At 59.3% G+C, this 57,671-nt stretch carries 48 protein-coding genes and 2 pseudogenes (2 of these 50 running past the window's edge); 25 read left to right on the plus strand and 25 right to left on the minus strand.

Annotated elements, in window-relative coordinates:
• Positions 1 to 298, minus strand: the 5' end (the start) of a protein-coding gene (gene proV, locus QZH45_RS12665) for a glycine betaine/L-proline ABC transporter ATP-binding protein ProV (protein WP_024778796.1). It extends 863 nt beyond the left edge of the window; the window shows 298 of its 1,161 coding nt (coding positions 1-298); its start codon is at positions 296 to 298; its stop codon lies off the left edge, out of view.
• Between the two features lie 331 nt (positions 299 to 629).
• Here proV and QZH45_RS12670 point away from each other — a divergent pair, with 331 nt between their 5' ends.
• The 6 genes and pseudogenes from QZH45_RS12670 (at position 630) to QZH45_RS12695 (ending at position 6,796) form a co-directional block, all read left to right on the plus strand.
• Positions 630 to 1,598, plus strand: coding sequence for a LysR family transcriptional regulator (locus QZH45_RS12670; RefSeq protein WP_024778795.1), 969 nt, complete (start codon positions 630 to 632; stop codon positions 1,596 to 1,598).
• Between the two features lie 257 nt (positions 1,599 to 1,855).
• Positions 1,856 to 3,091, plus strand: coding sequence for an aromatic ring-hydroxylating oxygenase subunit alpha (locus tag QZH45_RS12675; protein ID WP_024778794.1), 1,236 nt, complete (start codon positions 1,856 to 1,858; stop codon positions 3,089 to 3,091).
• 384 nt (positions 3,092 to 3,475) lie between these two features.
• On the plus strand, positions 3,476 to 3,931 hold the full coding sequence (locus QZH45_RS12680; protein ID WP_024778793.1) for a hypothetical protein: 456 nt from the start codon (positions 3,476 to 3,478) through the stop codon (positions 3,929 to 3,931).
• Positions 3,932 to 4,388: 457 nt separating this feature from the next.
• A pseudogene (locus QZH45_RS12685) lies at positions 4,389 to 4,716 on the plus strand (hypothetical protein); the annotation flags it as partial.
• An 11-nt stretch (positions 4,717 to 4,727) separates the two neighbouring features.
• Positions 4,728 to 5,390, plus strand: coding sequence for a response regulator (locus QZH45_RS12690; protein WP_024778791.1), 663 nt, complete (start codon positions 4,728 to 4,730; stop codon positions 5,388 to 5,390).
• Entirely contained in the window at positions 5,387 to 6,796 is a 1,410-nt protein-coding gene (locus QZH45_RS12695; protein ID WP_024778790.1) for an ATP-binding protein, read from the plus strand. Before QZH45_RS12690 ends, QZH45_RS12695 begins: the two co-directional genes overlap by 4 nt.
• A 111-nt stretch (positions 6,797 to 6,907) precedes the next feature.
• Here QZH45_RS12695 and QZH45_RS12700 read toward each other — a convergent pair whose 3' ends face one another.
• Both QZH45_RS12700 and QZH45_RS12705 read right to left on the minus strand, forming a co-directional pair.
• Positions 6,908 to 7,831, minus strand: coding sequence for a universal stress protein (locus tag QZH45_RS12700; RefSeq protein WP_432783769.1), 924 nt, complete (start codon positions 7,829 to 7,831; stop codon positions 6,908 to 6,910).
• 181 nt (positions 7,832 to 8,012) lie between these two features.
• On the minus strand, positions 8,013 to 8,270 hold the full coding sequence (locus tag QZH45_RS12705) for a hypothetical protein (protein ID WP_155254747.1): 258 nt from the start codon (positions 8,268 to 8,270) through the stop codon (positions 8,013 to 8,015).
• A 48-nt stretch (positions 8,271 to 8,318) separates the two neighbouring features.
• On the opposite strand from QZH45_RS12705, the gene QZH45_RS12710 reads away from it, so the two are divergent.
• Both QZH45_RS12710 and QZH45_RS12715 read left to right on the plus strand, forming a co-directional pair.
• Positions 8,319 to 9,563, plus strand: a complete 1,245-nt coding sequence (locus QZH45_RS12710) for an MgtC/SapB family protein (protein ID WP_024778787.1) — start codon at positions 8,319 to 8,321, stop codon at positions 9,561 to 9,563.
• Between the two features lie 105 nt (positions 9,564 to 9,668).
• Complete coding sequence (locus QZH45_RS12715) at positions 9,669 to 10,580, plus strand: universal stress protein (protein ID WP_024778786.1); 912 nt, start codon at positions 9,669 to 9,671, stop codon at positions 10,578 to 10,580.
• 60 nt (positions 10,581 to 10,640) lie between these two features.
• Here the strand turns inward: QZH45_RS12715 and QZH45_RS12720 are convergent, their stop codons facing one another.
• Entirely contained in the window at positions 10,641 to 11,204 is a 564-nt protein-coding gene (locus QZH45_RS12720) for a GNAT family N-acetyltransferase (protein WP_024778785.1), read from the minus strand.
• A gap of 243 nt (positions 11,205 to 11,447) precedes the next feature.
• On the opposite strand from QZH45_RS12720, the gene QZH45_RS12725 reads away from it, so the two are divergent.
• Entirely contained in the window at positions 11,448 to 12,341 is an 894-nt protein-coding gene (locus tag QZH45_RS12725) for a universal stress protein (protein ID WP_053193790.1), read from the plus strand.
• On the opposite strand, the gene QZH45_RS12730 is transcribed toward QZH45_RS12725, so the two are convergent.
• Positions 12,331 to 13,314 carry a zinc-dependent alcohol dehydrogenase family protein gene (locus tag QZH45_RS12730; RefSeq protein WP_053193787.1) on the minus strand — a complete coding sequence of 328 codons (984 nt, stop codon included), beginning with the start codon at positions 13,312 to 13,314 and terminating at the stop codon, positions 12,331 to 12,333. The genes QZH45_RS12725 and QZH45_RS12730 overlap by 11 nt on opposite strands.
• A gap of 194 nt (positions 13,315 to 13,508) precedes the next feature.
• On the opposite strand from QZH45_RS12730, the gene QZH45_RS12735 reads away from it, so the two are divergent.
• From QZH45_RS12735 to QZH45_RS12745, 3 genes are all read left to right on the plus strand, one after another.
• On the plus strand, positions 13,509 to 15,881 hold the full coding sequence (locus QZH45_RS12735) for a phosphoketolase family protein (protein ID WP_055135257.1): 2,373 nt from the start codon (positions 13,509 to 13,511) through the stop codon (positions 15,879 to 15,881).
• A gap of 67 nt (positions 15,882 to 15,948) precedes the next feature.
• The gene (locus QZH45_RS12740; protein WP_024778781.1) at positions 15,949 to 16,839 is read left to right on the plus strand and encodes a universal stress protein; all 891 of its coding nucleotides are present in this window, start codon (positions 15,949 to 15,951) and stop codon (positions 16,837 to 16,839) included.
• Between the two features lie 102 nt (positions 16,840 to 16,941).
• Complete coding sequence (locus QZH45_RS12745) at positions 16,942 to 18,297, plus strand: MBL fold metallo-hydrolase RNA specificity domain-containing protein (RefSeq protein WP_024778780.1); 1,356 nt, start codon at positions 16,942 to 16,944, stop codon at positions 18,295 to 18,297.
• Positions 18,298 to 18,403: 106 nt separating this feature from the next.
• Here the strand turns inward: QZH45_RS12745 and QZH45_RS12750 are convergent, their stop codons facing one another.
• From QZH45_RS12750 to QZH45_RS12795, 10 genes are all read right to left on the minus strand, one after another.
• A complete protein-coding gene (locus tag QZH45_RS12750) occupies positions 18,404 to 18,940 on the minus strand; it encodes an Hsp20/alpha crystallin family protein (RefSeq protein WP_024778779.1) in 537 nt (178 codons plus the stop codon).
• 87 nt (positions 18,941 to 19,027) lie between these two features.
• On the minus strand, positions 19,028 to 20,521 hold the full coding sequence (gene arcD, locus QZH45_RS12755) for an arginine-ornithine antiporter (protein ID WP_024778778.1): 1,494 nt from the start codon (positions 20,519 to 20,521) through the stop codon (positions 19,028 to 19,030).
• A gap of 130 nt (positions 20,522 to 20,651) precedes the next feature.
• On the minus strand, positions 20,652 to 21,404 hold the full coding sequence (gene fnr, locus QZH45_RS12760) for a fumarate/nitrate reduction transcriptional regulator Fnr (RefSeq protein ID WP_024778777.1): 753 nt from the start codon (positions 21,402 to 21,404) through the stop codon (positions 20,652 to 20,654).
• A gap of 177 nt (positions 21,405 to 21,581) precedes the next feature.
• Entirely contained in the window at positions 21,582 to 22,229 is a 648-nt protein-coding gene (locus tag QZH45_RS12765) for a BON domain-containing protein (protein ID WP_024778776.1), read from the minus strand.
• Between the two features lie 226 nt (positions 22,230 to 22,455).
• Positions 22,456 to 23,580, minus strand: a complete 1,125-nt coding sequence (locus tag QZH45_RS12770; RefSeq protein ID WP_055135256.1) for an ABC transporter permease — start codon at positions 23,578 to 23,580, stop codon at positions 22,456 to 22,458.
• Positions 23,581 to 23,582: 2 nt separating this feature from the next.
• Positions 23,583 to 26,327 carry a ribosome-associated ATPase/putative transporter RbbA gene (gene rbbA / locus QZH45_RS12775; RefSeq protein WP_055135255.1) on the minus strand — a complete coding sequence of 915 codons (2,745 nt, stop codon included), beginning with the start codon at positions 26,325 to 26,327 and terminating at the stop codon, positions 23,583 to 23,585.
• The gene (locus QZH45_RS12780) at positions 26,324 to 27,397 is read right to left on the minus strand and encodes an HlyD family secretion protein (RefSeq protein WP_024778773.1); all 1,074 of its coding nucleotides are present in this window, start codon (positions 27,395 to 27,397) and stop codon (positions 26,324 to 26,326) included. Before QZH45_RS12780 ends, rbbA begins: the two co-directional genes overlap by 4 nt.
• Before the next feature lie 309 nt (positions 27,398 to 27,706).
• A complete protein-coding gene (gene gudD, locus QZH45_RS12785; RefSeq protein ID WP_053193776.1) occupies positions 27,707 to 29,062 on the minus strand; it encodes a glucarate dehydratase in 1,356 nt (451 codons plus the stop codon).
• Positions 29,063 to 29,066: 4 nt separating this feature from the next.
• The gene (locus tag QZH45_RS12790; protein WP_053193773.1) at positions 29,067 to 30,455 is read right to left on the minus strand and encodes an MFS transporter; all 1,389 of its coding nucleotides are present in this window, start codon (positions 30,453 to 30,455) and stop codon (positions 29,067 to 29,069) included.
• Positions 30,456 to 30,609: 154 nt separating this feature from the next.
• Positions 30,610 to 31,650 carry a LacI family DNA-binding transcriptional regulator gene (locus tag QZH45_RS12795; protein WP_024778770.1) on the minus strand — a complete coding sequence of 347 codons (1,041 nt, stop codon included), beginning with the start codon at positions 31,648 to 31,650 and terminating at the stop codon, positions 30,610 to 30,612.
• 691 nt (positions 31,651 to 32,341) lie between these two features.
• On the opposite strand from QZH45_RS12795, the gene QZH45_RS12800 reads away from it, so the two are divergent.
• Both QZH45_RS12800 and QZH45_RS12805 read left to right on the plus strand, forming a co-directional pair.
• Complete coding sequence (locus tag QZH45_RS12800; RefSeq protein ID WP_024778769.1) at positions 32,342 to 32,962, plus strand: TetR/AcrR family transcriptional regulator; 621 nt, start codon at positions 32,342 to 32,344, stop codon at positions 32,960 to 32,962.
• 193 nt (positions 32,963 to 33,155) lie between these two features.
• Positions 33,156 to 33,962, plus strand: coding sequence for an oxidoreductase (locus QZH45_RS12805; RefSeq protein WP_024778768.1), 807 nt, complete (start codon positions 33,156 to 33,158; stop codon positions 33,960 to 33,962).
• 115 nt (positions 33,963 to 34,077) lie between these two features.
• On the opposite strand, the gene QZH45_RS12810 is transcribed toward QZH45_RS12805, so the two are convergent.
• The gene (locus QZH45_RS12810; protein WP_053193770.1) at positions 34,078 to 35,538 is read right to left on the minus strand and encodes an efflux transporter outer membrane subunit; all 1,461 of its coding nucleotides are present in this window, start codon (positions 35,536 to 35,538) and stop codon (positions 34,078 to 34,080) included.
• A 92-nt stretch (positions 35,539 to 35,630) separates the two neighbouring features.
• On the opposite strand from QZH45_RS12810, the gene QZH45_RS12815 reads away from it, so the two are divergent.
• From QZH45_RS12815 to QZH45_RS12845, 7 genes are all read left to right on the plus strand, one after another.
• Positions 35,631 to 36,254 (plus strand): TetR/AcrR family transcriptional regulator, encoded by a 624-nt coding sequence (locus tag QZH45_RS12815; protein ID WP_055135429.1) that lies wholly within the window; start codon positions 35,631 to 35,633, stop codon positions 36,252 to 36,254.
• A gap of 74 nt (positions 36,255 to 36,328) precedes the next feature.
• Positions 36,329 to 37,432, plus strand: a complete 1,104-nt coding sequence (locus QZH45_RS12820; protein WP_055135428.1) for an efflux RND transporter periplasmic adaptor subunit — start codon at positions 36,329 to 36,331, stop codon at positions 37,430 to 37,432.
• The gene (locus QZH45_RS12825; RefSeq protein ID WP_053193762.1) at positions 37,429 to 40,512 is read left to right on the plus strand and encodes an efflux RND transporter permease subunit; all 3,084 of its coding nucleotides are present in this window, start codon (positions 37,429 to 37,431) and stop codon (positions 40,510 to 40,512) included. Before QZH45_RS12820 ends, QZH45_RS12825 begins: the two co-directional genes overlap by 4 nt.
• Positions 40,513 to 40,539: 27 nt before the next feature.
• Positions 40,540 to 41,832 carry a beta-ketoacyl-ACP synthase II gene (gene fabF, locus QZH45_RS12830; protein ID WP_199275592.1) on the plus strand — a complete coding sequence of 431 codons (1,293 nt, stop codon included), beginning with the start codon at positions 40,540 to 40,542 and terminating at the stop codon, positions 41,830 to 41,832.
• A gap of 79 nt (positions 41,833 to 41,911) precedes the next feature.
• Positions 41,912 to 42,691 carry a thioesterase family protein gene (locus tag QZH45_RS12835; RefSeq protein ID WP_055135427.1) on the plus strand — a complete coding sequence of 260 codons (780 nt, stop codon included), beginning with the start codon at positions 41,912 to 41,914 and terminating at the stop codon, positions 42,689 to 42,691.
• A gap of 67 nt (positions 42,692 to 42,758) precedes the next feature.
• Positions 42,759 to 44,033, plus strand: a complete 1,275-nt coding sequence (locus QZH45_RS12840; RefSeq protein ID WP_055135426.1) for an OmpP1/FadL family transporter — start codon at positions 42,759 to 42,761, stop codon at positions 44,031 to 44,033.
• Positions 44,034 to 44,913: 880 nt separating this feature from the next.
• Positions 44,914 to 45,078 carry a DUF3077 domain-containing protein gene (locus QZH45_RS12845; RefSeq protein ID WP_313934373.1) on the plus strand — a complete coding sequence of 55 codons (165 nt, stop codon included), beginning with the start codon at positions 44,914 to 44,916 and terminating at the stop codon, positions 45,076 to 45,078.
• 268 nt (positions 45,079 to 45,346) lie between these two features.
• Here the strand turns inward: QZH45_RS12845 and QZH45_RS12850 are convergent, their stop codons facing one another.
• Genes QZH45_RS12850 through glcD form a run of 4 tightly spaced genes read right to left on the minus strand, consistent with a single transcriptional unit; the run spans position 45,347 to position 49,543 of the window.
• On the minus strand, positions 45,347 to 45,748 hold the full coding sequence (locus QZH45_RS12850; RefSeq protein ID WP_024776341.1) for a heme-binding protein: 402 nt from the start codon (positions 45,746 to 45,748) through the stop codon (positions 45,347 to 45,349).
• Positions 45,749 to 45,761: 13 nt separating this feature from the next.
• A complete protein-coding gene (gene glcF / locus QZH45_RS12855; protein WP_055135425.1) occupies positions 45,762 to 46,979 on the minus strand; it encodes a glycolate oxidase subunit GlcF in 1,218 nt (405 codons plus the stop codon).
• 3 nt (positions 46,980 to 46,982) lie between these two features.
• On the minus strand, positions 46,983 to 48,044 hold the full coding sequence (gene glcE, locus QZH45_RS12860) for a glycolate oxidase subunit GlcE (RefSeq protein WP_055135424.1): 1,062 nt from the start codon (positions 48,042 to 48,044) through the stop codon (positions 46,983 to 46,985).
• A complete protein-coding gene (gene glcD / locus QZH45_RS12865; protein ID WP_055135423.1) occupies positions 48,044 to 49,543 on the minus strand; it encodes a glycolate oxidase subunit GlcD in 1,500 nt (499 codons plus the stop codon). The genes glcE and glcD overlap by 1 nt, the downstream gene beginning before the upstream one ends.
• Before the next feature lie 234 nt (positions 49,544 to 49,777).
• Between glcD and glcC the strand changes: the two genes are divergently transcribed.
• The 3 genes and pseudogenes from glcC (at position 49,778) to QZH45_RS12880 (ending at position 51,623) form a co-directional block, all read left to right on the plus strand.
• Positions 49,778 to 50,545, plus strand: coding sequence for a transcriptional regulator GlcC (glcC, locus tag QZH45_RS12870; protein ID WP_024776329.1), 768 nt, complete (start codon positions 49,778 to 49,780; stop codon positions 50,543 to 50,545).
• Positions 50,542 to 50,749: pseudogene (locus tag QZH45_RS12875) on the plus strand (helix-turn-helix domain-containing protein); the annotation flags it as partial. The gene glcC and the pseudogene QZH45_RS12875, both read left to right, overlap by 4 nt.
• A 217-nt stretch (positions 50,750 to 50,966) precedes the next feature.
• Positions 50,967 to 51,623 (plus strand): O-methyltransferase, encoded by a 657-nt coding sequence (locus QZH45_RS12880; RefSeq protein WP_024776327.1) that lies wholly within the window; start codon positions 50,967 to 50,969, stop codon positions 51,621 to 51,623.
• Between the two features lie 127 nt (positions 51,624 to 51,750).
• Here the strand turns inward: QZH45_RS12880 and QZH45_RS12885 are convergent, their stop codons facing one another.
• Together QZH45_RS12885 and QZH45_RS12890 are read right to left on the minus strand one after the other, a co-directional pair.
• Positions 51,751 to 53,073, minus strand: coding sequence for a chloride channel protein (locus QZH45_RS12885; protein WP_024776326.1), 1,323 nt, complete (start codon positions 53,071 to 53,073; stop codon positions 51,751 to 51,753).
• A 154-nt stretch (positions 53,074 to 53,227) separates the two neighbouring features.
• Positions 53,228 to 54,187: a LysR family transcriptional regulator gene (locus QZH45_RS12890; protein ID WP_024776325.1), complete on the minus strand. Its 960-nt coding sequence runs from the start codon at positions 54,185 to 54,187 to the stop codon at positions 53,228 to 53,230.
• A 99-nt stretch (positions 54,188 to 54,286) separates the two neighbouring features.
• On the opposite strand from QZH45_RS12890, the gene QZH45_RS12895 reads away from it, so the two are divergent.
• Positions 54,287 to 55,027 carry an SDR family oxidoreductase gene (locus tag QZH45_RS12895; protein ID WP_024776324.1) on the plus strand — a complete coding sequence of 247 codons (741 nt, stop codon included), beginning with the start codon at positions 54,287 to 54,289 and terminating at the stop codon, positions 55,025 to 55,027.
• Here QZH45_RS12895 and QZH45_RS12900 read toward each other — a convergent pair.
• The 3 genes from QZH45_RS12900 to QZH45_RS12910 form a co-directional block, all read right to left on the minus strand.
• Positions 54,996 to 56,264: an MFS transporter gene (locus QZH45_RS12900; protein WP_055135422.1), complete on the minus strand. Its 1,269-nt coding sequence runs from the start codon at positions 56,262 to 56,264 to the stop codon at positions 54,996 to 54,998. The genes QZH45_RS12895 and QZH45_RS12900 overlap by 32 nt on opposite strands.
• A gap of 191 nt (positions 56,265 to 56,455) precedes the next feature.
• Positions 56,456 to 57,382 (minus strand): sugar ABC transporter substrate-binding protein, encoded by a 927-nt coding sequence (locus QZH45_RS12905; RefSeq protein WP_055135421.1) that lies wholly within the window; start codon positions 57,380 to 57,382, stop codon positions 56,456 to 56,458.
• Between the two features lie 84 nt (positions 57,383 to 57,466).
• Positions 57,467 to 57,671, minus strand: the 3' portion of a protein-coding gene (locus tag QZH45_RS12910) for a TIM barrel protein (RefSeq protein ID WP_055135420.1). It continues 587 nt past the right edge of the window; the window shows 205 of its 792 coding nt (coding positions 588-792); its start codon lies off the right edge, out of view — the gene reads right to left on this strand; it ends in the stop codon at positions 57,467 to 57,469.

The following is a 57,671-nucleotide window of genomic DNA, read 5'->3' on the forward strand; positions in this document are numbered from 1 at the left end:
CATCCAGGCCTGTAATTTCTCGACCGTTCAGATAAATACTGCCGGACGTCGGCTCGATAAGGCGGTTGAACAATCGCACCATCGTGGACTTCCCAGAGCCTGAAAGTCCCATGATCACAAAGATTTCACCGCGCTTGACGGCAAAGCTGGCGTCGAAAACACCAATTACTTGGCCCGTTTTCTCAAAGACATCCTTTTTGCTTGCTCCGGCGCTAAGCATTTTCATCGCCGCATCAGGTTGTGCGCCAAATATTTTAAAAACATTTTTAACGGAAATTATTTCGTCTGGATTAGTCATTGCGTCCCTCCTTTGCGTGTAACGCTACAGCGCACGAAACCAAATTGAGCTCGAGCGTTGGTAATTTAGGCGGGCAGTAATAAAGGATGAATATGCGCATGACCTGTACCTGGTTTTTATTGTTTGCCCTTGTGGTCGGGCTTTTTTTAAATCTATGGGGATCCGGGTCTTAAATCCAACAACATTTACAGGGCTTTTTGGATAACCTAACGTTATCGTTGCTGGCTGAAGCGACTGCCTTGGCGCAATCACGACGCTTCTTATGGCCTGGGCTAGGCTATTGAGTTACGCTCCGCCGCTTTCGCGGATGATAGGAGGATGAGGGCTTACCATGCTCAGCAGACACGTTGACCCCGATACATTACTGCTTAGGATGCCTTCCCTTCGGGCTGTCAGAGCGTTTGTCGCCGCCGCTAAATATGAAAGCTTTACTCGGGCAGCAGAGGCCTTGTGCGTATCACAAGCCGCAATCAGCCGGCAGATTCGAGAGCTTGAGGACTCCTTGGGCGCTCAACTGTTCATGCGTTCCGGACGCACAGTAGAACTAACCGCCGAGGGAAAGATTTTTTTTGAGGCGGCGCAACTGTCGTTCGTTAATATCGCGCAGGCAGCTGAAAGAATTAGAACCGCTCCGACGCAGAAGCATATTCTGACCGTTTGTTGCTCGCCTGCTTTTTCTGCGTTATGGCTAACCGAGCATTTTCCGGAGTTTCGTGCGACCAACCCGGATATTGAGTTCAATCTGATCACCACTCAGAATTTCGTGAATATGGAACCTGGCGTAGAGCCGGACATCATCATTTCAAAAATTCGCAAGGTGGGGGACGGGTATAAAAGCTACCAGCTGTGCCACGATATTATTTATCCTGTTTGCTCTCCAGCATTTTTGGAAGCGCATCCCGAACTGACCTCACTTGAAGGGGTACGCGATTCTTCGCTGCTTAATCTGAGTCCATATGGACGCTCGGGCGTGGCTGAGCATGTGGACTGGGGGGTGTGGCTGGCCTTTCTGAACGTTGATATCGATGAGCGTCCTGCCGATTGTCCACCTATTTTTCATGCCAACGACTACAACCTGATCATGAATATGGTCCTGACCCACCAAGGTGTCGCATTGGGCTGGAATCAGCTTGTCGGGGCAATGGTCGAAAGGGGCCAGCTCGTTCGTCCCGTCGAGCACCAAGTGACGCTTCGAAACAGTCTTCATTACGTGGCTTGCAATGAAAGGTCTGAATATGAGGATGCCTGTCGGCGAGTACGGGACTGGATCCTTTCGAAGTTTTCAAGATGGAGCGTGTAGGTTTTCCCTCTGATTACAGAGCAGCTGTAAGCATGGAATTGTCCGGATTTGATGGCTCATAACGGCAAGTTATCAGTTGAGCGACGAAAATGTAGTTTTGCCGACTGAGTGAGCCGTCGTACCCTCTTGTTAAACATGGCTGGGACATGCGTATCGGCGTCTAAGTTGACGATTCTGCGCGCAGGCTTCGTTGTTCATGACGCCGTTTTCTGGACGTACTTGCCGTTAACCGTCAGGTTGATGTGTAGAGGATAATAATGAATAAGCCAACATCCGTGATTGACCTGATTCAAAAGCGCAAAGCACGTCACGCGCTACCTCGTGAACTGTATATCGAACCTGAGGTGTTTCGTCAGGATCTTGAGCAGATCTGGCACAAAGACTGGATTTTTGCCGGTCATACCTTTGAAATTGAAAAACCCGGACAGTACTTGACGTTGCAGATCGGCGACTATCCGATCTTGATCATCAGGGATAAGAGCGGCCAGGTCCGTGCTTTTCACAACGCCTGTCGTCATCGTGGTTCTAAAGTTTGCGAGCACGCCCAAGGCAAAGTCGCGAAGCTGGTGTGTCCTTATCACAAGTGGACTTTCGAGCTGGATGGCAGTCTTTTATTTGCCGGTAACATGGGGGCCGATTTCGACAGGACTCAATATGATCTGAAGCCGGTACATTGTGAAATTGTCCACACTTACATTTATGTATGCGTCGCTGATAAGGCGCCGGAGTTCGATAGTTTCAGGAACTCTGTAAGTCCTTTCATTGCCCCCCATTTCCTGGATAACTGCAAAGTTGCTTTCGAGTCCAATCTCGTGGAAAAGGGTAACTGGAAACTCGTCTTTGAAAACAATCGCGAGTGCTTCCATTGTGACGGTACGCATCCCGAATTGATGAACTCCTTTGTCGAGAACCTTTCGGTGGCAGGGGTAGGGGGCGAAGATGATCCCGAATTGACCGCGCATTGGCATCGCTGCGAAACCGCGGGTATGCCAAGCAAGCTCGTCATGGATCCGAATGGTCGTTTTCGTATGACGCGCATACCGCTTTCCGCAGGCGCCGTGAGTTACACAATGGATGGCAAGCCTGCTGTTGCGGGACGCCTGGATAAAAGCGGCGAGCCGGACATCGGAGCCTTGCTCTACTTTAACTACCCGTCTACCTGGAACCACTTTCTCGGTGACCACGCATTGAGCTTCCGCGTACTTCCAATCGGGCCTGGCGAAACGCTCGTGACGACCAAATGGCTTGTCCCCAGTACGGCCGTTGAAGGTGTTGACTACGATATCGACCGGCTGACAAAAGTCTGGCTCGCCACCAACGATCAAGACCGACGACTGGTCGAGGGCACCCAAGCGGGAGTTACCTCTCCGACTTACGAGCCCGGTCCTTTTTCGGACATCGCAGAAAATGGTGTATGCCAGTTCGATGATTGGTATTGCGAAACCATGCTGACGCGTCTGCGGGTCCAGATACCACTCAAACCGGTGGATTGATTTTCTTGCAACGATGGCCGGCGGTCCTGCGCTGGCCACTGCAGCATGTAAACAGCCCGGGAAGGGCTATTATTTCGGCCGCTCAAGAAGATCAAGGAGGGGCTCGATTCAATGTCCGAATTCGCATTTTCCGGCCTCAACCTGGCCGCGATCACGCCGTTCGATGCCCAAGGCAAAATCGACTATCCACGCTTCGAGACGTTGCTTGAGTGCTAATTTGGCGGTGGTTGCCTCGAACTGGCGCACGCGCCCATCACCATAGTGTCATGGGACGCTGCGTAGCTGACCAGCACAATAAGGACTCAACACAGTTTGATTCAAGTCAAACGAAGGCGTTCGTCGGCCGTCATGCTCTGAACAATACGTTGAGTCAGGTCCCGGGTCATGGCAGTCAAAAGATTCGTCAATGTGATCTCTGCCTTGCGTGGCTTCTGGCGGGGAAGGGTGCAATTGCTCCTTCATTTTCGATCAGGCGCAAGGCAATGGAGGAGGGAGGCTGTTCTGCTGTTAGCCACTTTGGCGGTGTTGGTGACGGTTTGTTTCGTCACGCTTCACTTCGCCTCGCGTGCCGTGCAGACGTTGATAAGTACCTGCACCACGCGGCTGGAGATTGAATTTGAACTAGCCGAAATAGAATACCCAGAAAGCGCGTCACCGCGAGCTCTATGTCAGTGCCTGGCTCATGCGCTTCTGGAAAAAAACGGCGTCGTTCCCCTGGCATTGGTCGAGGGTCTGAGTTTTGATCCGCTCAACCTCAAACCTGTGACTGAGGAGGATTCGCAGCGCTGCATAGATGCCTTGTGGTTTCCCGATATCGAACCCGTCAAGCTGGCGCGTTGAATATGGGGGGGACCAGGTTTGGCGACTCATGGATGCGATCCACGACCGAACCTGCGCAATTGACCGATTCGCTCCCTGTGAATAGCGACACAAGCTGCCCGTCCTGGGTATGCCATCTTCAGACTTCGTTAAGACACGGCCTCGATACTCTCCTCAGATTCCAGCAAACCCTACGTGGGCATTCGAGCGTCGGCGACATGACATTCATTCTGGGGGATGGCTTGCCGATGGATTTCGCCACGTTTTTCGCTCAAGTCCAGTATCGCCAGGCTCTGCTCATCGCCAACGGGCCCCGGTGCCGGTAGGTGATTGTCGAGCCCTACCGAACCTTTCACCGAATCCGTTCTGTCCGAGGAGTCCCCTTCATGAGTTTTTCCGACACCCTGCAAGAAGCCACCCGCCATGAGCACCTCAAGCCATGAAAGAGTATTTGTCGGTTTTCTGCTTGGCGCCTTGGGACGAGGCGCTTGGGCTGGAAGCCGCTGATCAGCAAGGCTCGGCCTAACCAGTCTCGGCGCACTGTATGATCGGCTGCCAGGCTGGCCCCTGGGATCCGGACAAGGCCGAGCCGTTGCTCGAGTGGGCGTTGCAACTCAACCCCAATGGCATTGATAGTCTGTACTTCTGGGGCGATCACCTCTACCGTCAAAAGCGCTATGGTGAAGCCAGGGCTGCGCGGTAAAAAGCCTTTGGCAGAGCCCCGACCAAGGCGGCAAAGCGCCGATGCCGGGCGTCGCAGGGGAATCGAAGCGGTGCTGGCAGATGTAGGCAGGAAACTCGACTGACAGGAGTGCGTGTGCGTTTATTACTAATCGAGGATGACGTGGCGCTGGGTGAGGGCATCCGTCAGGCCCTGAGTCGCGAAGGCTATACCGTCGATTGGCTGCAAGACGGTAGCAGTGCGCTGCATTCGTTGCTCAGTGAAACCTTTGACCTGGCGGTACTTGATCTGGGGCTGCCACGAATGGACGGCTTGCAAGTGCTGCGCCGCTTGCGCGAGAGCGGTAGCAACCTGCCGGTGCTGATTCTCACTGCCCGCGATGCCACCGAAGATCGTATCGCCGGGCTGGATGCCGGGGCCGACGACTACTTGGTCAAGCCCTTCGACCTGGCGGAACTAAAGGCCCGATTGCGGGCCCTGCTGCGGCGTAGCGCGGGCCGTGCCCAGGCGCTGATCGAGCACGCTGGCGTCAGCTTGAACCCCGGCACACAGCAGGTCAGCTACCAGGGCAAGCCGGTGGCACTGACGCCCAAGGAATATCAACTGCTCCACGAACTGCTCTCACCGCCAGGGCGGGTCATGACGCGTGATCATCTGATGCAGCTGCTGTACGGCTGGAGCGAGGAGGCCGAGAGCAACACGCTCGAAGTCCACATCCATCATCTGCGCAAGAAGTTCTCCACCGATCTGATCCGGACCGTTCGCGGTGTCGGCTACCTGGTGGAGGAGCACCAATGAGTTCGATCCGCCGCCGTACCCTGACGTTGATTCTGGGCCTCCTTTTCCTTGGCCTGTTGATCATCACGGTCTTCAACCTGCATGACAGCAACCACGAAATCGCCGAGGTGTATGACGCGCAGTTGGCGCAGAATGCCCGTTTGCTCCAGGGCGTCATGCGTATGCCCATGGCGAGCAAGGAGCATGCAGAGCTGTACCAGGCGTTCAACTCGGCCCTGGGGCTGGCGGCGCCCAAGGTCGATGGTCACCCCTATGAAAGCAAGATCGCCTTCCAGGTCTGGAATTCACAAGGCTCCGTGCTGGTACACACCTCCAGCGCGCCATCCTTCACCTCGCCACCGAGCGCTGCCGGTTTCAGTGAGGTGACGGACCAGAAGGACCACACTTGGCGGGCGTTCGTACTGGACGACCCGCAGTACGGCCTGAAGATCTGGGTGGGGGAGCGCGATGATGTGCGCGCCGATCTGGTGGATCGCATCGTTCGTCATACCGTGCTGCCCAATCTGATCGGCAGCGTGCTTCTTGCCGCAGTGATCTGGCTGGCCATCGGTTGGGGGCTCAAGCCTCTGGTGGACATGGCGGCAACATTGCGGGCCAGGCATCCGGGTTCACTCGAGCCCCTGCAGATGGTGCCGTTGCCTACAGAACTTGAGCCCATGCAGGCGGCGCTCAACCGTGTGTTGGCACAGATCCAGGACGTCATGGGCCGTGAGCGGCGCTTTATCGCCGACGCGGCCCATGAGATGCGCACGCCCCTGGCGGTGCTTCGGGTGCATGCACAGAACCTGATGGAGGCGGGGGATGAACAAAGTCGTCGCGAGTCCCTGGAACATCTGCTCGCCGGGGTTGATCGTACTACGCGCCTGGTTAACCAGTTGCTGACCATGGCGCGGCTTGAACCGCAGGTGGTTGCCGATGTGCCAGTCCCTATCGATCTGGCCGCCACAGTGCGTGCAGGCCTGGTGCCGATGACGCCCTGGTTATTGAGCAAGGGGCTCGAACCGGTGCTCGATGTCAGCGACGACATCGGCCTGGTTCGAATCGATCCGGTGGCCATCGATATTGCCTTGAACAATCTGGTGACCAACGCTGCCAGGTTTTCGCCGGCCAATGGCGTCATTACGGTACGGCTGGCCAGGAAAGATGACTGTTATGAACTGTCGGTTGAAGACCAGGGGCCGGGTATCGACGAGGCCGAACGTGAGCGGCTTTTCGAGCGATTTTATAGCCGTGGCAATGATCAGGGCGCGGGGTTGGGCCTGACAATCGTACGCACCATAGCTGATCGCCTGGGCGGTCAGATCCGTCTGGAGAACCTCCCCGCAGGAGGGTTGCGCGCCACCTTGAAAATGCGCGACGCTCAGGCGCTCCAGGCCTCTGCCAAGCTGCTTTCAGGTCGAAGATGAACGGCTGAGAAACCCAGTGATTTCGCTGGCCGTGCATATGACCTCAATCAACGTGGCAGAAACCAAAGCTGACAGGGTTGTTCTACAGGTCATCGGCGACGGTCATCCACCTCATTCAAACTGCTGCGGAGCAATCACCCACAAGCTGCACGGCATCTTGTACAGCAGGCTCTCCACGGTGCTTCCGATCAGCTTGTCCAGGCCGCCATAGCGCACGCGGCCCATGACGATGACATCGATGTCATGGGCGCCGGCGTAGCTGGCCAGTACCTTGGCCGGATCACCCATGATCATGCGTCGTTGTTCCGGCGCGATGCCATTGCGTTCGGCCAACGCGTCGAATGCCGCACCCTGGGATTCGTAGAGCTGTTGAGCCAGCGTCGAGGAGAAGAATGTCGAGCCGTTGCCAAAACCGTATTCGGCTGCGGTGATGGAAGAAAGGTCGTAGGCGTAGATGACTTCCAGTGCCGCATCGCAGCTGGTAGCCAGCTTATTGGCTTCGGCCAGGATACGATCATTGAGCCCCTTGTAGCGGCCATCGCGATGGAACGGATCGATGGCAGCCAGGATTTTGCGTGGACGCGCATGGACCACTTTGTTGACGAAGTGCAATGGCACATTGCATTCATGCAACAGATGCACGTCCAAAGGCGTGAACATCAGGCGCGGGATCCAGGACTCAGGGTCCACCGTCTTGATCAGCGCCTCCATCGGTGCTTCTTTGAGGTGGACCAGGATTTCCTGCAGGGGGCGCTCTACCCACTCTACTTCTGTCGTGACCTCGATACCGAGCTTGCGCAGGGGCCTGGCTTTCTCTTCCAGCCACTGCCGGTGGCGTTCAATGTAACCCAGCCGCATCTGCTCCAGTGCCTCTTCATTGACCAGGCCAGCCGTGGCCAGGCCTTCGAGGTAGTCGAAGGCGACAATATGCAATGCGGCGCCTTCGGCCTTGGCCAGGGCGGCGGCCCGATCGAACGCCGGATTTTGTTCCATCAGTGGCGAAACGACCAGCATCAAGCGTGGTTGCGTAGACATGATAAACCTCCTGGGCAAAGACCTGTTGGCGCCGGGCGACTTTCGCGCGGGCTATGTCCGGTATTGATCATGAGCGCGGTGAGCCTGGGTAACTTGATTTGCATCAAACACGCTTGAAAGCGTCGCATCGGCGCCGACGATGATCTGGCAACAGCGCAATCTTTGATCATGATCAATCCGCTCAGCGTAATCGGGCGCAGGCTGGTGCTTGAACTTGAAGTCCAGGCTCACCCGCCATGAGAGATTGGTCATGATTATTCGGCTTGAGGAGCGGCAGGCAGAAATGCGCTGGATGGTGCACCTGGATGCCTTTTGCATAGGTTTCAGGAGCGCTGGTGAAGCGCTGTCGTTTACCAGGACATTGCAGGCGCGAATCGACGCGCCCCATGTCTGGCCGCAAGACGTGATTGCGCGCACGCAAGCGTCGCAGATCGTTCATGCGGCGTCCCGATGAACGTGCGTCAAATGGCGCCATAGCGCCATGGCCGTGATCGAGGTCCTGGGCTTTGTCAACGCTGGCGCGGCGTTGGGAATCGGCCTGCTCGTGGGGCTTGAGCGTGAGCGGCGCAAGGGTGAGGAGGGCAGACGCGATTATGCCGGCCTGCGTACCTTTGCCGTTACTTCGATGTTGGGGTATGTCACGGCCTGGACCGGCGGACCTTTATTGCTAGGGTTTGTTGCGCTTGCACTGGGGGCACTGGTCACCATGGCGTATTGGAAAAACCTGGCCGAAGACCCTGGCATCACCAGCGAAGTGGCACTGTTTGCAGTGTTGGTATTGGGTGCGCTCTGCGTCAGTGCGCCGGCCTTGGCAACTGCGGTAGGCGTGGTGATGGCGGGGCTGCTGGCCAGCCGTCAGGTGTTGCATCATTTTGCCCGCAGCCAGTTGACCGCTGCCGAGTTGCGCGATGGCCTGACGCTGTTGATCACCGCGCTGGTCATACTGCCCCTCACCCCGGACCGTTACCTGGGGCCTTACAACGTCATCAACCTTCGCACCATTTGCGCCCTGACTGTCATGTTGATGGCGGTGGCGGCAATGGGGCACGTCGCGGTTCGTACCCTTGGCACTCGCTATGGCTACGCCCTCGGCGCAATTGCATCGGGGTTTGCCTCCGCTACGATGACTGTCGCGACCATGGGACACATCGCCGCGAAGGAGCCTCTCAATGTGAAGGTACTGAGCGCGGCCGCAGTGCTGGCCAACCTGGCGACGCTGGCACAGGTGGCGCTGATTCTCGGTGCGGTGGAACCGGCGTTGCTGCGTTGGTTGGGGTGGCCGCTGCTGTGCGGGGCGGTGACCGTACTGTTCTACGCCAGCGCATTGATGTTTACCCGACCCAGGGTGCGAGCTGAGGAGAGGATCAAGCACGGCGGGGCGTTCAGCCTGAAGCTGGCGTTGATGGTGGTCGTGGCAATGACCGTCATCACTGTTGTGTCGTCAGCGATGCTTGATGAATTCGGGCAGGCCGGGGTGGCCGCCACCGCAATTTTCAGCGGCTTGGTTGACGCTCATGCCTCGATGGCCTCCATCGCGTCCTTGGTCAAGGCCGGTTTGCTGCCCTTCGAGGCGAGCGCCGTACCGGTATTGTTGGCGATAAGCAGCAACTCCCTGAGCAAGTGCGTGGTGGCCTGGCTCAGTGGCGGGCGAAAGTTTGCTGCGCAGGTGATTCCTGGGCAAGTGCTGGTAACGCTGGCGATGTGGGTGGGGCTGCTGCTGCCGAGCTTTTGATCCTCAATGATGGCCAATTGAGGGAGATCAAGTCTGGCTTGCGGCACAGGTTCATTCTGAAGCCTCGATCCTTCAACGGGCTGTCGTCCCATGCCGAGGTGCTCCATGTCCCAGACTCAACGTTTATTACTATTGGCGCCTGACGCCATGATCCGTACGCCTGCGTTCGACCGTGCCACCGAGCTGGCGCTGGCGATGGACCTGCCGCTGCATATCGTCGCCATCGATTATCTGGAGCTATTGTCGGTAGCCGGTCTGTTCGCGCCCGACCAGGTCAAGAGCGCGCGCGACGGTTATCTGGAAACACATCGGCATTGGCTGTGGCAACAGGCCGAACTGGCGCGGCGGCATGGCATCGAGGTGACCTGTGAAGTGGTATGGAGCAAGGATGCCTATCAAGGTTTGCAGCAGTACATCAAGGAACTGCCGCTGGCATTGATCATCAAGGATGCACAGCCGGAGCCGGCGTTGAAACGGATCTTTTTCACACCGTTGGACTGGCGCTTGCTGCGCGACTGTCCTGTGCCGGTGCATCTGGTCACCGATTCGCGCAACCCCCGGCCTCGGCGAGTTCTGGCGATTGTCGACGTGCTGCGCAGCGAGGACCAGGACCTGGTGTTCAACGACCAGATCGTCAACGCAGCTCTCAAATTGGCCGAGCAATGCAATGCCGAAATCGAGTTGCTGCACGCCTTCGACTGGACCGCCATCTATGCGTCGGACATGGGTATTGGCGCGCTCCCCCTGGCTACTGGGATTTATGAGGCATTGGGTCAGGCGCAGCATGAGGTGTTCGAATCCTTGGCGGAGCGGCATGGGGTCGAGCCGCACAAGCGTCACTTCATCGAAGGGGCGCCGCTGCAGAGCATCTGTACGTTCGCTCGCGACCATCAGGTCGATGTGATCGTCATGGGAACCACGGCGCACCATGGCCTGGACAAGCGTCTGGGCACTACTGCCGAGCTCCTGCTGCAACGGGCGCCTTGCAGCGTCTGGGCGATCAAGCCGCAGGCGTGAAGGGAAAAATCTGCGCGGGGCCGTGGAGTGCGGCACTCGCGCAGTATCATCGCTAAAAGGCTAAAGATAGAGGCGGTGAATGACCTGCCGAGTGTCCTCGGGGTCGGTGCGGGTCTCGAACCCCAGGCTATGCGCCAGGTCGCGCATGGCGGCATTGCTGGCGGCATCAATGGAGTACATCTGGCGGTAGCCGTTTTTACGCGCCGCTTCTATCAGGTGTTCCATCAATAACGTCCCCAGCCCCAAATGCTGCCATTGGTCGGCGACGGTCACGGCGCACTCGCATTCGTGGTCAGCGGTAGCGCAGTAACGGCTGACGCCGATTTCGGTCAACTTGCCGTTGTCATGGACCAGGGCGATGTAGGCCAGGCGAGTCTTATAGTCGACGTCCATCAACTGATCGAGCATCGCCGCTCCGGGCTCACTGATTTGCGATAGAAAGCGCATATGCCGCGACTCCGGAGACAGGCGCTTGATGAAGTCATATTCGCGTTGGCGATCCTCATCCCGTAGTGGCCTGATCAGTACATGCCGGCCGTCTTTAAGCGCCTGAATCCAGTGCTTGCCACTGATGCTGGCGTACAGCGCGGCGGCGCGTTCGTTATGGTCTTTGACTGTGAGCATGGGGCGATCCTCCATCGGATAAGCGTGCGGTACGAAAAAAGCTTCGTATTCGCTGCAGTTCTACGCCGGTGGCGGCAGTCGATTCTGATCTGGATCAGCCTCGGCGTACCCAACCGTCGATTGCGCTGAACTTGATTCAGATCAAACCGCACGGGGCGTCGGTGGGCGCACGCTGCTACTCGTGCCGGATAATGCTCAATGCGAGGTGCCGGCTTCCGTTGAACAATCGGGTGGAGGTGTGCGATGGAGCAATACCAGCGTCTGCTATTGATCGTCGATCCCGACTTGCACCCCTCTGCTGCGATGCGCAGGGCCTGTGCCCTGGCCCGGGCCAGCGGTGCCGAATTGCATTTATACGTATTCGTCCAGCCGCCGGCACGTACACACCTATGGGGCGAGAAAACAGGCGAGGCGGACATGCAGTGTCATTTGCATCGCTATCGCCGCTGGATGGAAGAGGAGGCCGCGTTGCTCAAGAAAGAGGGGTTGAATGTGTCGACACGTGTGGTCTGGACCACTCATCCCCTGCTGGACATCCTTCGTTACGTCGAACAGTTGCAACCCGATCTGCTGATCAAGGACGTCACCCTCGAGCCCTTGCTCAAGCGGGTCTTTGCAACTCCCCTTGATTGCCATCTGTTACGCGATTGTCCGGTGCCGGTGCACCTGGTCAACCAGGCAGTTCACGGCATGCCGCGCCGGGTGCTGGCAGCAGTGGATCCCTCCGACCCCCAGGCCAATGCCTTGAATGAGCACATTGTCCAGGCTGCCGAGGTGATGGCCCGGCAATGCGAGGCTTCGTTGCATCTGTTGTATGCCTGCGACCTGTCGGCGGCATTCAACGGAGAGGCTTCGCTGCTGGCAGGGGCCTGGGACGATGATTTTGTCGAGGCTCTGCGTGAGTCGTTGCATGCGGCGTTCATCAACCTGGCCGAGCGCTGCGGTGTGCCGGCGCAGCGAAGACACTTCGTCGTTGGTCTGCCGGTACCGGTCATCCATGAGTTCCTCAATGAGTTCGAGGTTGATGTGGTGGTGATGGGGATCGAACATCGCGTGGGCCTGGAGCGCTTTATCGGCAGCACGACGGAGCGGGCCCTGTATTCGATACCGGGCAGTCTGTTGGCGGTCAGGGGATGAGCACGATGGCGCCATTGACCTGTCCGCTACGCAGTACTTCCAGGGCTTGATTGGCTTCGATCAAGGGCAAGCAGGTCACGGTGCAATGCACCGGGGTGTGTTGGATCTGCTGGAAAAATGCTACGCCATCGGCGCGGGTCAGATTGGCCACTGAACGCACGCTGCGCTCCTCCCATAGCAGGCGATAAGGAAAGCTCGGAATGTCGCTCATGTGAATGCCGGCGCACACCACGCTGCCACCTTTGGCGGTCGCTTGCAAAGCCAGCGGTACCAGCTCGCCGACAGGTGCGAAGATCAGGCTGGAGTCGAGCAAATGCGGGGGGAGTTGATCCGACGGGCCGGCCCAGGTTGCGCCCAGTGATCGGGCATAAGCCTGGCCAGCGTCATCGCCGGGGCGGGTAAAGGCGTAGACCTGCTGGCCTCGGCCCACGGCGACCTGGATCGCCAGGTGGGCAGCGGCACCAAAGCCGTAGAGACCCAGATGAGGGGCGTTCTGTGCCATTTGCAAGGCTCGGAAACCGATCAGCCCCGCACACAACAAGGGCGCCGCTTCGGCGGCATTCAGAGCGTCAGGGAGAGGGAAGCAGAAACGCGCGTCGGCGACGGTGTAATCGGCATAGCCGCCGTCCAGCTGGCAGCCGGTAAACAACGCCTGGTCGCAGAGGTTTTCCCTTCCGGAGCGGCAAAACTCACAGATTCCGCAGGTCCAGCCCAGCCAGGGCACACCCACTCGTCGACCGATCCAGTCGGTGGCTACTTGCGCGCCGACAGCGGTGACTTGCCCGACAATCTCATGGCCCGGCACCCGGGGCAGCCGCGCTTGGGGCAACTCACCGTCAAACAGATGCAGGTCGGTGCGGCACACGCCGCAGGCCAGGACTCTGATCAGCAGTTGCCCACGTGCCGGCACCGGCAAGGAGCGTTCTTCCAGTTGCAAGGGTTGGCCGGGGGAGTGCAGGACCATGGCACGCATGAGCATTCTCCTGTCTGAGCAGACGGTTCCATGTCGATCAGCCCGAACCTTCTAACACCCTAGCCTCCCTGGTTCTGATGTAAATCAAGTCGGGATCATTCCCGCGTTCCAGAATCCACCCATGGCACGCCGTTCGACGGCGGCTCCGACGACCGGCAGGAGGCGCTGCCAACCCGTCTTGTCTGGAGGACGCGATGAGTGATTTTCTCAGTCCCGATCAACTGGAAAGTATCGATGCCTATTGGCGTGCTTCCAATTACCTGGCGGTGGGACAGATTTACCTCAAGGACAACCCGTTGCTGCGCATGCCGTTGCAGGTTGGCCACGTCAAACCGCGTCTGCTCGGCCACTGGGGCACGACGCCTGGATTGAACCTGATTTATGTGCATCTCAACCATCTGATCAAGACCCACGACTTGGATATGATCCTTGTCACGGGGCCTGGTCATGGCGGTCCGGCCATTCTCGCCCAAAGCTACCTGGAAGGGAGCCTCACCCAGTATTACCCCGCGATCGAGCAGAACGAGAACGGAATGCTGCGCCTGTTTCGGCAGTTTTCCTGGCCGTACGGGTTGTCCAGCCATGTTTCTGCGCAGATCCCCGGCTCCATCCATGAGGGTGGCGAGTTGGGCTATTCCCTGGCCCATGCCTATGGGGCGGCGTTCGATAATCCAGGGTTGATCGTGACGTGTGTCATTGGCGACGGGGAGGCCGAAACCGGTACGCTGGCGGCGAGCTGGCATTCCAACAAGTTTCTCAACCCCGCGCGCGACGGCGCCGTCCTGCCGATTCTTCATCTCAACGGTTTCAAGATCGCTAACCCCACGGTGCTTTCGCGCATCAGCGAGGACGAACTGTCGGCCCTGATGTATGGCTACGGCTACGACCCCTTTTTTGTAGAAGGTGACGACCCGCTCGTCATTCATCAGCAGTTGGCCAAGACCTTGGACGAGATGCTGTTCAAGATTCGTGACATCCAGCGCAAGGCCCGTACGGACTCATCGGGACGCACTGTGGAGCGCCAGCTCTGGCCACTGCTGATCTTGCGCACGCCCAAGGGCTGGACCGGCCCCAAATTCGTCGATGGTCAGCAGGTTGAAGGTAGCTGGCGCGCCCACCAGGTCCCGCTGAGCCACCTCGAACAGCCTCGGCATTTGACACAGCTGCAACAGTGGCTCGAGAGCTATCGACCCCAGGAGTTGTTTGACACCAACGGCGCGTTGCGGCCTGACATCGCCGCGTTAGCGCCGACAGGCCATCGGCGTCTGGGCGCCAATCCCCATGCCAATGGCGGCTCGCTCCTCAAACCCCTGGAAATGCCCAGGTTCAACGAATATGCCGTACAGCTTTCCGCCCCCGGCGCCGTCGAGGCCGAGGGCACCCGTGTACTGGGCGGGTACCTGCGCGATGTGATGAAGCACAACCTCAAGGCTGCCAATTTCCGTCTGTTCGGCCCCGACGAAACTGCCTCCAATCGGCTCGATGCGGTATATGAGGTCACTGGCAAGACCTGGCTGGCCGCGCTGGAAGCAGGAGATACCAACCTGGACAGTGCGGGACGTGTAATGGAAATCCTCAGTGAACAGGTGTGTGAGGGTTGGCTGGAGGGGTATTTGCTGACCGGACGCCATGGGCTGTTTTCCTGCTATGAAGCCTTCATCCATATCGTTGATTCGATGTTCAACCAGCACGCCAAGTGGCTCAAGACCGCCGCTCAGGTACCGTGGCGCACGCCGATCGCATCGCTCAATTACCTGCTCACCTCCCATGTCTGGCGCCAGGATCACAATGGCTTTTCCCATCAGGATCCAGGGTTCATTGATCTGGTGGCGAACAAAAGTGCCAACGTGGTGCGCATTTACTTGCCCCCCGATGCAAATTGCCTGCTGTCTGTGACCGATCATTGCCTCAAGAGTCGCAACCACATCAACGTGATCGTGGCCGGCAAACAGCCGCAGTGGCAATGGTTGGACATCGACTCTGCGATTCGCCACTGCATGGCAGGCATTGGCCGTTGGGCTTTTGCCTGCAAGGACGATGAAGATCCGGATGTGGTAATGGCCTGTGCCGGTGATGTACCGACCCTGGAAACCCTGGCCGCCATCACGTTGCTGCGCCAGTACCTGCCGGACCTGCGAGTACGGGTCATCAATGTGGTGGACCTGCTGGTGTTGCAACCGCCGCAACAACATGACCATGGACTGTCGGATGCAGAGTTCGACGAGCTGTTCACCGTGGACAAGCCGGTGATCTTCGCCTTCCATGGCTACCCGTCGCTGATCCATCGGCTGGTCTATAAGCGTCATAACCACGACAACTTCCATGTCCACGGTTTCATGGAGCAAGGCGCAACCACCACGCCATTCGATATGGTGGTGATCAACCAGCTCGATCGTTATCGATTGGCCCTTGACGTTATCCAGCGAGTGCCACGGCTGAGTTCGCTGGTCGACAGCGCCCGTGATCGATATTGGGAAACCCTGGAAAGGCATCAGCTCTACGTCATCGAGCATGGGCAGGATCTGCCCGAGGTACTGGAGTGGCGCTGGACGCCCACGTCGCCATGACGCCCGCTACTTACCATGGCATCAAGCGCTGCATCGTGGCGTTAGAGCCCGCCCCCGGAGAACCATCATGAGCCAGTATCAACGCCTGCTGCTGATCCTCAACCCGGCGCAAAGACATTCGCCGGTCCTTCATCACGCCGCGGCTCTGGCGGCAGCCAGCGAAGCGCATCTGCATGTCACTGCATTGATTCCTTCGCTGGATATCTTGTCGCTGCTTGAACAGGAACCTCGTGAAGAGGCGCGGCAGAACTATCTTCAGGACCAGCGCAATTGGCTGGAGGAAGAGGCCGACAAAATGCGGCACCGGGGCTTGCGTGTCACCACCGAAATAGCCTGGGCCGAGACCATGGGCGAACAGATCCTGCAGCACGTCTCGCAGTTCCAGCCTGACTTGCTGATCAAGCAGGTCCAGCATGAGTCCCTGCTCAAGCGCGCATTTTTCACCCCACTGGATTGGCAACTGCTGCGCAAATGCCCCGTTCCGTTGTATATGGTGGGCGCGGCCGGTCACGCCCTGCCGCGCAAAATAGTCGCGGCTGTGGACCCTTCCAGCGCCTATGCACAGAACAGCGGGCTTAACGACCGGATTATCCGCCAGGCGCTTGGCCTGGCGCTGCAATGTGACGCCGAGTTGCATCTGGCTCATGCCTACGAGGTGTCGTCGGTCTATCTGGGAGATGTGGGGGGCGGCGGCGTGTTGCTGTCGCAGCTCAGCAAGGAATTGCGCAGAAGCCTGGAGAAATCCTTTCTGGAGCTGGCCAACCTGTTCGGTGTGCCTGCCGAGCGCAGGCAGTTTCTGCTGGGCCATCCAGTCTCGGCGCTCAGTGAGTTTGCTCTGGAGCATGACGTGGATGTGATCGTCATGGGCCGCTCCCAGCACAATGATCCGTTTGGGCTGCTGGGCAGCACGACAGAGCACATCCTGTATCAGGTGCAGTGCAGTGTCCTGGCGGTCTGACAAAAGTGAGCCATGGCGACTGAGTGATTGACGAAGGTCAAGGGCCGCCTGGGTGAACAATGCGACCCATAGCGTTCCCACCGTTTGTCCAGGAGCACCATCATGCGCATGACTTTTCTCGGGGCCGCAGGCACCGTGACCGGTAGTAAGTACCTGCTGGAACACGACGAACAGCGCATTCTGATCGACTGCGGTCTGTTTCAAGGCTACAAGCAGTTACGCCTGCGTAACTGGGATCCCTTCGAACTGCCGATGCAGGATCTGGATGCGATCGTATTGACCCATGCCCATCTGGACCACAGTGGGTACTTGCCGGTCATGGTGCGCAACGGATATCGCGGCCCCATCTACGCCACCCCCGCGACCTGTGAGCTGGTGAAAATCCTGTTGCGCGACAGTGCCCGCCTGCAAGAAGAAGAGGCCGAATACGCCAATCGCAAGGGGTTCTCCAAACACGCGCCGGCCTTTCCACTGTACACCCGTGAACACGCCGAACGGGCGCTCAAACTATTGCGTCCGGTCGCGTTCGAACATTCGCTGGAGATCGCTCGGGGCATCTCGATCCTGCTGCGCCGCGCCGGCCATATCCTGGGTGCCGCTACTGTTCAGGTTCAGGCCGGTGGCGTGACGCTGGTATGTTCAGGTGACCTGGGTCGGCCCGAAGATCCGGTGATGTTCGCTCCAAAAGCTATCGAACAGGCGGATGTCCTGCTGGTGGAGTCCACCTACGGCGACCGTCGGCACCCGCATGAGTTGCCGGAAGATCAGCTGGCCGAAGTCATTACCCGCACGGCACTGCGCCACGGCATCACCTTGGTGCCCTCATTCACGGTCGGTCGCGCTCAATTGCTGATGTATCACCTGTATCGCCTGAAACAACGCCGGGCAATTCCCGATATCCCGATCTACCTCAACAGTCCCATGGCCATCGACGTGACCCGGCTGTATCAGCGCTTCGGCGATGAACATCGTTTATCTCGGGAGGAATGCGAGGGCATGTGCCACATCGCCCACCCGGTGCGTTCGGTCAAGGACTCCATCGCTCTGGATCTGCAGCGCACTCCGGCGGTGATCATCGCCGCCAGCGGTATGGCCACCGGGGGACGGGTGTTGCATCACCTCAAGAGCCTGGCACCCAACCCTATCAATACCCTGCTGATGCCCGGTTTCCAGGCTGGCGGTACACGAGGCGCCAGGATTGTGGCGGGCGAGCCTTCGGTGCGCATCCACGGCAAGGATGTACCGATCAATGCTGAAGTCGTGCCCATGCAAACGCTGTCGGCCCATGCCGATGCCGACGAAATCATGCAATGGCTGCGGGGCTTCAAGACACCACCACGGCAAACCTACGTGGTGCACGGGGAGCCCAATGCGTCCGATGTCTTGCGCTACCGGATTAGTGACGAGCTGGGTTGGTCGGTGTCGGTGCCGGCGTACCACGATAGCGTGGAACTCTAAACGGCCTCCTTCGCGAGCGCGCAGTGACGCTCACCTGGTCGGTCAATCGGTCCAGGCATGAAAAAGCCCCTCGTCGTTGGCCGGCGAGGGGCAGGGTGCAGAGCAATCAGTCAGTCTTGATCGGTACGACCTTTTCCGCTTTGAGTGCTTCTGGTTTTTTCGGCAGTGTCAGCGTCAGCACGCCCTTGCTGAACTGGGCTTCGATCTTGTCGCTATCGATGCCTTTTGGCAGGTTGAACATGCGTTCGAAGGAGCCGTAATGGCGTTCGGACAAGTGATAACCCTTTTTCTTTTCTTCCTTGGCTTCCTTCTTTTCTCCCTTGATGATCAGGTTGCCGTTGGCCAGACGGATCTCGATGTCTTTCTGATCCATGCCAGGCAGTTCGGCGGTAATCTCAAAGCTTTTTTCCTTCTCGCTGATGTCCACCGCCGGCAGACTTGCGGAGAATTCACGGCGCCAGAAGGGCTCTACATCGAACAACCCGCGGCTGAAGGTCGAGAGCGCTGTGCCCCGGTTGAAATCTTCGAACAGGTGATCCACCTGCTGGCGAAGTCTTTCCAGCGGGTGCCAGATATCTGTCTTGGCGGAATGCTGGACTTTCTGGTCGGTGTGGACCGGCATTTTTTTCACTGAATTGGACATTGGATATTCCTCGTTGGAAATGTCCGGAGGGAGCCTGGCTCCATCGCCAGGCACCGTTACCGAACGGGTCAATGCACGCCTGCGAACCTACAGAGACAGCTGGCCGGACCAGAGCATCCACCCGGCAAAGATCGCCGCCACCCAGATCACCAGCAGCAGGCCCCAGCCAAAGCCATTAAGCGCACGGTCGGTTCTGGCCCGCTGAGCACTCAGGTAGATCAGCGAACCGGGGGCGTAGAGAAGGGCACTGAGCAACATGTACCGGGGACCGGCGGCGTAGAGCAGCCAGACGCAATAGCCCGTCGCGACGAGGGCGATGGCCATGTCGCGCAGTTGCAGCCCACGGTGACCAGCGTAGGTCTGGCCCTGCCAAGTCATTTTCAGTGCATACAGGCCACTGAACAGGTAAGGCAGCAGGATCATCGAGGTGGCGAGTGAAATCAGGGCCAGGTAGCTGGCGCTCGAGTACAGCGTCAGCAACAGGAACAACTGAATGCAGCCGTTGGTGATCCACAGCGCGTTGGCAGGTGCGCCATGTTGATTTTCCGAGGCCAGCAGGCGAGGCATGACCTTTTCCTTGGCCGGGGTGAACACCGATTCGGCCGCCAGCAGCGTCCAGGCCAGCAACGCACCGCCTACCGACACAATCAGACCGATACTGATCAGCACAGCGCCCCAGGGCCCGGCAACCGCTTCCAGCACCCCGGCCATGGAAGGGTTCTTCAGGGCGGCCAGTTCGGGTTGCCTGAGAATACCCAGCGACAACAGGGAAACTGCGATCAACAACAGCAATGTCAGGATGAAGCCAATCACGGTGGCTCGGCCGACATCAGCCCGTTTGGCTGCCCGGGCAGAAAATACGTTGGCGCCTTCGATGCCAATGAACACCCAGACCGTCACCAGCATGGTGCTCTTGACCTGATCCAGCGTACTGCCCAATGCCGGCGCACCCCAGAAATCCATCAGGAAGGTGTCCTTGGAGAAGCCGGCAATGACCAGACCGATGAACAACAGCAGCGGCACCACTTTGGCGATTGTGGTCATGGCGTTGGCTTTGGCGGCGGTGCGCATGCCGCGCAGGATCATCCAATGCAGCGCCCATAACACGACGGACGCGCCGGCAATCGCGGCTTTGTTGTTGCCTTCACCGAACAGTGGGAAAAAGTAGCTGAGCGCAGCGAACAATATCACCAGGTAACTGACGTTACCGATCCAGGCGCTGATCCAGTAGCCCCATGCTGAGTTGAACCCCAGGAACTCCCCGCCCAGCGCGCGGGCGTAGGCGAACACACCGTTGTCCAGTTCCGGTTGGCGATTGGAGAGCATCTGGTAAACCAGGGCCAGCGAGAGCATGCCCGCACCGGTGATGAGCCAGCCGATCAGGATCGCGCCGGCACCGGCGCTGGCGGCCATGTTCTGAGGCAGGCTGAAGATGCCGCTGCCGATCATCGAGCCGACAACCAGGGCGATCAACAGGCTCAGCGACAGGCGTCGGGGTTCGACCTTGCGCAAACTGCCCGCCAAAGGATGGGGTTTGACAGTCGGGGTCAGCGGTTCTGTACCTTGCAGTTGCGTAGCCATGATCAAGGCCTCCATGAGACGGGAGGTTCGGTAACCTTCTTCGATACAAAGGTTCGAACGTTGTGTCTTAATGTCGGCTTGAAGGCTCAGGGGGGTATTGATGTAGATCAGATGTGATGCAAGGTAGGCATTACAGCTCGGTATGACGGTGGCAACCGGCGACCTTCTGCTTGAGACCTGGCAGGTCCAGGATCGTGACATTGCGTCCACGCATGTCTACCAGTTCCTCATGGCGCAGGTGGGCAATGCCCCGGCAAATCGTTTCCAGGCGCAGGCCCAGGTAGGAGCCGATCGCCTCGCGGCTCATGCGCAGGACAAACTCCCGCGAGGAATAGCCACGCATACTGAGCCGTTGCGACAGGTTCAACAGGAAAGCCGCCAGGCGCTCGTCGGCGTTCATGTTGCCGAGCATCAGCAGCATACTGTGGTCGCGCACGATTTCCTGGCTCAGGAGCTTGTTCAGATTGTGTTGTAACGACGGTAAATCGTGGGCCAGTTTCTCCAGGAGGTTGAAAGGCAGCGGGCAGACTTCGCTGTCTTCCAGGGCAATGGCATTACAGGCGTAGTGATCGCTGCTGATCGCGTCCAAGCCGAGCATTTCGCCTTGCATCTGGAAACCGGTGACTTGCTCGCGACCGTCTACCGAAAGAACGCTGGTCTTGAAGAAGCCCACTCTCACCGCGTACAACGAGCGCAGTTGGTCGCCGGTACGGTACAGCGCTGCACCTTTCTTGACCTTGACCCGCTGGGCAATCAGGGTGTCGAGGCGCTCGACCTCACCGCCTGTCAGGCCGATCGGCAGGCACAGTTCCAGCACGCTGCAGTTTGAGCAAGCGGTCCGTAGGGCATGTACCTTCAAAAGACGTGGTTCAAGCTCGACCATGGGAAAAATTCCTTTAGTTGGAGCAAGCATAGAAGACCGACCCACTACCGTGCCTGTTTTTTGTCGTCTAAACCCTACCGGCTGTCGATTGGCGCGGAATGGTGGACACAAGCAATGGGTTGCAAATCTTCAAGCCAGTCACAACGTCGGGAAGCACGCGGTTGTCCAGGGCTTGGATCAGACCAGCAATAAATGATCGTTTACCTCTCTGACCCCAGGCACAGACCAGGCTGCCCGCTCCGCTGACTGGCGTTGGCTCCATAAATGGACCTCGCCGTCGAGACTAACCACATCGCCGTCGACTTTGACATGAATCTGCTTGGCATCGAGTTCGGCACTACGCTTGAGGGCATCCTCGATACGACGCTGGATATCGCCTGCGTCCTCCCGTGGACGCAGGGTGAGTCTGTTTTTTACACCCACCACGCCGGATAATTTGAACACTGCCCGTTCAGCAGCCTCCCTCTGGTACTGCCAATCCACTTCGCCTTCCAGAGCGACCCAGCCATTGTGCACGAGCACCTTGATGGCCCCTTCGGGGACGTCAGAGTTCCAGTTGAGAATGTTCAGCGCACGATGGGCAATGACGTTATCTGTGGTACCGGTACTTTTGTCCGGTCGGACCTGTATGTCCTCAGCCACGGCGCGTACCCCTTTGATGCCCTTGACGACTCGTTCAGCGCTGATTTTCTGGGCGAAGCTGCTGACGTGTCCGGAAAGCGTAACGACGCCGTCGTCCACGGCCACGCCTATATTTGCAGCGTTGATATCAGGCTGGAACTCGAGTGCTTCGAGAAGGGTATTTCGCAGGCTCAAGTCGCTCATTTCAGGATCCTCCATGCAGCGGCGGAAAACGCGGAGCGGTTAAATGCCCGGCCTGTTTTTTTACGCCTGAGCGACGCAATGACATTGAGCTAAATCAATAAGACTCAAGCGAGCACACGAAGCGGTGATCGACGCAATGTTTCTGCGAACCGCTGGCACCCGTTCCAGAAAGTTTCTGGTCGCCACCGTGCACTTCAAGGAGCGTGATGGGTTTTCTTGCGTCACCTCAAGCGATCTGCGAGATTGCACGGCGAAATCGCAGTAATGCCGCTAGGAAAAACAGCGCGCCGATCGAAGCAATCGCCAGAAACTGTGGCCAGACAATTGCCAGTCCTGCACCCCGATACAAAATGCCTTGGGCGAAGCTGACGAAGTGTGTGGTGGGGGCGGCCAGCATCAGGTTCTGCACAAGCTCCGGCATGCTCTCGCGTGGAGTTGCCCCACCGGAGAGCAGTTGTAACGGCAGCAGGATCAAAATGCTCAGCAGCCCTAATTGAGGCATGGAACGCGCCACGGTGCCCAGGTAGATACCGATAGAGGTGGTTGCAAACAAATGCAGCGCGGTGCCTAGCAGGAACAACCCGATCGAGCCGGTGATGGGCACGGCCAGCCAGCCCCGGACGACCACCCATATGGCAAAAGCGGTGGCCAGTAGCACCACCAGGCCCATGGACCAGACCTTGGCCAACATGATTTCAAACGCGCGTAGAGGCATCACCAGTAAATGTTCAAGGGTACCGTGCTCACGTTCTCGAATCAGTGCTGCGCCAGTCAGGATGATCGAGACCATGGTGATGTAATCAATCAGTTGCATCACTGAGGTGAACCAGGCCTGGGTCAGGTTGGGATTGAACTGCATGCGCATGGCCAAACCCACAGGGGGACGTGGCGCATTGCGCAAGCCTCGGACGAAATCGCCGACTTCAGTGGCAACGATGGTCTGGATATAACCTGCGCCTGTGAACGCTTGGCCGATCTGGGTGGCGTCGACGTTGAGCTGCAGGCTTGGGCGCCGTCCAGCGAGGACGTCACGCTGAAAGTCAGGTGCAATATCGAGGGCGAACGTATAACGACCGCTGTCCATGCCGGCATCGACCTGCTGGCTGCTGATTTTCGCTGGAGGCAGGAAGTAGGGAAGTTGAAACGCCGTGTTCAAGCGTTCGGACAGTTGCGAGTGGTCTTCATCGACGATGGCCAGCGGCGCGTGGTGCAACGCCTCGGGTATGCCCGAGGCCGCGGTGTAGATGCCGAACGAAAATGCCCAGACGATCAGAATCAGCATCGTCCGGTCGTGGTACAGGCTGCGGAACTCCTTGATGCCCAGGCGCAGAATGTTCAAGAGACTGTGCACGGCTAGCGCTCCTGTTTTCGCAGGCAGAGCACACTCAGGCCAATCAGGATCGGCACCGTCACCAGCAGTTGCAGAAAATAGGGCGCCAGCGCCTGTAACTCCAGTGCTTTGGAGAACACCCCTCGACTGATGGTGAGAAACTGCGCGGTGGGATAGACCTTACCGACCAAGGCGCCGAAACCCTCCAATGAAGAAACCGGGTTGATCAACCCGGAAAACTGAATGGCCGGCAGCAGGGTAGCAATGGCGGTGCCGAATACGGCCGCGATCTGGCTGTTCATGAAAGTCGACATCCACAAGCCCAACCCCGTGGAGGTACCGATGTACAACAACGCTCCCAGGCTTAACACCCAAAGACTGCCTTTGAGCGGCACGGCGAACACCCAGACGGCCAAGGCACACATCAGCAGAAAGTTGAGCATGCCCATGGCGACGTAGGGCAGCTGTTTACCCAGCAGAAACTCCAGTCGCGTCACCGGTGTGACGTACAAGTTGATGATCGAGCCCATCTCTTTTTCCCGTACCACCCCCAATGCAGTGAGCATGGCCGGGATCATCATCAACAACAGCGGAATGATTGCGGGCACCATGGCTTGCAGGCTTTCCACATCCGGATTGTAGCGGTAACGCACTTCCACATTGGCCAGCGCCGCGCCGTTATACCCGAGCTCAGTCAAGTAGCCGCTGTGCAATCCATTGACATAACCTTCTATCGTGCGTGCTCGCATGGGCATCGCACCGTCCACCCACGCGGCTACTGTAGGCTGGCTGCCGCGTTTGAGGTCACGTCCGAAATTGGGGGGGATTTCCAGAGCCAGGGTGATCGAACCGCTTTGCAAGCGGGTCTCCAGGTCAGCGTAATCAAGCAGCTCGGGCTTTTCGATAAAGTAGCGCGACCCGGAAAAGCTGCGGACATAGGCCTGACTGGTTGTGGTCTGGTCTCGGTCCAGGACGGCAAATGACAGGTCTTCGACGTCCAGGCTGATGCCGTAACCCATGATGAACATCAGCAGTACGGTGCCCAGTGCCGCCAGTGTCAGACGGATTGGGTCACGGCGGATTTCCATTGTTTCGCGTTGTGCGTAACTGAGCATTCGCAGGCCGCTGAACCCGTTGCGGCGCAGCCTGGGCGGCGCATCAGGCTGCGCCTGGATTCTGGGCGATGCCTTGCTCGGGGCTTCGGACTGCGCTGGGGCCGCCGCGCTGCCGGCTGCCTCCTCCAGATAGGACACGAAGGTTTGCTCCAAACTGCCCAACCCCCGCTCAATGATCAGTTGCTCGGGCGCACCGCTGACCAGTACCCGTCCGGCATGCATGAACGAGATTCGATCGCAGCGCTGCGCCTCGTTCATGAAATGGGTGGAGATGAATATAGTCACGCCGTCATTGCGTGACAGGTCGAGCAAGTGTTGCCAGAAAGCGTCACGGGCGATGGGGTCTACGCCAGAGGTGGGCTCGTCGAGGATCAGCACGTCGGGTTTATGGATCAATGCCACCGCCAGCGACAGGCGTTGGCGGATACCCAACGGCAACCGGTCGGGAAGGGCGTCAAGGTTCTGTTTCAGGCCGAAACGTTCGGCGGCCTCGTGGACGCGGCTGTCAATTTCGTCCCTGGGTACATGGAACAACTGCGCATGCAGCACCAGGTTCTGCCGAACCGTCAGCTCGTTATAGAGGGAGAAGCCTTGAGACATGTACCCCACGCGCTGTCGGGTATTGAGGTCGTTCGGGTCGACTTGCTTGCCGAACAGCCAAGCCTGCCCGGAGGTTGCCGGTAACAAACCGGTGAGCATTTTCATGGTAGTGGACTTGCCGCAGCCATTGGAGCCCAGGAAACCAAAGATTTCCCCGCGCTCGATGCGGAAACTGGCGCTGTCCACCGCTGTGAAATCGCCAAAGCGGCAGGTCAACTCCCGGGCCTCGATGGCGATCACCGGCTGTTCAGCCAGTTCGATGCGCGGCGTGATCACCAGCGATGTGTGGCCACGTCGGCGATCGGGTGGCAGCAGGGCGATGAAGGCTGCTTCCAGGTTCTCACAGTCGGTTCGCTGGAGGATCTGCGCAGGTGAACCACTGGCCAATACCTTGCCGGCATCCATCATCAACAAATGATCGAAGTGCTCAGCCTCTTCCATGTAGGCCGTGGCCACCAACACGCTCATATGGGGCCTGCGTGTTCGCAGGTCGGCGATCAATGCCCAGAACTGGTTGCGCGCCAGGGGATCGACGCCGGTCGTGGGCTCATCAAGAATCAGCAGGTCGGGATCATGAATCAGCGCACAACACAGCCCCAGTTTCTGTTTCATGCCTCCTGACAATTTACCTGCGGGGCGGTCCGCAAAAGGTGTCAGCCCGGTACTCGCCAACAAGGCATCGATGCGTTGTCGGCGTTCATTCCGGCTTTGCCCGAACAGGCGGGCAAAAAAATCCAGATTCTCCAGCACGGACAGGGTCGGGTAGAGATTCTTGCCCAAACCCTGTGGCATATAGGCAATACGAGGACACAGGGCATCACGATAACGTGCGTTGGCTATATCGCCGTCCAGCACAGTCAGACGTCCCTGCTGTACGGTCCGGGCCCCAGCGATCAATCCCAACAGGCTGGACTTGCCCACACCGTCCGGGCCAATCAGGCCGACAGTGGCGGTGGCAGGAATATCGAGCGTGACGCTGTCCAGGGCGATGGTCTTGCCGTACCACAGCCCCACGTCCTGCAGGCGTGCTACCCAAGCGAGCTCGCCGGTCATTCCGGCACCTTGATTTTCAGTGCGTCTGGCCACTGGGCTTGAGGGTTCAGCCGAACATGGGCCACGCCCGGCACGCCGGTTTTCACTTGGCTGAGGTGTTTGCGCAGCAGCTCAGGATCTATCCGTGCCTTGATCCGGAACATCAGTTTTTCCCGCTCACTGGCGGTTTCCACCGTTTTCGGCGTGAACTGCGCAACACTGTCCACATAGCTGGCGGTGGCAGGAATCACGTATTGCGGCACGGCATCAATGATCACGTGCACCTCGCTGCCGATGGCTACCCGACCGGCCTGCTGAGTCGGCAAAAAGAACGTCAGGTACACGTCACTCAGATCCACGAGGTTCAGGACCTTGCCGCCAGCGGGGATCACTTCGCCTTCTTCGGCGATGCGGTATTGCACGCGTCCATCGCGCGGTGCCTTGAGCTCGGTATCGGCCAGGTCCGCCTGCAGGCGTTGCTCTGTCGCTGCTGCCGCCTCGATGCTGGCTTGGGCCTCCTCTACTTGGGACTTGGCGGCTTCGATTCCGGCTTGGGCCGTCAATACTTGTGAGTTGGCTGCCGCCAGCGCGGCCTGGCCGCTGTCGAGCAGCGCGCGGTCGTCATCCAGTTGCTGTCGGGCGAGGGCGTTGCGGCTTACGAGGATTTCCGTGCGGGCAAAGCGCTTCTGTGTGGCGATCAATTCAGCTTGGCGCTGGGCAACCACCGCCCGGGCGGTAACCTTTTCGCTTTCCCGTTGCGCGACGAGCGCGGCTGCGGTGAGTTTGGCGGTACGGGCCCGTTGTAACTGGGCCTGGGCCTGGAGCAGTTCGGCTCGCAGCGCCTGGGTATCCATGCGCGCCAGCACCTGACCGGCGAAGACCTGCTCGCCCTCGGCCACCAGAATGGTACTGATGCGCCCGGCCAGTTTGCTCGCCACATCCACTTCAGTGGCTTCAATCCGCCCGTTACCGGTGGCGAAATCGGGGTTCACAGGGATGGGTTTGAACAGATACCAGGCACCCAGAACGCCCAGCAAAACCAAGCTCCCCAGAGCCCCTCGTTTAAGCCACTTGCCGGTTACATCGTTCATCCCTGCCTCTCAGGTCTCAGCGAAGGTTGGCGCTGGCAGATGATAGGGCTGGATTAAGAGGCGCTTTGTTGATCTGCGTTAAGGATCTGTTTTTTAAGGGCAGCAATTAAAGCAGACTGAACGAGTATCAAGGCTTTTCGTACAGAGCCTGGACAGGTCCGCCCCCGGCAGGCTTCCTGTCTTGTATCGACCCCCCCCAGGATGGGGCAGTATCGTTGAGTTGGATTGAGAAACGACGTGTACTACTTGCCAGAGGTAGGCTGGGCCCGACTCCACGGAGGGCAGAGTCGGGCCTTTTGCAAAGTTCGATTAACGAACCATGCAAGGACGCTTATTGTTGAATTCCCAACCAGGCACCAGATAGCGCATAGCTACAGCGTCATCGCGTGCACCCAAGCCCAGTGATTTGTAGATCTCATGGGCTTTCGCCAGCTCGTCCCAGTCCAGCTCGACACCCAAGCCAGGCTTCTTCGGCACTTGCACCAATCCGCCTTTGATCTGCAACGGCTCCTTGGTCAGGCGCTGACCGTCTTGCCAGATCCAATGGGTGTCGATGGCTGTAATGCTGCCGGGCGCGGCGGCGGCAACATGAGTGAACATCGCCAGCGATATGTCGAAGTGGTTGTTGGAGTGAGAGCCCCAGGTCAGGCCCCAGTCATTGCACAACTGCGCGACTCGAACCGATCCCTGCATCGTCCAGAAATGAGGGTCTGCAAGCGGGATGTCGATGGACTGCGACTGGATTGCATGACCCATCTGCCGCCAGTCGGTGGCGATCATGTTGGTTGCAGTGCGCAGCCCCGTCGCGCGTCGGAATTCAGCCATGACTTCCCGACCGGAGTAGCCGTTTTCCGCACCACAGGGATCTTCTGCGTAGGCCAGCACATTGTGCTGGTCCCGGCATAATGCCACGGCTTCTTTCAGCGACCATGCGCCATTGGGGTCAAGGGTGATGCGTGCGTCAGGGAAGCGTTCCGACAATGCCGTGACAGCGGCAATTTCCTCTTCGCCGCGAAGCACGCCTCCTTTGAGCTTGAAGTCTTTGAAGCCGTAGCGATCATAGGCAGCTTCTGCGAGTGCAACCACCGACTCAGGTGATAGTGCCTCCTCGTTACGCAGGCGGAACCATTCGCTATCGGAAGCCTGTTCCGAACGATATGCCAGGTCAGTTTTCTTGCGGTCGCCGACATAAAACAGATAGCCCAGCATCTCGACAGCATCGCGTTGTTGTCCTTCGCCGAGCAGGGCGGCGACAGGAACTTCCAGATGTTGACCCAGCAGGTCCAGCAATGCCGACTCGACCGCTGTTACTGCGTGAATGGCAATGCGCAGGTCAAAAGTCTGCAGCCCGCGTCCGCCAACGTCGCGGTCAGCGAACGCACTTCTCACTTTGTTCAGCAGGCTTTGGTAATTGCCGATGGACTGGCCAATGAGCAGGTCGCGAGCGTCATCCAGGGTCTTGCGGATACCTTCGCCGCCCGGCACTTCACCGACACCAATGTGACCAGCGCTGTCCTTGATGATCAGGACATTGCGAGTGAAAAAAGGGCTGTGAGCACCACTCAAATTGAGCAGCATACTGTCGTGGCCCGCAACGGGAACGACCTTCAGCTCCGTGATGACAGGTGCGCCATGGGCGGGTTGATGTTGGATCGAAGTTTCCATCAAGTCATACCTTTCTTGTAGTTGGATGCAGGACAGTTGCTTGTACTGACGAGGTTTCCTCGGCGTGGCTTGGCTCCGCTGAAGTCCCTTTAAGTTCAATACGTTTGATTTCGCCGACGATGAACAGATAGCTGATTGCCGCGAGGAGCGCGTTCGCTCCAACGAATACCAGAGCCATCTTGAAAGAGCCGGTTGCGGCGATGATGTAGCCGATCACGATGGGTGTTGAAATTGATGACAAATTGCCGAACGTGTTGAACAGACCGCCCGAAAGGCCGGCTATTTGTTTGGGTGAAGTGTCCGAGACGACCGCCCAACCGAGTGCGCCAATGCCTTTGCCGAAGAATGCCAGCGCCATGAAACACACCACCATCCAGTCAGCATCGACGTAGTTGCAGATAATCATGCTCATCGACAACAGCATGCCGCCCACTATGGGGGTCTTGCGCGCCACGCTGAGTGAATTGCCACGGCGCAGCAGCATGTCTGACAGGACGCCACCCAGCACGCCACCCAGGAATCCGCAGATCGCGGGGAGCGAGGCGATGATGCCGGCTTTGAGAATCGTCATGCCTCGTTCTTGCACGAGATAGACCGGAAACCAAGTCAGAAAGAAGTAGGTCAGGGCATTGATGCAGAACTGCCCCAAGTAAATACCAACCATCATGCGATTGGTCAGTAGCTGGCGGAGGTAATCCCATTTAGGTCCGCTGTCTTTTTTCTTGCCTGGGTCATCAAGATCAATCAGACCGCCATTGTCAGCGATGTAGTGAACCTCTGCGGCGTTGATAAGAGGATGATCCTTCGGGCTGTAGATGACCTTCAGCCAAAGAATCGAAAAGGCGATGCCCAGTCCGCCCATCACGATGAATACGTGCTGCCAACCGAAGGTATAAACGATCCATCCCATCAATGGTGCGAAGAGCGCCGTAGCGAAATATTGCGCCGAGTTGAAGATCGCAGAGGCGGTGCCGCGTTCTTTTGTCGGAAACCACGAGGCGACGATCCGTGCGTTACCCGGGAACGAAGGTGCTTCGGCCAGGCCCACCATAAAGCGCAGCAGAAACAGCAGCACGATGGCGGAAGAGATACCGAATTCGCCGATATAACCTTGCAACAGGGTGAAGAGCGACCAGGTGAAAATACTTCCGGCATAGACTTTTTTGGAACCGAAGCGGTCCAGGAGCCAGCCACCGGGAATCTGGCCCAGTACATAAGCCCAGCCAAATGCAGAGAAGATGTAGCCGAGTGTCACTGCATCGAGTCCCAAATCTTTCTGAATGCTGGAACCCGCGATGGAGATGGTGGCGCGGTCGGCATAGTTGATCGTCGTCACCAGGAATAGCATGAGTAAGATCAAATAGCGGACGCGGGTTTTCTTGCGGTCTTGCATGGTTGACGCTCCCACTAGTTGTTTTTGTGCGGGTACACCTGTCAGGTTGGCGATGATCGCCATAGTCGTTGTAGGTTGTCGTACAACGATAGCGCTATCATAAGCAGATAGCGCTATCATTCAAGTGCCGTTTAGCGTGTTTTCGAAAAATTTTTCAGGTGCTGGCGCGCTCGATCAGCTCGAAGCCAGTATTTATCTGGGTCGCGGATGAAGCATCGGCGCCAGAAAATCTTTTGAGCAAGGCTTCGGCGACCCTTTGGCCCATCGTTGCGGAATTGACACTGACGGTGGAGAGCGCAGGGTAGGCGAATTTAGCGTCCGTGATGTCACCGAATCCGAGTACGGCGATATCCTGGGGAACTCGTATACCTTGACTCGCCGCTTCAGCGAGCACGCCCAAGGCCACGGTGTCTGAGCTGCAGAAAACAAGTTGGGGGGCGACTTCATGTTGCTGGAGCCTTCGAAAACCTTCTCTACCAACTTCCCACGTCGCGGGCAGGGGTAAAATTTCAACAGGCACGTCGTGAAGGTCATAGTGCTTCAACCGTTCAATCAGGCTATTGCAGCGTCGAATACCTCTTGGATCATCCACGGTGATAACCGCAAATCGCCGGTAACCCTTTGCGAAAAAGTGGTCGGCAACCAGCTTTCCGACGGCTTCATGAGAAAACCCGACTTGTATGTCCAACGCCGTTTCACTCAGGTCCCAGGCCTCAACGACCGGAATGCCTGCTGATGCAAGCCGTTTGCGACTGGCTTCAGTGTGGAGAGTACCGGTCAGGACGATACCGTCTGGACGTCGGCCCAGAATGGCTTCAAGCAAGATTTCCTCTTTCTCCGGTGAATATCCAGTTGGGCCCAGGAGCGATTGGTAGCCTGCCTCGGTCAGCCGATCCATGATGGCTTGTACGGTGCCAGCAAATATGGAATTGGCAATGGTCGGAAGCACAATCGCAACCAGCCTGCTTCTGCTTGAGGCCAGACTGCCGGCCAAAAGATTGGGCACATAGCCCATATCGCGCACAACCTCCAAAACGTGTTGCCTGGTTACATCATTTACCAGCTCAGGTCGGTGCAAGGCGCGCGAAACGGTAATAGGCGAAACTCCCGCTTTAAGCGCTACATCAGCTACGGTGAGGGGAGTTTCAAAGTTGCCATTGGCGGAGGCAATCTCACGTTTCGACTTCTTGGCCACAAAGCACCCTACGTCACAACACGATAAGAACAATTCGTGATGTTAACGGGCTTTTCGCAGCCACACCATGGCGTTAGGTATTTGACTGGCTCTGCCGATTGCTGCCTGCCGAAGGTCTCCTGCTTGTCCATCGCAGTTTTTCAGCACGGTGGACACCCATCGACGTTGATATTCGCCAAGTGTTTGAGCTATGAGGTCTGGCTCGCCCCGAATCCTTATGCATGCAATTAGACCGGTCATGCACAAGCTTGAAAGGGAAACAGGCGCTTCTGTTCGGCGGTGTACGCAAGCTCTTAACAATTAGCAACTTCACTGGTGTGACCATGGCAGTCGAGTAGGTGCGCTTGATGTCGGATGATGAGTTGCAGGAGAAGGGGGGCCGTACGGACATGAGCGTGGGGCCGGCAACTTCCGCTCCCACCGCGACCGATTTGTCCGGCCCTCAGGCCGAGTGTACATTGCGATCCGTCCAACAGCCCATTTGTCCCAGGTCATGTCGACGACTGTGCGGGTAACGAAACTTCCGTCGAGCTTACTGTATCGCGGTGTTGGCTTGATCAATAGGACAGACGACATTGCCGGTAAAAGCTTAAAACTGGGCTGATGAGGGGCTATGAGGAATTGGTTTTGTGACTGTATTGTATTTTGGTCATTGCTTGTCACCCCATAGGGGGACAGGTAAGCTGGCGCCATGAATCAATCATCCTTCCCTTCGCGCAACGTCCGTGGCCCCGTCGACCATGAAATCCGGGCCCAGATTGTCGCTGCGGCGAATGAGCATTTCAGCCGCTACGGCTATGGCAAAACCACGGTCTCGGACCTGGCCAAGGCCATTGGCTTTTCCAAGGCCTACATCTATAAGTTCTTCGATTCGAAACAGGCGATCGGCGAAGCCATTTGCAGTAATTGCCTGGAGACGATTGTTGCGGCAGTGGATGAGGCTATCAGCGTAGAGTCCATCACCCCCACCGAGCGCTTTCGTCGCTTGGTGAAGACCGCGGTCGTCACCGGTGTCAGCCTGTTCTTCAACGACCGAAAGCTCTACGATCTTGCGGCCTCCGCGGCGTCAGAGAGCTGGCCTTGCGCCCAGTTCTACGAAGCCAGCATTCAGGCATTTGTGCGTCAGATCGTCTCTGATGGGCGTGAGCTGGGCGAGTTCGAACGCAAGACCCCTCTGGATGAAACGGTCAATGCGATCTGTCTGGCGTTGCGTCCGTACATCAATCCTTTGCTGTTGCAATACAGCCTTGATGGCGTCGAAGACGCGTCCACGAGCATCGCCAATCTGGTCCTGCGTAGCCTGATGCCTTGAGTCGCGACGGTACCAGCGCAGCCAGTTGCACTTGCAGCAGCGTATTCATCACAACATGCGTCGCGTCGATTTGATCGAAACGGGATAACGCTGTGCTCCTCGGTGAGGAATTCTTATCTTTGGTTTGTGACCATTGACTAAAATGGTTACTGGGTACAGAGTGAGCATCTCGATCCCTGCCAGAGGAACTGCTATGTCGAACGCTAAAGTTGTCCTTGTTACCGGTGTTTCATCTGGCATTGGACGTGCTGTCGCGCAATTGTTTGTCGAGCAAGGTTGCCAGGTGTTTGGCACCGTACGCCGCGCTACAACATCGGACCTATTGCCAGGTGTCGAGCTTGTCGAAATGGATGTTCGCGACGATGCTTCTGTCCAGCGCGCAATCGAGACTGTGATCGTTCAGGCCAAACGCATTGATGTGCTGGTCAATAACGCGGGCGGATCGTTGGTGGGCTCGGTGGAAGAAACGTCGATCGCCGAAGCCCAATCGTTGTTCGATACCAACGTGTGGGGCGCCTTGCGTACGACACAAGCCGTACTGCCGCATATGCGCGAGCAGCGATCGGGAAGAATCGTCAACATCAGTTCGGTACTGGGTTTTCTTCCTGCGCCGTTTATGGGCCTCTACTCGGCATCCAAGCACGCAATTGAGGGGATGTCCGAGACTCTGGATCATGAGGTTCGCAAGTTCGGTGTTCGCGTGGTGCTCGTCGAGCCGTCATTCACCAGGACGAACCTGGATCTCAACGCGCCGCAAGCGACTGACAAAATCCCGGCCTATGACAAAGACCGCGATGCGGTGACCCGCGCGATCATCAACAGTGTTCAGGGCGCACCAGGTCCCGACGGTGTAGCAGCAACGATTGTCGAGGCTGCCTTGGGCGCTTGGAAAATGCGCCGCACGCCTAAAGGCGAGGCCTCTCTTTTGCGCAAGCTGCGCCGTTTCATGCCGGCTGGCCCGGTCGACTCCAGCCTGAGAAAAACATTTGGCCTGAGCTGAATGTATGCACTCGGGTGGTGGTGACTGATAAGCCTCGAGTGCAGTTCCCGAGCCGGAAAGCTCGGCCAGCCCGGCTCCCTGCTGAACAGCAGGAGGACCGGGGAGGGGAATTGCTTCAGCGCGTAGCCACGGGTTGGGTTTCAATCGGCTGCCAGCCGCCACCGAGCGCCCGGAATGCCGCGACCGCTGCACGTGCCGATTCTGTCTGGGCCTGGGCCCTGGCGTCGGATGCCTGCAGCAGTGTTTCATCGGCGTGCAGGACGTCGATCAGGCTGGCCGAGCCTTTCTGATAAGCGATGAAGGACGACTGCCGAGCACGGGTCAAAGCGCTTTCACCTCCGGCCAAGGTTGTTGCCTGCGCCTCGCGGTTGACCAGCGCGGAGAAGGCGTTTTCGACGTCTTCGGTGGCACGCAGCACTGACTGGCGATAGGCGGCAAGCGCTTCGGCTTCCTCTCCTTTCGCCTGATCGATCTGCGCGTTGATACGGCCGAAATCGAAAAGCCTCCAGCGCAACCCCAGGACCCCCGAGGCCTGGCTGGCCCCGCTGGAAAACAGATGACCGCTGGAAACGGCTGTCGCGCTGCCGATCAAGGTGCCGAGCGAAAACTTCGGGTAGTACTCGCTGATCGCCACGCCGATCCGGGCGTTGGACGCCGCCAGTTTACGCTCGGCCACGATGAGGTCTGGCCGACGGCGCAGCAGATCGGCTGGCGTGCCGGCTGAGGTAATCTGCGGTGCCTGAGGAATCGTCCCCGTCTCAGCCAATTGAGCCCGGTGGGTGCCGGGAGGGGTGCCGAGGATGACGTCCAGTGCGTTCATCGCAGCATCCAGACCAGTGTTGAGGACCGGCACTGTCGCTTGAACCTGCGCAAGCGCCCCCTCGGTCTGGCGAACCTGAAATTCGGCGGCCAGCCCTTTGCCGTGGAGCAGTTGTACTTTCTCCAGCAGGTCTTGTTGGGTCTTGACCTGTCTATTGGCAATGGCCAGCCGGGCCTGCAGGCCACGCAGGGTGATATAGATGTCCGCAGTCTGCGCGGCGACGGCCAGGCGCGTCGCGGTGAAGCCGGCTTCGGACGCCTGGTATTCGGCCAGTTCCGCCTCGCGGCCTCGACGCAGGCCGCCGAACGCATCCAGCTCCCAGCTTGCGCCGAGGTTCAGTTCATACAAATTGCCATAGCGATCATAGCCAGGCGTCGAGTTGAGCACCTGGCCCATTGGCGTTTCGACGGACTGATAGGCGCGTGCGGCTTGTCCGCTGATGTTGCCCGACGGCAACAGGGCAGCGGTTGCCGCGCCCAGCCCCGCGCGAGCCTGGGCGACCCGTGCGGAGGCCTGGGCCAGATCGAGGTTCTGCGCAAGCGCCTTGGCGATGAAGTCACTGAGCAATGGATCACCGAAGCCTTCCCACCAGTTGGCAAAGTTTGCCGTGCGGGCTGCCGTCCTTTGTTGAACGGCGGATTGAGCCTGGTAGCTATCCGACAGCGGAGCGTCCGGACGCTGGTAGTCCGGTCCAACCGCGCAGCCCGCCATTAAGCTGGTGTTCACAAGCAGAGCAAGCGTACGGAGGGAAGGCATGAAGACTCCAGGTTTAGCCAGTTACTGTTCGTGACGATATTACCGATTGGTCACTCGTTGTCAATGGAGATGCATGGGGCTAAGCTGGAAAAATGACCAAACACATGCATGCACCCCAGATACGTGGGCCGTCAGACCATAGTGTCCGCGATCAAGTCGTGGAGGCTGCCACATTGCACTTTGGCCACTATGGATATGAGAAGACCACCGTGTCCGACATTGCCAAGACCATCGGCTTCTCCAAGGCCTATATCTATAAATTTTTCGATTCCAAGCAGGCGATCGGAGAGGTGATCTGTAGCAATCGTCTGGTCATGATCATGGCGATTGTGGATGCAGCGATCGAGGATGCACCGACGGCTTCCGAGAAGTTGAAGCGTCTGTTTCGGGCGCTGGCAGAGGCGGGTAGTGACTTGTTCTTTCATGATCGCAAGCTCTACGACATTGCCGCTGTTGCCGCTCGCGAGCAGTGGCTTCCTGCGCAGGCGCATGACGAGCGCTTGCGCCAACTGATCCGGAAAATCGTCCTGGAGGGGCGTGAGTCCGGGGAGTTCGAGGGGAAGACCCCTTTGGATGAAGCCGTCCTGGCGATCCACCTGATCATGAAGCCTTACGCCAATCCCGTGCAACTGCAATACAACCTTGATACGGCCTCGTCGGCGGTAGCGCTTCTATCGACGCTGATGTTACGCAGCCTTTCAGCGCAGTCGTTCTGATATTTTGTGACTGTTGACATTATTGGTCACTAGACTGAAGATGCATTCCTGTTCTATTTATTGAGTAGCGAACCATGCTTCGGCTAAAACCTGTTGCCGTCTGCTTAATGCCTCTCGTCCTGGCGGCGTGCGGTAATTCATCGACTGCCGTCGACGCACGCACCCAGCCCCCTCTGGTGAGGGTCGCGGGCGTCGAGAACTCGGTCGACATCGCACGTTCGTTCACTGGTGTTGTGGTCGCTCGCGTCCAGAGCGACCTTGGCTTTCGAGTGTCGGGGAAGGTCCAGGAGCGTCTGGTGGATGCCGGCCAGACGGTCAAGCGTGGTCAACCACTGATGCGCCTGGACCCGGTCGACCTTGGTCTGCAGGCGCGTGCGCAGCAGCAGGCAGTGGCCGCTGCACGGGCGCAAGCCAAGCAGACGGCGGATGACGAAGCTCGTAATCGCGAGCTGGTGGCGGCAGGGGCGATCTCGGCATCTGCATACGACCAGGCAAAGGCTGCGGCTGACACGGCAAAGGCGCAGCTCAGTGCTGCGCAGGCTCAGGCCGATGTGGCAAGCAATGCCATGGGCTATGCGACCTTGCTGGCCGACGCCGATGGCGTTGTGATGGATACCCTGGCCGAACCCGGCCAAGTCGTCGGCGCGGGACAGCCGGTCGTCAGACTGGCACGAGCGGGACAACGCGAGGCCAGCGTGGATTTGCCCGAAACGCTGCGCCCGGTCGTGGGTTCGGTGGCCCAGGCGACGTTGTACGGCAACGGCAAGGTAGCCACTGTTGCGAAGCTGAGGCTGCTTTCCGATGCCGCCGACCCGGTAACGCGCACCTTCGAGGCCAGGTACGTGCTGGAAGGGGAGCTGGCCAATGCGCCGCTCGGTTCGACCGTCACGCTTGATATCGCCCAGGACAAGTCGCCGGGGCAGGCGCTGCGAGTGCCTGTCGCGGCTGTTTTTGACGCGGGTGAAGGCCCCGGTGTATGGGCGCTTTCCGGCGAGCCGGCAAAAGTCTCGTGGCGTCCGGTCCAGGTCCTCGGTCTGGGCGATGACACGGCCACGGTCGTTGGCAACCTCAAGCAGGGCGAACAGATCGTGGCCTTGGGCGCGCATTTGCTGCACGAGGGTGCTGAGGTTCGGGTGGCGCAACAGGAACAGGTGGTCGCCAAGGGGAACCAGCCATGAGCGAGGGGCGTTTCAATCTCTCGGCCCTTGCCGTTCGTGAGCGATCGATCACCCTTTTCCTGATTTTTCTGATTACGGTTGCCGGTGTCCTGGCGTTCTTCGGCTTGGGGCGTGCGGAAGATCCTCCCTTCACCGTCAAGCAGATGACGATCATTTCTGCCTGGCCGGGGGCTACCGCTCAGGAGATGCAGGATCAGGTCGCCGAGCCGTTGGAAAAGCGCCTGCAGGAACTGAAGTGGTACGACCGCACGGAAACGTACACGCGGCCTGGGCTGGCGTTCACCATGGTGTCGCTGCTGGACACCACGCCGCCAGCGGAAGTGCAGGAAGAGTTCTACCAGGCCCGCAAGAAAATTGCGGATGAGGCGAAAACCCTGCCGGCCGGTGTCATAGGGCCGATGGTCAACGATGAGTTTTCGGACGTGACCTTTGCGCTTTTTGCGTTGAAGGCCAAGGGCGAGCCGCAGCGCTTGCTGGCCCGCGATGCCGAGTCGTTGCGCCAGCGCCTTCTGCATGTGCCGGGCGTGAAAAAGGTCAACATCATCGGCGAGCAGTCCGAACGTATCTTCGTGTCGTTCTCCCATGATCGGCTGGCAACGCTTGGGCTTTCCCCCCAGGACATTTTTGCCGCGCTGAACAGTCAGAACGTGCTGACGCCCGCCGGCTCGATCGACACCAAGGGACCGCAGGTATTCGTGCGCCTGGATGGCGCGTTCGACAAGCTCGAGAAAATTCGCGATACGCCGATTGTGGTGCAGGGGCGGGCGCTGAAGCTCTCGGATGTTGCGACGGTGGAGCGTGGCTACGAAGACCCGGCAACCTTTCTGGTCCGCAACAAAGGCGAGCCCGCCCTGTTGCTGGGTATCGTGATGCGCGAAGGCTGGAACGGTCTGGACCTGGGCAAGGCCCTGGATGCCGAGACGGTCAGTATCAACGACGGCATGCCGCTGGGCATGACGTTCACCAAGGTCACCGATCAGTCGGTGAATATCAGTTCGGCCGTCGACGAATTCATGATCAAGTTCTTCGTCGCGTTGCTGGTGGTGATGTTGGTCTGTTTCCTCAGCATGGGCTGGCATGTGGGTGTGGTGGTGGCGGCGGCCGTGCCGTTGACTCTCGCTGTGGTGTTCATGGTGATGGCCGCCACCGGCAAGAATTTCGACCGCATCACCCTGGGGTCACTGATCCTGGCGTTGGGCCTGCTGGTGGACGACGCCATCATCGCCATCGAAATGATGATGGTCAAAATGGAGGAGGGCTACGACCGGATCAAGGCCTCGGCCTATGCCTGGAGCCATACCGCCGCCCCCATGCTCGCCGGTACGCTGGTGACGGCTGTCGGCTTTATGCCCAACGGCTTCGCGCACTCGTCCGCGGGCGAGTACACCAGCAACATGTTCTGGATCGTGGGCATTGCCCTGATCGCGTCTTGGGTGGTCGCTGTGGCCTTCACGCCTTACCTGGGTGTGAAGCTGTTGCCGCACGTCAAAAAAGTCGAGGGTGGCCACGCGGCCATCTATGACACACCTCGCTACAATCGTTTTCGCCGATTGCTGACACGTGTCATTGCTCGCAAATGGCTGGTGGCCGGGGCGGTGATTGGCTTTTTTGTCGTAGCCATCCTTGGCATGGGCCTGGTCAAGAAGCAGTTTTTCCCCGCCTCTGATCGCCCCGAAGTACTGATTGAAGTGCAGATGCCTTACGGCACTTCCATAGAGCAGACCAGCACGGCGACGGCCAGCATTGAAGCCTGGCTGCAAAAGCAGGACGAAGCGAAAATCGTCACGTCCTATATCGGACAGGGTTCGCCGCGTTTCTACCTGGCAATGGCGCCGGAGCTACCCGATCCGTCATTCGCCAAAATGGTGGTGCTGACAGGTAGCCAGGAGGAGCGTGAAACCCTCAAGCACCGTCTCCGCCAAGCGGTGGCTGACGGGCTCGCGCCTGAAGCCCGTGTGCGGGTTACTCAACTGGTGTTCGGTCCATATTCTCCCTTTCCTGTCGCTTACCGGGTAATGGGCCCGGATCCCGCCAGGCTGCGTGAGATTGCCGGCCGGGTCGAGGCTGTCATGCGGGCAAGTCCCATGATGAGGACCGTCAACACCGACTGGGGGACGCGCATACCGACACTGCATTTCTCATTGGACCAGAACCGGTTGCAGGCGGTTGGGCTGACGTCCAGTACGGTCGGCCAGCAATTGCAGTTCCTGCTGTCGGGTATCCCGATCACGTTTGTGCGCGAAGACATTCGCTCCGTGCAAGTGGTGGGGCGTGCAGCGGGCGATATCCGCCTCGATCCGGCAAAAATCCAGGGCTTCACATTGGTGGGCTCGGCCGGCCAGCGGGTTCCGTTGTCGCAGATCGGCAGTGTCGAGGTGCGCATGGAAGATCCGGTCCTGCGCCGTCGTGACCGTACGCCCACCATCACGGTACGCGGGGACATTGCCGAGGATCTGCAGCCGCCGGACGTTTCCACGAAAATCCTGGACGAGCTGCAGCCGATCATCAGCACACTGCCGGCCGGATACCGCATCGAACAAGCCGGTTCGATCGAAGAGTCGGGGAAAGCCTCAAAGGCGATGTTGCCGCTGTTCCCGATCATGATTGCCCTGACGCTGCTGATCATCATTTTGCAGGTCCGCTCAATGTCCGCGATGGTGATGGTGTTCCTCACTGCGCCGCTGGGATTGATTGGTGTGGTGCCGACCCTGCTCATCTTCAATCAGCCGTTTGGCATCAACGCCCTGGTAGGCCTGATCGCACTGTCGGGCATCCTGATGCGCAACACGCTGATCCTGATCGGGCAAATCGATCACAACCAGAAAGAAGGGCTCGATCCATTCCATGCGGTTGTAGAGGCGACGGTGCAACGCGCCAGACCGGTACTGCTCACGGCGATGGCCGCCATCCTGGCCTTTATCCCGCTGACTCATTCCGTGTTCTGGGGAACCCTGGCTTACACACTGATCGGTGGGACATTCGGTGGAACCGTGATGACGCTGGTGTTCCTGCCGGCGATGTATGCCATCTGGTTCAAAATCCGTCCCGACACCAGAACCGAAGCACAGACAGCCAACTGAACGTCGACTCAGAATCAGGAGGGTCTCATGATGAATTCCAATGATCAAAAGCGAATCGTAGTCACAGGCGGCGGTATTGTCGGCCCCCTGGGATGCGGCACGGAAGAAGTCTGGCGCAGGTTGCTGGATGGCCGTTCGGGCATTCGCAGCCTGCCAGACGAGATCGGTGAGGGCACCGGCGTCGCAGTGGCGGGGCAAGTGCCGACACTGGAAGAGGATCCCGTTGCCGGTTATGCGCCCGACCGCATCATTGCGCCCAAAGAGCGCAAGAAGATGGACCGCTTCATCGAATTCGCGCTCATGGCCGCCCATGAAGCATTGGCGCAGGCAGGCTGGCATCCCACGGATGAAGCACAACAACAGCGGACCGCGACCATTATCGCTTCCGGTGTCGGCGGTTTCGGCGCGATTGCCGAGGCCGTACGGACCACGGATGCCCGTGGGCCGCGTAGATTATCGCCGTTCACCGCACCGTCATTCCTCGCCAACATGGCCGCGGGTCATGTCTCTATCCAGAACGGTTTCAAGGGCCCGCTCGGCGCGCCGGTGACGGCTTGTGCCGCTGGCGTACAGGCCATTGGCGATGCAGCGCGACTGATCAGAAGCGGGGAAGCCGATATCGCCATTTGCGGCGGCACCGAAGCGGCGATCGACCGGGTGACGCTGGGCTGCTTTGCTGCCGCCCGCGCGCTGTCCACCGGGTTTGCTGAGCGGCCACAGGAAGCATCGCGTCCGTTCGATCGCGATCGCGACGGCTTTGTCATGGCCGAAGGGGCAGGGCTATTGGTGATCGAGTCGCTGGAGCACGCGCTCGCCCGCGGAGCGACGCCCCTGGCGGAACTGGTGGGGTACGGCACCAGCGCGGATGCCTATCACCTGACCGCAGGGCCGGAAGACGGGAATGGGGCCCGGCGTGCCATGGAACAAGCGTTGCGCCAGGCGGGTGTCAGTGCTGGCGAGGTACAGCATATCAACGCCCATGCGACTTCGACGCAGGTGGGCGATAAGAGCGAACTGGCGGCAATCAAGTCCGTGTTCGGCGACCACTCAGGCGTGGCGATCAGCTCGACCAAGTCGGCCACGGGGCATTTGCTGGGAGCGGCGGGGGGCATCGAAGCGCTTTTCACGGTGCTGGCTTTGCGGGACCAGATCATTCCCCCGACGTTGAATCTCCTCAATCCCGACGAGGCCGCTAGTGGCCTCGACCTGGTTGGCCTGACGGCACGCAAGGCTTCGATCACCTATGCGCTCTCGAATGGATTTGGCTTCGGCGGCGTCAATGCCAGCGTTCTGTTCCGTCGTTGGGAGTCGGCGCCATGATCACGACGTAAATGTTCTGCGTAGGTTCTCGTCGTGAGTATCGATTCTGAATGTTCTGTTTCCCATAGAGGAAAAGACCGTGACTTCATTTTCCCGGCTGATTAATCAGTTTGACCCTGACAGGCCTTTCGCGGCCCCCGCCAATTGGCTGCAAGGCAGGACCGTATTTGGCGGGCTCTCCGCGGCTCTGTCGTTGCAGGCGGTGCGCTTGGTGAATGGTGGGCAACTGCCGCCGTTCAAGTCCGCCCAGGTGTCCTTCATCGGCCCGGTGACGCAGGCACAGACGTTCAATACCAGCGTCTTGCGCGAGGGTCGATCGGTCACCTCGGTGGCGGTTGACTGCATGTCGGGGGATGAACTGGCGCTACGCACGACGTTGTTGTTTGCCCATCCGCGTGCCAGTCGGATCCGGCACGACTCATGGGAATGTCCGTCGGTGGGTGGGCCCTCCGAGTACCAGACGCTGGAGCTGGACAGACGAGTTGCACCCGCCTGCGCCTACAACTTCGAGATGCGTCCGGCCGGCGGATCGCTGCCGGTGTCGGGTGCCGAAAATCCCGAACTGCTGATGTGGGTGCGTCACCTGGACGCCCAGGGGGTCGATCCGGCCGTCGCGTTGATCGCGCTGGCCGACAGCTTACCGCCCGCGGCCATGACCTGCTTTACCGAGCCGGCCGCCATCAGTTCGGTGTCCTGGACCATCGACTTGCCGCAACCTGCCGTGGTCGGCGAATGGTTCCTGATCAATTCGTTCAGCCAACAAACCCAAGAGGGCTATTGCGTCCAGGATATGGAGATCTGGGATGAAAGCGGTCTGCGCGTGCTGTGGGCACGCCAGACCGTGGCGATTTTCGCTTGAAGCCGAAAGAGCTGAGGCCACTGTTTTCCCTGCAACACCTAGCTGTCATCACCCTAGAGATCCAATAATGAAAAAAATGATTCTCAAGACTCCACTCGGCCTTGCTGTCGCACTGGCCTCCTCACACGTGTTCGCCAGCGGCTTTGCGCTCAATGAACAAAGCATCAGTGGGATGGGCACTGGCTTTGCCGGTCGATCCTCTTCCGCCGATGACGCGAGCACCGTTTTCGGTAACCCGGCAGGCATGTCTCGCTTGAAGCGAGAACAGGTCAGTGTGGGCGCTGCAACGCTGTTCGCCAAATCAGACATCAGCCAGACGCGCAGCACATTCGGCGGCCAGCAAGACGGCGACATGGTGCCCGTGGTCACGGTGCCCATGGGTTACTACGTCAATCCCATCGATGAACATTGGGCGTTCGGTGTCGGCTTCTACGCGCCGTTCGGCCTGATAACGGATTATGGCAGTGGGTTCGCCGGTCGTTATTTCACGAACAAAAGCGAGGTCACGACGCTGACCTTCCAACCGACGGTCAGCTACGCCTTCAATGACAGGGTTTCCATTGGTTTCGGTCCGACCATCAACCGCATCAGCGGTGAGTTGTCGGCAATGGTCTTGAACCCCATCAGCCCCGGCACCAATGACGGCAAACTCAAAAGCAAGGGCGATGACACCGCCCTGGGTTTCAACGCCGGTATTCTGGTGCAGGCCACGGACAGCACGCGGGTGGGCATGACCTACCATTCCAAGGTCAGCTATCACTTGGATAATGCCAAAACCAAAGTCACCGGAGGCGTCTTTTCCCTGCTGGGAGTCAGCGGCGAAAGTTACGATGCTTCGCTGGACGTGGACACCCCCGAGTCCGTGGACTTCTCGGTGACCCAGCAACTCAATGACGATTGGACCCTGTACCTGGGCAGCACCTGGACACGCTGGAGTCGCTTCAAGGACATCACCATCGAGAACAGCGGATTGCCTGCGGCGCTGAGCGGCACGTTGAGCAGTGTTACTGAAGAGGAGAACTGGCACGACACGTGGGCGCACGCGATTGGCGCTTCGTACCAGCTCAATAAGCAATGGGTGCTGCGCACTGGCTTTTCGGTGGATCAGTCCCCCACCAACAACACCAACCGTTCGCCACGGATTCCAACGGGAGACCGCACGGTGGTCAGCTTGGGCGCCGGGTGGACGCCGGTGGACAATGTCACCGTCGACCTCGCTTACTCCTATCTGTGGGAAGAGAGCGTGAAGGTCAACGACGCTTCAGCCAGCAGGGGCGCCTACAGCTCCAAATACAAGAACAGCGCCAGTGGGTTCGGTATGTCCGTTACTTATAAGTTCTGAGTCGCGAAGGGGGAGCGCCTCTGCGAATGGAGCAGGGTTTCGAAGGTGCGGCGTTTAGGTTTGCAGCCTTCGAGCCGCGCCGGGGCGTCGTTGAGTTCGATGACTCCCACACCGTGAAGATAGTCGGCCATGGGTTGCCTGCGCAGTGTTTGAAGGACACTGCACAGGCGGCCTCGCTCGGGCTGGTGTGAATCGGCGGCTCTATAGGCAGGAGAGTTACAAAGTCCGACTCGGCCTCAAGTTACAGGCTGGGTGCTAGCGCGGATCGACGTTATCGGTAGCTTCTTGGACTTTCTTTGGGTCGAGGCCGTTGGCGGTGGGGTCTGTTTGTGGAGGGTTGGGAGTTACTTTAAACATAGTTGTGACTCTAAGAGGTAGTGGAGCCGCCTTGTCTCGCTGCTAAACGAAAAAAAGGGTGGCGGCTGTACGCGGGTTAGCAGACCGGACCTCTTAACCGGCAGACCCGAAGGTCTCCCGCGCACAACCGCCATTACATAATGAGCGGGCTCTAAACCTGCTGGCATATGTGTGGCACTGTGCGTCAAAGGTTCTGGGCTGCTAAACCCGATCGCTGATTTTCAGCGACTCGGAGACAATAGAAGCCGGGCCCCTGGCGCACAAGCGGGCGGATTCTGGCTTAGTTGTAGGCACAGGCGCAAGGTGACGTAGCCTCGGGATTAGGGCTCGGTGTTACGGGAGTGTATGGCTAGAGGACTCGACCCGTTGGATAAAATGGATGACCTTTTTTCAGGGTTGTAGGCAAACTCCGATAGTTGTGTAGGAGGTGCTTTTTACGGTGTTTTTTTAATCGTAACGATCTTGATGGCCAGCGCTTCACCGGGATATTTTCCTCAGGTCGCTGCAAATTCAGCGACCGGGATTGGTACCCGATGAGTTTGCCGAAGACGCAGCGTTCATACGCGATACCGAGCGACACGCCTGGGCTGCGCATCATTTCACGGTGTTGGGCAAGGCGGTCATTAATGGCGTGGTAATGGCCGTTACGCCCAAATCCGGGGTGGACCTCTACGGGGCGAGACCATGACGGTCCACAGGAGCACACTGCCGCCGTGATGATGAGCGCAGATACTTAAGTCAATAACGCCCGAACCTCTGGTGCTGGCTCAGTTCAGCATTATGTTCGGGCCTTCTTTTTTCTGGGCAAAGGATGTCGCAGCCATTAGCTCCGCCAAAGCCGTTTCGATCCTACAGCGATCTGTGCGCTCTGCTCACCAGCCGTCGTATGCAGATCTTCGACGTACCCCGCGCCGTCACTGCTGGTTGATCAATCCGGTGGTGCCGTTGCGTCCACTTCAGTTCAGGCATTGCGCGCCGGCTCTGGCGACTTGGGCGTCCTGCTCGGCCTTGACCCCGGACACGCCGACAGCGCCGATCACCTGACCGTCGACAATGATCGGGACGCCACCCTCCAGGGACGTCAACAGCGGCGCGGACAAAAAGGCCTGGCGTCCACCGTTGACCATCTCTTCATAACCTTTGGATTCGCGCCGGCCGAGGGCCGAGGTGCGGGCTTTTTCGGTGGCGATGTAGGCACCGATGGGCGCGCAGCCATCGAGGCGCTCCAGGGCCAGCGGGTGACCGCCATCATCGACAATCACGATGGCGACGGCCCACTGGTTGCTGTTCGCTTCATCGCGGGCGGCCGAGAGAATCCGGCTGACTTCGTTCTGGCCGAGTACGGCTTTGCTTTTCATGGGAGCTCCAGGTTTAAGGCAGCGCGGCTTCGACCCACTCGATCCAGTGCCGGACCGGGGTCCGTCCCGCGCCGTCGAGGTGGGTCTGACAGCCGATATTGGCGGTGACAATCACGTCGGGGCGCCCGCTTTCCAGGGCGTTGAGTTTGTTGTCACGCAGCTGCCGGGACAGCTCGGGTTGGGTGATCGAATAGGTGCCCGCCGAGCCGCAGCACAAGTGGCTGTCGGGGACCGGCGTGAGCTCGAAACCCAGGTTCGTCAGCACTGCCTCAACGGCGCCGCCCAGTTTCTGCGCGTGCTGCAAGGTGCAGGGGCAGTGGAATGCCAGGCGTTGGTCGCTGCGCACGCGCAGCATTTCCAGCGGCTCTTCGCGCAGCACTTCAACCAGGTCCTTGGCCAGGGCGCTGACCTTTTTCGCTTTCTCGGCATAGGCCGGATCGCTGCCGAGCAAGTGCCCGTAGTCCTTGATGAACGCGCCACAACTGCTGGCGGTTTGCACGATGGCTTCGACACCGTCCTCGATGTTCGGCCACCACGCATCGATGTTGCGGCGCGCACGATCCAGGCCCACGGCCTGGGCGTCCAGATGATAGTCCACGGCGCCGCAGCAGCCGGCTTCGGCAACGGGTGTCACACTGATCCCCAATCGATCCAGGACCCGGGCGGCGGCCGCGTTGGTATTGGGCGACAGGCTCGGTTGTACGCAGCCTTCGAGCATGAGCACGTGACGGGCATGGCGGTTCACCGGCCGCGGTTTGGCGGCAGGTACATGGCGAGGCACCTTGCCGCGCAGGCTGTCGGGCAGCCACGGCCGAAACATCCGGCCACCACCGATCAGCCCTTTGAACACGCCCGGGTTGGGCACGACCGCCCGCAACCCTTCGCGCAACAAGCGCTGGCCGAGAGGCCGTCCGACCGCTGCATCGACCACGGCGCGGCCAATGTCCAGCAGGTTGTGGTAGTCGACCCCGGAAGGGCAGGTGGTTTCGCAATTGCGGCACGACAGGCAACGATCCAGGTGCTGTTGGGTCTTCGCCGTGACCGGGTTGCCTTCGAGCACTTGCTTGATCAGGTAGATACGTCCCCTCGGGCCATCCAGTTCATCGCCGAGCAACTGGTAGGTCGGGCAGGTGGCGTTGCAGAAACCACAGTGCACGCACGTGCGCAGGATGCTTTCGGCCTCTTCGGCGCGGGGCAACTGGCGAGCCTCTTCACTCAAGGTTGTCTGCATGGTTCAAAGCTCCGCGTAGAGGCGACCAGGGTTGAAAATTTCCTGTGGGTCGAGCTGTTGCTTCAGGTTGCGGTGGTAACGCATCAGGGCGTCTGGCAGCGGTTGGAACGGGCTGTCGATCAGACCACGGCCGTAACAGGTCACATGGCCGCCGACGCCTTCGATGATCCGGCGGATGAACGCGGCTTCGGCGCCAGACTTGAGCCAGCGCTGGGCGCCGCCCCAGTCGATCAGTTGCCTGCCAGGCAAGGGCAGCCACGCTGTGTTGTGCGGCACGGACAGGCGCCACAGCGGCAGATCCTCATCGAAGAAACTCAAGCGATGTTCGTTGAGGTCCTCCCAATACGAGGCCTCCAGCATCTCGCCGCCCAGTCGATCATGGGCCGCTCTTACCGAGCCCTCGCCACCCTCGAGCCGCAGGTGCAGGCGTTGGCCATCGTGGCAGGCGGCGCTGATCGGCAGCGGCTGCTGGCCCCATTCCGCCAGGCGCAGCAAGGCGCGCTCGCTGTCCATTTCCAGACTGATGCTCAAGGCTTGCCGAGGCTTGGGCAGGACTTTGAGCGACACCTCGGTGATCACCCCGAGGGAGCCAAAGCTGCCGGCCATCAGGCGCGACAGGTCGTAACCGGCGACGTTCTTCATGACTTCGCCACCGAAGCGCAGGAGCTTGCCCTGGCCGGTGATGACCCGCGAGCCGAGGACGAAGTCCCGCACCGAGCCGGCCCACGGACGGCGCGGCCCGGAGAGTCCGCTGGCGATCATGCCGCCCACCGTGGCGTCGCCGAAGGAAGGCGGTTCGCAGGGCAACATTTGCTGCGAGGCGTTCAGCACCTCAGACAGCTCCCGCAGGGGCGTGCCGCAGCGGGCAGTAATCACCAGTTCCGTCGGGTCATAGCTGACGATGCCCCGGTGGGCGCGAGTGTCGAGGCGCTGGCCCGTGACCGGACGTCCCAGGAAGGCTTTGCTGTCGCCACCCTGGATTCGTAGTGGCGTGGCATTTTTCAGGGCCTGGTTGACCTGTTCGAGCAACGCGTCGCTGGCATCCCTATCAAGTGCGTTGTGCATCAGAAACGCTCCAGGTCAGGGAAGGGTAATTGCCCCAGATGCACATGCATGGCGCCAAACTCGGCGCAGCGGTGCAGCGTCGGAATGTTCTTGCCGGGGTTGAGCAGGCCGCTCGGATCGAAGGCCGCTTTGACGGCGTGGAACACGGTCAACTCGTCGCTGTTGAACTGAGCGCACATCTGATTGATTTTCTCGCGGCCCACCCCGTGTTCGCCGGTGATGCTGCCTCCGACTTTCACGCACAACTCAAGGATCTTGCCCCCCAGGGCTTCGGCACGATCAAGTTCTCCCGGCTGGTTGGCGTCGAACAGGATCAGCGGGTGCATGTTGCCGTCACCGGCATGGAACACGTTGGCTACCCGTAGGCCGTACTCGGCTGATAAAGCGGCGATGGCGTGCAGCACGCCGGGCAGCTCGCGACGCGGGATGGTCCCGTCCATGCAGTAATAATCCGGTGAGAGGCGGCCGACAGCAGGAAACGCATTCTTGCGTCCAGCCCAGAAACGCACGCGTTCGGCCTCGTCGCGGGCCTGGCGCACTTCGGTGGCGCCGGCCTGCTCCAGCACCTGGCGCACGCGGTTGCAGTCATCATGGACGTCGGCTTCCACACCATCGAGTTCGCACAACAGAATGGCTTCGGCCTCCACCGGGTAGCCGGCGTGGATGAAGTCTTCGGCGGCACGGATGGCCAGGTTGTCCATCATCTCCAGTCCGCCGGGAATGATACCCGCAGCGATGATGTCACCCACCGCGCGCCCCGCCTTTTCGACCGAGTCGAACGCTGCCAGCAACACCTTCGCAGTCTGGGGTTTGGGAAGCAGCTTGACCGTGACTTCGGTGATCACCCCGAGCATCCCCTCGGAACCGGTGAACAGCGCCAGCAGGTCAAGGCCCGGCGAGTCGAGTGCGTCACTGCCCAGGGTCAGGTGCTCCCCCTCGACGGTGAGGATCTCGACCTTGAGCAGGTTGTGCACGGTCAGACCATATTTGAGGCAATGTACGCCACCGGCATTTTCCGCGACGTTGCCGCCGATGGAACAGGCAATCTGAGAGGAGGGATCCGGCGCGTAGTACAAGCCAAACGGCGCGGCCGCCTGGGAAATCGCCAGGTTGCGTACTCCGGGCTGGACTCGTGCGGTACGGGCGGCCGGGTCAATGTGCAAAATGTTGTTGAAGCGTGCCATCACCAGCAGAACGCCTTTTTCCAACGGCAGCGCACCACCGGACAAACCGGTCCCGGCCCCCCGGGTGACGACAGGCACCTGCCGTTCATGACACAGCGCCAGCACGCCCCGAACCTCGTCGAGATGGCGGGGCAGTACCACCAAGAGCGGCGTGGTGCGATAGGCGGAAAGTCCGTCGCATTCATAGGGCATGAGTTCTTCGCGCTGGTGCAGGATCTCAAGGTCCGGCAAGCGCACCTGCAAGGCCTGCAGCAGCGTGGCTTTATCCACGGCAGGCAGGGCACCATCAACGCGTTCATCGTAGAGAATGTTCATAGTCGGCCGGCGACACTCGGTTGTTTTTATTTGAGGTCAGGTTCCGCATGCAGCTGACTTGCATCATTGGTCCGAGGCGATCTACTGTCTATGGCTTGTTGAGGTGGTCGAACCAGTTTTTGACCGGCTATTTTCTTGTGATTTTTAATAAAACATCTAAAAACAATAAGTTGTGATAAGTGGTAAGTCGGCTTGAACACCATGGCTAAGCTGGTCATACCAGTTGGAGGCGCAATGGACGACACCCAGACCCGTCGTAATCTGCAGGTGGCCGACGTGGTGTGCGAGCGTATCGAGCGCCTGATCGTGGATGGCGTGCTCAAGACGGGGCAGTTGTTACCGTCGGAACGTCGGCTGACGGAAAAGCTCGGTGTATCGCGCACGGCATTACGCGAAGGATTGAAGCTGCTGCGCGCGCGCGGGATCATCAAGACGGAGCAGGGCAAGGGCTCCTTCGTCGCCGATCTGTCGGGCAACAGTGCTGCGTCGCCATTGATGCACCTGTTCAGCTCACAGCCCCGCACGCTTTACGATTTGTTCGAGGTACGCAGTCTGCTCGAAGGCGAGTCCGCACGGTTGGCGGCCTTGCGTGGCACAGAGGCCGATTTCGTCCTGATCACCCGCAGCTACGAAGCGTTGCTCGATGCCCACACGCGCGCACTGGAGCCCTCCGAACACGCCCGGCTCGATCATGCGTTTCACCTGGCGATCTGCGAGGCGTCGCACAATCCGGTGCTGGTGCAGACCTTGCGCTCACTGACGGACCTGCTGCTCAACACCGTGTTCGCCTCGGTCAACAACCTCTACCACCGCGAGCCGCAGAAGCGGCAAATCGATCGTCAACATGCAAGGCTCTATAACGCGGTAACCGGGCGGCTTCCCGAGCAGGCCCGCAAGGCCGCCATTGCCCATATCCAGAGCATCTGCGACAACCTCAAGGAAATCGAAAGCGAGGAGCAACGCCTGGTGCGTGCCACGTTGCGACTCGAGGGGTGGGCATGACGCAGCCCCTGGATCATTTGTCCTTGCACCTGTTCATTCTGGTCTGTGAAGAGGGGGCGATCGCATGGGCCAGCGAAACCCGCGTTCATCGCGCCCTCGGCGGTCAGCAAGCGACTTTCCGACATCGAGGCACGATTCGGTACGCCGCTGCCCAAGCTCAGCAAGCGCGGGGTGGAACCGACGCCGGCCGGCCTGGCGCTGCTACCAAAACCTGAACAGCAGCCTGGGGAGCAGCCTCCGCCCGCTTGTTGGAGGGCGCCTGCCGTGGCCGCTTGAGTGAGGAAATACGGGCGGTCTGGTGCCGGGTCATGGGCAGCTCGGGCGTCGTGGGGAAACGCGAATAGCGAATAGGGCGAATCACTCGCATCATTTAAATGCGACGAATCAGTCGCATCTCAGTCCCTATTGATGGAAGACAACCATGACCACCTTGACCACAGAACCCCTGGCAACCCTGATCGAAGGCCTCTACATCCAGGCCAGCGCGGCCACCAGTCCGGTGCTGAATACGGTGCCAAGCGAAGAACGTGAGCGCCTGATGCGCAGCAAGACCGAATACCTCGAACTGTACGGCATGCTCAAGGACTTGTGGCTGCCGGTCTCCCGCGATACCGGCAAGCTGCTGTACATGCTCGCACGAAGCGCAAAGGCCAGGGCCATCGTCGAGTTCGGCACTTCGTTCGGCTTGTCCACCCTGCACCTGGCGGCGGCGCTGCGCGACAATGGCGGAGGTGTGCTGATCGGCAGTGAGTTCGAGCCCTCGAAGATTGCCCTGGCACGTCATCACTTCGTTGAAGGAGGTGTCAGCGATCTGGTGGAAGTCCGCGAAGGCGATGCACTTGTGACCCTTGCCACCGACCTCCCGGAGGCGGTCGACCTGCTCCTGCTCGATGGCGCCAAGGCGCTGTACCGCGACGTACTGAGCCTGGTTGAAAAACGCTTGCGGCCGGGCGCGCTGGTGGTGGCGGACAACACCGATTACTGCCCTGAGTACCTGGCTTACGTGCGTTCTCCGCAGAGTGGTTACCTCTCCGTGCCTTTTGCGGATGACATTGAAGTGTCGATGCGCCTGGGATGATGCAGGTCCCTCGGTGGCTGACAGGATCGGTAGCTCTCCAGTGGAGCAGCACTCAGCTCGACAAAACGGTTCCTCTCAGTGTGTTGGCCTGCCTGTTCTCCGACTTCTTTTGGCGAGTGGGCGGGCTTCACTGCCCCGTCTTCTGCTTCGCCGAGGTTCTTTCCGCTGTTTGCACAAAGCCACGTGCCATTTGCTGATACAGCTCGGGGCCCATCCGCGAGCTGACAGCCTTGGCGACGAGGGCAACGCCCATGAGGCTGATCACCATGCCATGACTGTCAATCATCTCCATGACGATGATGGCGGAGGTAATGGGTGACTGGGTCACGGCGGCAAGAAAGCCCACCATGCACAGGGCAATGACCGGTTGCACGCCAAGGTTGAACAGATCGGAGATATTTGCGCCGATCGCCGCGCCCACCGCCAGGCAGGGGGCAAAGATTCCGCCCGGTATTCCAGAGAAGTAGGTCACCACCGTGGCGATGAAGCGGGTCAGGGCGGCATGCCACGGCAGGCCAATATCAGATGCAATGACGTGGCTGGTAACGCCGTATCCGCTGCCAAATGACATGCCGCCACTGAGCACGCCGAGCACGGCTACAATCAGCCCGCAGATGCCGGCGAACCACACCGGATGCTGACGACGCCACCGCCAGAGCAGGGCGTTTCGATAACGTTGGGGCCATAACAACATGCGGCTGAACAGTCCACCCAGCAGGCCACAACCAATGGCAATCAGCAGCGCCGGCAGGATGATATCCATGCTGATGGCTTGCACGTCGAAATGGCCGAAATAGTTGTAGTTTCCCTGCAAGGCAATCGCCACCATCCCGGACAGAATAATGGTGCTGAGCAAAACCCCGCTGGTACGTGTCTCCAGGCGCCGTCCCAACTCCTCCACGGCAAAGGCAATGCCCGCCAGCGGGGTATTGAACGCAGCCGCAATGCCCGCTGCGCCACCGGCAAGAATCAGATCTTCGCTGCGGATGATCCGCGCGTTGGGCAAGTAGCGATGGAAGAAATGCATGACCGAAGCCGCGACCTGCACCGACGGCCCCTCACGTCCGGCCGAGAAACCGCCTGTCAAGGCCAGGGTGCCAAGGCCGATTTTGGCGAAAGCGATCTTTAACGAGACCAACTGGCTGACGGGCTTGCCCTGACGCGCCAGGCGGGTAGCGGCAATCACCTGGGGAATACCGCTGCCCTGGCAACCGGGCAAGAAACGGTTGGTCAGGCCCACCACCAGCATGCCAATCAAAGGTGTGTAGATGAGCGGTAGCCAGGGGCGTTCAGCGGTTTGCAGGGCAAACTCATTCAGTGCCAGATCTGCCAGACGAGCGAACATGACGACAAGCAAGCCGGCGAAGGTGGCGGCCACCCACAACGTGACGCGGGTGCGCCAGCGCATGGAGGCAAATCGACGACGTAGCAACATAAACGGTCTGATCACTCAGTTGGATTCCAGTCGTAGAAAGTTCGGGACGTGTGGTAAGCCTAACCGCAAATGCAGATGACATTGAAGTGTCGATTTGTCTGGGGCGATACAGGCTTCTTGAGGGGGCATCGGGATCAGTGGCTGCTGGTTGTCCAACCCCGCCGACCGATCAGCCCTGGTTCGCTGCGGATGCCTCATTCACTGCCTCATCCCAGGCAGGCGTTGCAGGGAACAGCTCAAGCAAAAAGGCGATGAAGGCCTTTACGTTGGGGCTGCCTCGGCGGCTTTCCGGCCACAAGGCGGTGATGGAGAAGCGTTCCGCGGTGAACTGGGGGAGCACCGGGATCAGTTCTCCCCGGCGAACATAGGGGGCGGCCACGTAGTACGGCGTAATGCCGACGCCTCCTCCCGCCGCCATAATGGCCGCTACCGCGTCACTGACATCCACGGTGAATGCGACGTCGGGACTCCACTCGAGTTGTTTGTCGCCTGCCTGATAGGGCCAACGCAAACTTTGCCCGGTACTCTGGTAGCGAAAGTTCACGCACTCATGTCCCGCAAGATCTTCGGCGGTCATCGGCGTGCCTTTGCGTTGGAGGTACTGAGGCGACGCAAACGCGCCGATTCGATGAGGCCCCAGGGGGCGCGAAACCAGGCGTGAGTCGGTGAGATTCCCCACGCGGATGGCCACGTCGATGCCCTGTTCAATGATGTCGGAATACTGATCGCCGAGTCGCAGGTCGATTGCCAGCTTGGGATATTGCTCACGGAACCTGGGCAAGGCTGGTGCCAGGATGTTCACGCCGATGGGGAGGGCGGCGGTGACTTTCAGGACACCGGAAGGCTCGGCGCGGGATGCGACGGCGGCCTGATCAATTTCTTCGACCTCGCGCAGGATTCGCAATGCACGTTCGTAAAGATCCCGCCCTTCAGGCGTGAGGGTCAGGGAGCGCGTCGTGCGGGTGAACAGCATCAGCCCAAAATGCTCCTCAAGCCGCTGTACGCTTTTGCTCACGGCGGAGGGTGACACCGAAAGCTCCCGTGCCGCAGCGGTATAGCTGCCCAGGGAGGCGGCCCGTGCGAATGCGATGAGTCCGGTCAGACGGTCGAGACCAATTTGTGCCTTCATGGCAATAGTAAAGCGACTTTCGACCCAATTATCAATCCGTGCTCACAGTCTTACGCTTACTCCATCGAACGCCATCCGGGCGTTCACTGGAGGCTCGACATGACCATCACCCCAACACTTGCATCCAATCTCACCGGCCGCACGGTCGTCATCTTCGGCGGTACATCGGGCATCGGCCTGGCTGCCGCGATACAAGCAAAGGCCGCTGGCGCCAAGGTCGTGGTCATCGGCTCGAATGCCGCCCGTGCCGAGCAGGCTGCAAAAGATCATGGCCTGGATCAATGGCGCGCGGCCGACGTGACCTGCCGTGAGGCGGTCGAAGCCGCGCTGGCGGACATTCCTGTGGTCGATCACCTGGTGCTGCTCGCCGGTACGTTTGTCACCGGCACCATCCTGGCCGCTGACGTCGATCACCTGCGCCGGGCCTTCGATGAGCGTATCTGGGCGTCCATCAACACCATCCGTGCCCTGGGCGACAGGCTGTGCAAGGCGGGGTCGATCACCTTCATCTCGGGTGCGCTCGCTGATCGACCCAATGCCCATGGCACAGCCGTCATCGCGGCGGCATCGGCCGCCATGGAGGCGCTGGCCCGTGGCCTGGTCCTGGAGTTGGCACCGATTCGCGTCAACACCCTGTCGCCCGGGCCGATCGATACACCGATCTTCAGCAAGGCATTGGGCGAAGGCCGTGACGCGTACGTGGCCTCCCTGGAGCAGGCTCTGCCGTTGCGTCGCCTTGGCACGCCTGAGGAAGCCGGTGCTGCGGCGCTGTTCTTGATGACCAACACCTTCATGAACGGTGCCGTGCTCAACGTTGATGGCGGTGTTCGATTGGTCTGATCCTGAAGGGGCGAGCGGACACTCCTCGGTAGAAAGACAGGATAGCGAGCACCTGCACGATGACGGCGGCTGTCACGACGGCGGCGATAGCGTGATTCGGATGGCTGAAGGCGGTGCGCACCAGGCCGAAAAACGCAGGGGCGAAGGCGTAGGTGGCTTGGCTGATCGCGACCATCAGCGCGATGACCCTGGCAGTGTGCTCACGGCTGAACTCGGTTTGTGCGATCAGCGGCGGCAGGGAGGTGGCATTGCCGATGCCCGAACCGATCAGCACCACCGCCATCCAGGCCACAGTCGGGTGAAGGTCCAGGCCGAGGAGCATCAGCGTGCCCAGCAGCTGGATGGCATAGCCCTGGCACGCCAGCAGCCTGCGGTTGATGCCTTGGATCATCAGGCGTGCGGCGATGTAGCGACCGCCCATGGCACTGGCGGTGGCCAGCCCCATGGCGAATGAAGCGTCGTGGGCGCCCATGCGTCCCACCAGGATCGAGTACAGGTGCGCGATCAAGCCGATCTGGGCGAACAGTCCCAGGGACATGCCGGCTGCCAGGCTGCGGAAATCTGCCACCTCGAGCGTCTGCATCACGGTCCACGGCATGGCGCTGGTGGCCGGTGGCACGGGCTCCGTCTGCTCGGCGTTGTCGGGGTGCTGTCCCAGACCCTGTGGGGTTTTGTTGAAGACCAGGAAGGCGAAAATGCCGATAAGCAGCAAGGCTGCGAGGCTGATCACCAACGCTGCCGTGGCAAAGCCAAAACCCTCGATCAGCCATACCCACAGGGGCGAAAAGACGACGCCCCCCATGCTTGCGCCGTTGTACGCCTTGCCCAGGGCCTGGGGCCTTTCCTTGTTGTACCACGGCGCGATCAGGGTATTGACGGCCGCGGCGCCCAGGGTCACCCAGCCGATACCCGAGCACATCGCACCGGCATACAGCACCCAGAGCTGGTTGGCCTGGGCCCAGATGTTCACGCCGATACCCAGGAAAATGCTGCCCAGCACGGTGATGGCTGGAATGCCGAAGCGTGCGTAGAGCCTGGGTAGATTGGCGATGACGATCGTGCCGCTGAGAAAGTGCAAGGTGACGGCAGTCGACACCTGGGCGATGGGCCAACCCGTGCGCTCCATGACCGATTGCATGTAGATCGGCGGGCCATAGAAGCCGATCCCCCAACCGATCATCGCCAGGATGAACGTGCAGGCCAGTACGGTTTTTCCAAAAAAACGGCTGTGTTTCATCGCCAACTCCTCCATGTGGGCTCACAGCGTATGCGTCAGGCAGATGTCTCACTTCGAGGCGCAACGAACAATGGATGTTTCGCCGCACATGCAGGTGGCGAGGGGGATGGTGATGACGGGGTAAGATGACTCAATGAAAAACGCCACTGTCCCTGGCCGGGACAGCGGCGTTGACCTCCAGTCTTTCGCGCTTACTTGTAGTGTTGCTCAAACATCGCGACCTGTTCCGGCTTGATCAACTGGAAGGGGACCCACACTTCCGCCTCGACCGGCTCGCCCTTGATCATTTTGACGGCCGCTTGCAGCGCAGCGGTCGCCTGGGCCTTGGGGTCCTGGAACACCGAGGCGACCAGCATTCCGCGCTTGATCGCCGCCAGACCATCGGGCAGGCCGTCGATGCCGACAATCGCAATCTCGCCCTTGCCTTTTCCCGCCTGTTGCAAGGCCATGGCCGCGCCGATGGCCATCTCGTCGTTGTTGGCGACAATGGCGTCAAAAGAGGTGCCTGCCAACAGCCAGTTGCTGGTCAGGTCCATCCCTTTGGCCCGCTGCCACTCGGCGCTTTGCTGTTCGACGATCTTGATCCCGGGGTAATCCTTGAGCACCTGTTTGACCCCTTCGGTGCGGTCGTGCGTAGCGTTTTGCGCCAGGTCGCCCATGATGATCGCGAGGGTGCCTTTGCCGTTCAGCTTTTCCGCCAGGTAACGCATTTGCAACTGGCCGGCCTCGATGTCATTGGACGCAACGGTGACCACGCCCTTGGGCAGTACGCGCTCGTCCGGATGACGGTTGACATAGACCAGCGGTACCTTCGCATCGACCGCGGCGCGAGTCATGTTGGTGGTGGCGGCGGTGTCCACGGGCAGGACGATGACCGCATCCACTTTCTGGTTGATGAAGCCCTGGATCTGATTGAGTTGTCGCACGACATCGCCCTGGGCATCCTCGAACTGGATCTGGACGTTGTCTTTCCTGGCGGCGTCTTCCAGGCCGCTACGCACATAGGTCATGAAGTTGTCGTCCACCCTGGCGATGCTGACGCCGATGCGATAATCGGCGTTGGCCCATTGGCTGAAGGCGAATAGCAAAGTGGCAAGAAGCAATGTGCAGCGACGCATGGTGAGATTCCTTTTGTTGTTATGAGTCGATCAGGTGTGAAGGTTGTCGGCGCACCTCGATTCATGCCCAAGGGCGCCACCGCTTCATCGATCCAGACTAAACGCTTGCCGGAAGCGTTGAAGTGCCGCCTCGCTGTCGCCGCTGGCCCAGCCCTCTAGGCCGACAACACCCGTGTATCCCATCTCGAACAAGGCTTTGGCAATGGCCGGGTAATGGATTTCGCCGGTCCCCGGTTCCATGCGCCCAGGAACGTCGGCGACCTGGATCTCACCGATGGCACTGCCGGCT

Source organism: Pseudomonas corrugata (genome assembly GCF_050920615.1).
Lineage (GTDB): Bacteria > Pseudomonadota > Gammaproteobacteria > Pseudomonadales > Pseudomonadaceae > Aquipseudomonas > Aquipseudomonas corrugata.

What these genes read in the sequence shown, in the direction of transcription:
- QZH45_RS12780 (WP_024778773.1), bottom strand. Translation starts at nt 27,397, where the DNA reads ATGAACGATGTAACCGGCAAGTGGCTTAAACGAGGGGCTCTGGGGAGC.
- QZH45_RS12790 (WP_053193773.1), bottom strand. Translation starts at nt 30,455, where the DNA reads ATGCAAGACCGCAAGAAAACCCGCGTCCGCTATTTGATCTTACTCATG.
- QZH45_RS12880 (WP_024776327.1), top strand. Translation starts at nt 50,967, where the DNA reads ATGACCACCTTGACCACAGAACCCCTGGCAACCCTGATCGAAGGCCTC.
- QZH45_RS12815 (WP_055135429.1), top strand. Translation starts at nt 35,631, where the DNA reads ATGACCAAACACATGCATGCACCCCAGATACGTGGGCCGTCAGACCAT.
- QZH45_RS12895 (WP_024776324.1), top strand. Translation starts at nt 54,287, where the DNA reads ATGACCATCACCCCAACACTTGCATCCAATCTCACCGGCCGCACGGTC.
- QZH45_RS12750 (WP_024778779.1), bottom strand. Translation starts at nt 18,940, where the DNA reads ATGTCCAATTCAGTGAAAAAAATGCCGGTCCACACCGACCAGAAAGTC.
- fabF (WP_199275592.1), top strand. Translation starts at nt 40,540, where the DNA reads ATGATGAATTCCAATGATCAAAAGCGAATCGTAGTCACAGGCGGCGGT.
- glcC (WP_024776329.1), top strand. Translation starts at nt 49,778, where the DNA reads ATGGACGACACCCAGACCCGTCGTAATCTGCAGGTGGCCGACGTGGTG.
- QZH45_RS12695 (WP_024778790.1), top strand. Translation starts at nt 5,387, where the DNA reads ATGAGTTCGATCCGCCGCCGTACCCTGACGTTGATTCTGGGCCTCCTT.
- QZH45_RS12805 (WP_024778768.1), top strand. Translation starts at nt 33,156, where the DNA reads ATGTCGAACGCTAAAGTTGTCCTTGTTACCGGTGTTTCATCTGGCATT.
- QZH45_RS12840 (WP_055135426.1), top strand. Translation starts at nt 42,759, where the DNA reads ATGAAAAAAATGATTCTCAAGACTCCACTCGGCCTTGCTGTCGCACTG.
- QZH45_RS12765 (WP_024778776.1), bottom strand. Translation starts at nt 22,229, where the DNA reads ATGAGCGACTTGAGCCTGCGAAATACCCTTCTCGAAGCACTCGAGTTC.
- QZH45_RS12735 (WP_055135257.1), top strand. Translation starts at nt 13,509, where the DNA reads ATGAGTGATTTTCTCAGTCCCGATCAACTGGAAAGTATCGATGCCTAT.
- QZH45_RS12725 (WP_053193790.1), top strand. Translation starts at nt 11,448, where the DNA reads ATGGAGCAATACCAGCGTCTGCTATTGATCGTCGATCCCGACTTGCAC.
- gudD (WP_053193776.1), bottom strand. Translation starts at nt 29,062, where the DNA reads ATGGAAACTTCGATCCAACATCAACCCGCCCATGGCGCACCTGTCATC.
- fnr (WP_024778777.1), bottom strand. Translation starts at nt 21,404, where the DNA reads ATGGTCGAGCTTGAACCACGTCTTTTGAAGGTACATGCCCTACGGACC.
- QZH45_RS12820 (WP_055135428.1), top strand. Translation starts at nt 36,329, where the DNA reads ATGCTTCGGCTAAAACCTGTTGCCGTCTGCTTAATGCCTCTCGTCCTG.
- QZH45_RS12745 (WP_024778780.1), top strand. Translation starts at nt 16,942, where the DNA reads ATGCGCATGACTTTTCTCGGGGCCGCAGGCACCGTGACCGGTAGTAAG.
- QZH45_RS12900 (WP_055135422.1), bottom strand. Translation starts at nt 56,264, where the DNA reads ATGAAACACAGCCGTTTTTTTGGAAAAACCGTACTGGCCTGCACGTTC.
- QZH45_RS12700 (WP_432783769.1), bottom strand. Translation starts at nt 7,831, where the DNA reads ATGTCTACGCAACCACGCTTGATGCTGGTCGTTTCGCCACTGATGGAA.
- glcF (WP_055135425.1), bottom strand. Translation starts at nt 46,979, where the DNA reads ATGCAGACAACCTTGAGTGAAGAGGCTCGCCAGTTGCCCCGCGCCGAA.
- QZH45_RS12740 (WP_024778781.1), top strand. Translation starts at nt 15,949, where the DNA reads ATGAGCCAGTATCAACGCCTGCTGCTGATCCTCAACCCGGCGCAAAGA.
- QZH45_RS12890 (WP_024776325.1), bottom strand. Translation starts at nt 54,187, where the DNA reads ATGAAGGCACAAATTGGTCTCGACCGTCTGACCGGACTCATCGCATTC.
- QZH45_RS12705 (WP_155254747.1), bottom strand. Translation starts at nt 8,270, where the DNA reads ATGAACGATCTGCGACGCTTGCGTGCGCGCAATCACGTCTTGCGGCCA.
- QZH45_RS12905 (WP_055135421.1), bottom strand. Translation starts at nt 57,382, where the DNA reads ATGCGTCGCTGCACATTGCTTCTTGCCACTTTGCTATTCGCCTTCAGC.
- glcE (WP_055135424.1), bottom strand. Translation starts at nt 48,044, where the DNA reads ATGCACAACGCACTTGATAGGGATGCCAGCGACGCGTTGCTCGAACAG.
- rbbA (WP_055135255.1), bottom strand. Translation starts at nt 26,327, where the DNA reads ATGACCGGCGAGCTCGCTTGGGTAGCACGCCTGCAGGACGTGGGGCTG.
- glcD (WP_055135423.1), bottom strand. Translation starts at nt 49,543, where the DNA reads ATGAACATTCTCTACGATGAACGCGTTGATGGTGCCCTGCCTGCCGTG.
- QZH45_RS12850 (WP_024776341.1), bottom strand. Translation starts at nt 45,748, where the DNA reads ATGAAAAGCAAAGCCGTACTCGGCCAGAACGAAGTCAGCCGGATTCTC.
- QZH45_RS12680 (WP_024778793.1), top strand. Translation starts at nt 3,476, where the DNA reads ATGGCAGTCAAAAGATTCGTCAATGTGATCTCTGCCTTGCGTGGCTTC.
- QZH45_RS12675 (WP_024778794.1), top strand. Translation starts at nt 1,856, where the DNA reads ATGAATAAGCCAACATCCGTGATTGACCTGATTCAAAAGCGCAAAGCA.
- QZH45_RS12730 (WP_053193787.1), bottom strand. Translation starts at nt 13,314, where the DNA reads ATGCGTGCCATGGTCCTGCACTCCCCCGGCCAACCCTTGCAACTGGAA.
- QZH45_RS12810 (WP_053193770.1), bottom strand. Translation starts at nt 35,538, where the DNA reads ATGCCTTCCCTCCGTACGCTTGCTCTGCTTGTGAACACCAGCTTAATG.
- QZH45_RS12715 (WP_024778786.1), top strand. Translation starts at nt 9,669, where the DNA reads ATGTCCCAGACTCAACGTTTATTACTATTGGCGCCTGACGCCATGATC.
- QZH45_RS12720 (WP_024778785.1), bottom strand. Translation starts at nt 11,204, where the DNA reads ATGCTCACAGTCAAAGACCATAACGAACGCGCCGCCGCGCTGTACGCC.
- QZH45_RS12670 (WP_024778795.1), top strand. Translation starts at nt 630, where the DNA reads ATGCTCAGCAGACACGTTGACCCCGATACATTACTGCTTAGGATGCCT.
- QZH45_RS12825 (WP_053193762.1), top strand. Translation starts at nt 37,429, where the DNA reads ATGAGCGAGGGGCGTTTCAATCTCTCGGCCCTTGCCGTTCGTGAGCGA.
- QZH45_RS12800 (WP_024778769.1), top strand. Translation starts at nt 32,342, where the DNA reads ATGAATCAATCATCCTTCCCTTCGCGCAACGTCCGTGGCCCCGTCGAC.
- arcD (WP_024778778.1), bottom strand. Translation starts at nt 20,521, where the DNA reads ATGGCTACGCAACTGCAAGGTACAGAACCGCTGACCCCGACTGTCAAA.